This window comes from Alphaproteobacteria bacterium (assembly GCA_030680745.1).
In the GTDB taxonomy this organism is placed as follows: Bacteria; Pseudomonadota; Alphaproteobacteria; order JAUXUR01; family JAUXUR01; genus JAUXUR01.
In genome coordinates this window covers 1-57,671 of the sequence record JAUXUR010000023.1, presented here as the reverse complement: position 1 = coordinate 57,671, position 57,671 = coordinate 1, and the positions used below count along the sequence as shown (strand labels likewise).

General features: G+C 30.0%; 43 protein-coding genes and 2 pseudogenes (1 of these 45 running past the window's edge). 15 read left to right on the top strand and 30 right to left on the bottom strand.

The window, feature by feature from the left end:
* The 25 genes from Q8L85_01945 to Q8L85_01825 form a co-directional block, all read right to left on the bottom strand.
* A protein-coding gene (locus tag Q8L85_01945; GenBank protein ID MDP1723448.1) for an NAD-dependent epimerase/dehydratase family protein crosses the window boundary here: on the bottom strand, positions 1–34 show its beginning. It extends 902 nt beyond the left edge of the window; only the first 34 of its 936 coding nucleotides appear in the window; it begins with the start codon at positions 32–34; its stop codon lies beyond the left edge, outside the window.
* A 22-nt stretch (positions 35–56) separates the two neighbouring features.
* A complete protein-coding gene (locus tag Q8L85_01940) occupies positions 57–4,472 on the bottom strand; it encodes a rhamnan synthesis F family protein (protein ID MDP1723447.1) in 4,416 nt (1,471 codons plus the stop codon).
* Positions 4,472–5,764, bottom strand: coding sequence for an ABC transporter ATP-binding protein (locus Q8L85_01935; protein MDP1723446.1), 1,293 nt, complete (start codon positions 5,762–5,764; stop codon positions 4,472–4,474). Before Q8L85_01935 ends, Q8L85_01940 begins: the two co-directional genes overlap by 1 nt.
* 76 nt (positions 5,765–5,840) lie before the next feature.
* Complete coding sequence (locus Q8L85_01930; GenBank protein ID MDP1723445.1) at positions 5,841–6,659, bottom strand: ABC transporter permease; 819 nt, start codon at positions 6,657–6,659, stop codon at positions 5,841–5,843.
* Positions 6,659–7,213 carry a dTDP-4-dehydrorhamnose 3,5-epimerase gene (gene rfbC, locus Q8L85_01925; GenBank protein ID MDP1723444.1) on the bottom strand — a complete coding sequence of 185 codons (555 nt, stop codon included), beginning with the start codon at positions 7,211–7,213 and terminating at the stop codon, positions 6,659–6,661. Before rfbC ends, Q8L85_01930 begins: the two co-directional genes overlap by 1 nt.
* Complete coding sequence (gene rfbA, locus Q8L85_01920) at positions 7,210–8,103, bottom strand: glucose-1-phosphate thymidylyltransferase RfbA (GenBank protein ID MDP1723443.1); 894 nt, start codon at positions 8,101–8,103, stop codon at positions 7,210–7,212. The genes rfbC and rfbA overlap by 4 nt, the downstream gene beginning before the upstream one ends.
* 10 nt (positions 8,104–8,113) lie before the next feature.
* Positions 8,114–9,013, bottom strand: a complete 900-nt coding sequence (rfbD, locus tag Q8L85_01915; GenBank protein MDP1723442.1) for a dTDP-4-dehydrorhamnose reductase — start codon at positions 9,011–9,013, stop codon at positions 8,114–8,116.
* Positions 9,010–10,071 (bottom strand): dTDP-glucose 4,6-dehydratase, encoded by a 1,062-nt coding sequence (gene rfbB, locus Q8L85_01910; protein ID MDP1723441.1) that lies wholly within the window; start codon positions 10,069–10,071, stop codon positions 9,010–9,012. Before rfbB ends, rfbD begins: the two co-directional genes overlap by 4 nt.
* 14 nt (positions 10,072–10,085) lie before the next feature.
* A complete protein-coding gene (locus Q8L85_01905; GenBank protein MDP1723440.1) occupies positions 10,086–11,048 on the bottom strand; it encodes a glycosyltransferase family 2 protein in 963 nt (320 codons plus the stop codon).
* Between the two features lie 269 nt (positions 11,049–11,317).
* Positions 11,318–12,571: a hypothetical protein gene (locus tag Q8L85_01900; GenBank protein ID MDP1723439.1), complete on the bottom strand. Its 1,254-nt coding sequence runs from the start codon at positions 12,569–12,571 to the stop codon at positions 11,318–11,320.
* A complete protein-coding gene (locus tag Q8L85_01895) occupies positions 12,564–14,600 on the bottom strand; it encodes a hypothetical protein (GenBank protein MDP1723438.1) in 2,037 nt (678 codons plus the stop codon). The genes Q8L85_01900 and Q8L85_01895 overlap by 8 nt, the downstream gene beginning before the upstream one ends.
* A gap of 8 nt (positions 14,601–14,608) precedes the next feature.
* Positions 14,609–15,844, bottom strand: coding sequence for an oligosaccharide flippase family protein (locus tag Q8L85_01890; protein MDP1723437.1), 1,236 nt, complete (start codon positions 15,842–15,844; stop codon positions 14,609–14,611).
* On the bottom strand, positions 15,841–17,658 hold the full coding sequence (locus Q8L85_01885; GenBank protein ID MDP1723436.1) for a hypothetical protein: 1,818 nt from the start codon (positions 17,656–17,658) through the stop codon (positions 15,841–15,843). Before Q8L85_01885 ends, Q8L85_01890 begins: the two co-directional genes overlap by 4 nt.
* Positions 17,655–18,602, bottom strand: coding sequence for a glycosyltransferase family 2 protein (locus tag Q8L85_01880; GenBank protein ID MDP1723435.1), 948 nt, complete (start codon positions 18,600–18,602; stop codon positions 17,655–17,657). Before Q8L85_01880 ends, Q8L85_01885 begins: the two co-directional genes overlap by 4 nt.
* 10 nt (positions 18,603–18,612) lie before the next feature.
* Complete coding sequence (locus Q8L85_01875; GenBank protein MDP1723434.1) at positions 18,613–20,448, bottom strand: glucosamine 6-phosphate synthetase; 1,836 nt, start codon at positions 20,446–20,448, stop codon at positions 18,613–18,615.
* Entirely contained in the window at positions 20,448–21,692 is a 1,245-nt protein-coding gene (locus Q8L85_01870) for a hypothetical protein (GenBank protein ID MDP1723433.1), read from the bottom strand. Before Q8L85_01870 ends, Q8L85_01875 begins: the two co-directional genes overlap by 1 nt.
* Positions 21,689–22,795 carry a hypothetical protein gene (locus Q8L85_01865; GenBank protein MDP1723432.1) on the bottom strand — a complete coding sequence of 369 codons (1,107 nt, stop codon included), beginning with the start codon at positions 22,793–22,795 and terminating at the stop codon, positions 21,689–21,691. Before Q8L85_01865 ends, Q8L85_01870 begins: the two co-directional genes overlap by 4 nt.
* A 336-nt stretch (positions 22,796–23,131) precedes the next feature.
* Positions 23,132–24,982: an asparagine synthase (glutamine-hydrolyzing) gene (asnB, locus tag Q8L85_01860; GenBank protein ID MDP1723431.1), complete on the bottom strand. Its 1,851-nt coding sequence runs from the start codon at positions 24,980–24,982 to the stop codon at positions 23,132–23,134.
* Between the two features lie 6 nt (positions 24,983–24,988).
* Positions 24,989–26,152 carry a glycosyltransferase family 4 protein gene (locus Q8L85_01855; protein ID MDP1723430.1) on the bottom strand — a complete coding sequence of 388 codons (1,164 nt, stop codon included), beginning with the start codon at positions 26,150–26,152 and terminating at the stop codon, positions 24,989–24,991.
* Between the two features lie 584 nt (positions 26,153–26,736).
* On the bottom strand, positions 26,737–27,060 hold the full coding sequence (locus Q8L85_01850; GenBank protein ID MDP1723429.1) for a hypothetical protein: 324 nt from the start codon (positions 27,058–27,060) through the stop codon (positions 26,737–26,739).
* Between the two features lie 215 nt (positions 27,061–27,275).
* Positions 27,276–28,673 (bottom strand): acyltransferase, encoded by a 1,398-nt coding sequence (locus Q8L85_01845; protein MDP1723428.1) that lies wholly within the window; start codon positions 28,671–28,673, stop codon positions 27,276–27,278.
* Positions 28,674–28,902: 229 nt separating this feature from the next.
* Entirely contained in the window at positions 28,903–30,183 is a 1,281-nt protein-coding gene (locus Q8L85_01840) for a hypothetical protein (protein ID MDP1723427.1), read from the bottom strand.
* A gap of 164 nt (positions 30,184–30,347) precedes the next feature.
* Complete coding sequence (locus Q8L85_01835; protein ID MDP1723426.1) at positions 30,348–31,721, bottom strand: hypothetical protein; 1,374 nt, start codon at positions 31,719–31,721, stop codon at positions 30,348–30,350.
* A gap of 919 nt (positions 31,722–32,640) precedes the next feature.
* Complete coding sequence (locus tag Q8L85_01830) at positions 32,641–33,135, bottom strand: hypothetical protein (protein ID MDP1723425.1); 495 nt, start codon at positions 33,133–33,135, stop codon at positions 32,641–32,643.
* A gap of 10 nt (positions 33,136–33,145) precedes the next feature.
* A complete protein-coding gene (locus Q8L85_01825; GenBank protein ID MDP1723424.1) occupies positions 33,146–34,114 on the bottom strand; it encodes a ParA family protein in 969 nt (322 codons plus the stop codon).
* 655 nt (positions 34,115–34,769) lie between these two features.
* Here Q8L85_01825 and Q8L85_01820 point away from each other — a divergent pair.
* The 3 genes from Q8L85_01820 to Q8L85_01810 all read left to right on the top strand — a co-directional run bounded on the left by Q8L85_01820 (position 34,770) and on the right by Q8L85_01810 (position 38,177).
* Entirely contained in the window at positions 34,770–35,918 is a 1,149-nt protein-coding gene (locus Q8L85_01820) for a DnaA N-terminal domain-containing protein (protein MDP1723423.1), read from the top strand.
* Between the two features lie 334 nt (positions 35,919–36,252).
* The gene (locus Q8L85_01815; GenBank protein MDP1723422.1) at positions 36,253–36,822 is read left to right on the top strand and encodes a recombinase family protein; all 570 of its coding nucleotides are present in this window, start codon (positions 36,253–36,255) and stop codon (positions 36,820–36,822) included.
* A gap of 248 nt (positions 36,823–37,070) precedes the next feature.
* Positions 37,071–38,177: a Fic family protein gene (locus Q8L85_01810; protein MDP1723421.1), complete on the top strand. Its 1,107-nt coding sequence runs from the start codon at positions 37,071–37,073 to the stop codon at positions 38,175–38,177.
* Between the two features lie 231 nt (positions 38,178–38,408).
* Here Q8L85_01810 and Q8L85_01805 read toward each other — a convergent pair whose 3' ends face one another.
* From Q8L85_01805 to Q8L85_01795, 3 genes are all read right to left on the bottom strand, one after another.
* Positions 38,409–38,576, bottom strand: a complete 168-nt coding sequence (locus tag Q8L85_01805; protein MDP1723420.1) for a hypothetical protein — start codon at positions 38,574–38,576, stop codon at positions 38,409–38,411.
* 169 nt (positions 38,577–38,745) lie between these two features.
* A complete protein-coding gene (locus Q8L85_01800) occupies positions 38,746–39,513 on the bottom strand; it encodes a serine hydrolase domain-containing protein (protein MDP1723419.1) in 768 nt (255 codons plus the stop codon).
* Positions 39,514–39,536: 23 nt separating this feature from the next.
* Entirely contained in the window at positions 39,537–40,247 is a 711-nt protein-coding gene (locus tag Q8L85_01795; GenBank protein ID MDP1723418.1) for a serine hydrolase domain-containing protein, read from the bottom strand.
* 748 nt (positions 40,248–40,995) lie between these two features.
* On the opposite strand from Q8L85_01795, the gene Q8L85_01790 reads away from it, so the two are divergent.
* Positions 40,996–41,373: a hypothetical protein gene (locus Q8L85_01790; GenBank protein MDP1723417.1), complete on the top strand. Its 378-nt coding sequence runs from the start codon at positions 40,996–40,998 to the stop codon at positions 41,371–41,373.
* 536 nt (positions 41,374–41,909) lie between these two features.
* On the opposite strand, the pseudogene Q8L85_01785 reads toward Q8L85_01790, so the two are convergent.
* Positions 41,910–42,149 (bottom strand): annotated as a pseudogene (locus Q8L85_01785) (Tn3 family transposase).
* Between the two features lie 569 nt (positions 42,150–42,718).
* On the opposite strand from Q8L85_01785, the gene Q8L85_01780 reads away from it, so the two are divergent.
* From Q8L85_01780 to Q8L85_01770, 3 genes are read left to right on the top strand one after another with little or no spacing between them, the layout of a single operon-like run.
* Positions 42,719–42,847 carry a hypothetical protein gene (locus Q8L85_01780; protein ID MDP1723416.1) on the top strand — a complete coding sequence of 43 codons (129 nt, stop codon included), beginning with the start codon at positions 42,719–42,721 and terminating at the stop codon, positions 42,845–42,847.
* 18 nt (positions 42,848–42,865) lie between these two features.
* Complete coding sequence (locus tag Q8L85_01775; protein MDP1723415.1) at positions 42,866–43,450, top strand: hypothetical protein; 585 nt, start codon at positions 42,866–42,868, stop codon at positions 43,448–43,450.
* A gap of 18 nt (positions 43,451–43,468) precedes the next feature.
* Entirely contained in the window at positions 43,469–43,828 is a 360-nt protein-coding gene (locus tag Q8L85_01770) for a hypothetical protein (GenBank protein MDP1723414.1), read from the top strand.
* Positions 43,829–44,005: 177 nt separating this feature from the next.
* On the opposite strand, the gene Q8L85_01765 is transcribed toward Q8L85_01770, so the two are convergent.
* Positions 44,006–47,464, bottom strand: a complete 3,459-nt coding sequence (locus Q8L85_01765; GenBank protein ID MDP1723413.1) for a hypothetical protein — start codon at positions 47,462–47,464, stop codon at positions 44,006–44,008.
* Between the two features lie 164 nt (positions 47,465–47,628).
* On the opposite strand from Q8L85_01765, the pseudogene Q8L85_01760 reads away from it, so the two are divergent.
* The 8 genes and pseudogenes from Q8L85_01760 (at position 47,629) to Q8L85_01725 (ending at position 57,514) form a co-directional block, all read left to right on the top strand.
* A pseudogene (locus tag Q8L85_01760) lies at positions 47,629–48,378 on the top strand (IS5 family transposase).
* A gap of 352 nt (positions 48,379–48,730) precedes the next feature.
* Positions 48,731–49,048 carry a hypothetical protein gene (locus Q8L85_01755; GenBank protein MDP1723412.1) on the top strand — a complete coding sequence of 106 codons (318 nt, stop codon included), beginning with the start codon at positions 48,731–48,733 and terminating at the stop codon, positions 49,046–49,048.
* A gap of 14 nt (positions 49,049–49,062) precedes the next feature.
* Positions 49,063–49,368: a hypothetical protein gene (locus Q8L85_01750; protein MDP1723411.1), complete on the top strand. Its 306-nt coding sequence runs from the start codon at positions 49,063–49,065 to the stop codon at positions 49,366–49,368.
* Complete coding sequence (locus Q8L85_01745) at positions 49,365–49,703, top strand: hypothetical protein (GenBank protein ID MDP1723410.1); 339 nt, start codon at positions 49,365–49,367, stop codon at positions 49,701–49,703. Before Q8L85_01750 ends, Q8L85_01745 begins: the two co-directional genes overlap by 4 nt.
* A 19-nt stretch (positions 49,704–49,722) precedes the next feature.
* Positions 49,723–50,037: a hypothetical protein gene (locus tag Q8L85_01740; protein ID MDP1723409.1), complete on the top strand. Its 315-nt coding sequence runs from the start codon at positions 49,723–49,725 to the stop codon at positions 50,035–50,037.
* A gap of 219 nt (positions 50,038–50,256) precedes the next feature.
* Positions 50,257–50,508 (top strand): hypothetical protein, encoded by a 252-nt coding sequence (locus tag Q8L85_01735; GenBank protein MDP1723408.1) that lies wholly within the window; start codon positions 50,257–50,259, stop codon positions 50,506–50,508.
* Between the two features lie 346 nt (positions 50,509–50,854).
* Entirely contained in the window at positions 50,855–53,617 is a 2,763-nt protein-coding gene (locus Q8L85_01730) for an ATP-binding protein (GenBank protein MDP1723407.1), read from the top strand.
* Positions 53,618–53,824: 207 nt separating this feature from the next.
* Complete coding sequence (locus Q8L85_01725; GenBank protein MDP1723406.1) at positions 53,825–57,514, top strand: hypothetical protein; 3,690 nt, start codon at positions 53,825–53,827, stop codon at positions 57,512–57,514.
* Positions 57,515–57,671: the final 157 nt, after the last annotated feature.

Sequence of the window (57,671 nt, the reverse complement as noted above, 5' to 3'; positions counted from 1 at the left end):
ATACAACACAAGATACACCTTTCATATTATTCATTATAATTAAATCTCTCTAATTCTTATCTAATTATACCAGGTGTATGGACAAGCGCATATTCATAGCCTTGATGGTTCGCAACAATAGGCAGAATACGTTCAATAGCATGTAGCATACTACCATCATAAGGTAATGGCTCTTCTGGATAATCATCCCATGTTAAATCAAGATCAAATAATGGTTTTAGCGCTTTTGGTCTTGCCCAAAACATACTTCCAATAGGAAAAGAATTTATTTCATCTGGAAGATCAGATATTTTCATAGATTTGGCTAATTCTTCAGCAAATGGTTTATTCTCAGTCCACCCAACTCTATTAGCATCGAAAGGAAAAACCAATCCTAAATTTTTATCTTTATCAAATGCATTCATAATATGTTTTGCTGAACAGTTCAATCCACCCATTAAATTTTCTAGTAAAAAAATACGCCAATTTTCTATCATCATTTGTGTGTGAGTATCTGATGAACTTTCTAAAAGAGCGGTGCTTTTCTTAGTATGAAAATGGCCTACAATATCATAAGCACTCAAGTCATTTGAAAACGCAGAAAAGAGCGGCCCAAAATTTCTACCTTTATTGGGGACACTTTTAACTACAATTTTTCCTTTGTTATAAAAAGAAATGCTTTTGTTTATTTTTGTAACAATTGAATTGGATGGTGCACTTATAAAGAGATCGCAGTTTATATCATTCATCATAAGTCTTTTAATGATCTCTTCTAAAAGCTCTGGATAAAAAACGTGAATATGCAACGCACATTTTAATTGATTATTAAAAAGCTCTATATTAGAAGATGTATCAATTATTTTTTCATCCCATGGCCCATTGGGACGCCCTGATTGAATATAATCTGCCAAGGGATTTGCTGCAGGATGAGACAAGGTATGTAATTTTATATACAAATTATCATTAAATCCTAAAGATACTTTTCTAACACCGAGGCTTGAAATTTTTTTTGAATAGATAAGATATGATCTAACGCAGAATTCTTTACTTTTTGTTTCTGGTTCTTGAAAAGGAGACAAATAAAAATCTTTTTTAAAATCATTAGTATTTATCAATATCTCTAAATCTTTTTTTTCCATTTTCTTCATATCGGCGTCACATTCAGCTAAGTTAATTAACTGATTAATATAATTTTTCATATCGAAATGTAGACTGTATAATTCTTTTGTACACTTAGAAAGAGTTTTATATTTCTTTTTTGATTTATATATTTCTAAAATTTTTATAGCAGATTCTTTTACATTCAAATGGGGAACAACACATTCTTTTGTATGCTCATTTTTGTTTAGAATCTCCTCTATGCCAGAGGTTCCTGAAAAACATATAATTGGTATAGAATTATGCATAGCATCAATCACAACGTTTGGCATAGGATCTAATCTAGAGGATAGAAAAAATAAGTCAGCTATTACATAAATATCTTCAAAATTTTCAATAGGATCAAGTAAATAACAAAAATCAGATAATTTTTTATTAATCATATTTTTAATATATTCATAATATTCATTTCCACATTCATGCCCAAACCATAAAAATACTATATTGTCATCAGATAACTTCTTTATTTCAGAGGCGGTTTCAAAAAAAAGATCAACTCCTTTTCTATCCTGTACCGTTCCTCCACCTAACACAATAAAGGGTTTAAAATATTTATTCTTATAAATCATTTTTTTTAGAACAGATAATTCTAATTTATTATGTGTAAGATTATTTTCACTAACTGGAATCTTTGATTTACCTTGAGGCAAGATAATAGTGGAATTTATAAAATCCTTCTGATAAGAAGAAAGTGCGTTTTTAACACTATTTCTAACAAGTTCAGCTGAAAAAACTGCGGAACCTGACCATACTAACCCAGTTAAAAAATCTTCTGCTGTATAATAAAGATCAGAAAAAAATTCGTGAATCATCAAAACATTTGGAATATTATTTTCATCTAACGGTTGTAAAGTACATCTGGATTCAATGCTATTTACAAGTGCAAATTTTATATCATAAGACTTGCAAATCTTATTAATTATATTACTCATATGTGTATAATTTTTTGAATCTGAATTAAATGGTCCATACATTACATTGCTGGATTCTTCAAAATATGATTGTATATTTCCCGGACCAAGCAAAAGTATAACAATATTGAACCTATTTTTAAGTTCGATAGCTATATTCCATGCAAGAACTGGTGCTCCAGTACGTGAAGCTTCATGGGATACAATTAAAACAGTTTCCTTTTTAGGATCTATTTCTTTCCTTACCTTAAAGGGTATCCCCCCTATTCTACCTTCTTTAATGCCATGATTAATATAATGGGATACAGGGTCTACTTTTGCTATTGCAAGATCAGGATATAAAGCTAAATATAGTTCTGAATCAAAATTTATTAAAAGATTTTTGTTTATTTCAAGCCCATTATCCAATGCGTCTTTTATAGATACTTCATTGTCTTCAATAAAAGTATCTTCTTTTTGTGATGTTGAAAGCTTTGGTAATAATGCATGAGCTTCATGATTTTGCCTAAATAAAAAAGGCGCTTTTTTTAAAACAACATTTTTAATCTTAATTTTATTTTGATACGACATTGGGAGATGATAATAACAGAAGCGTATTAATGGAAGAATGTAATTATTGAAACTTGATTTCGTCGTTTTTTTAGGTTCAATAATAAATTTTTTAAAAAATCTGAAAGGACGAGTTACTTTCCAAGAAAGTGAATTAGTGGTTTTTTGATTTATATCCCACAATGTATCTAAGTATTTGCTTAAGTTATTTTTTTCTTGTAAAATCTTTTCTTTTTCTTGAACAAGATGATCTCTTTCCTGAGCAATACGATTCAGCACTTGAGTAAGATCATTTCTTTGTTGAATAAATTCATCCCTTTCTTGGATAAAACTACTTCTTTCCTTATCAATAATGTTTCGTTCCTGAATAAAACCATTCCGTTCTTGAGTAAGATTATCTCTTTCATGAATGAGATCGTTTCTTTCCTGGATAAGAATATCTCTTTTTTGGATAAATCCATCCATTTCTTGAATAAGACCATACTTTTCCTGAGTAAGATTATCTCTTTCTTGAGTAAGGCTAGCTCTTATTTGGATAAGGCTATTTCTTTCTTGAATAAGACCATCTCTTTTCTTAGTAAGAATTTCTCTTTCTCGGATAATATCATCTCTTTCCTTGGTAAGGTTATCTCTTTCTTGGGTAAGATCATCTCTTTTTTGAATAAGACTATCTCTTTCTTGAATAAGACTACCCCGTTCTTGGGTAAGGATCTCCCTTTCGTGAGTAAGATCATCTCTTTTTTGAATAAGACTATCTTTTTCTTGGATAAGACTGCCACGTTCTTTAGCAAGTATATCCCTTTCCTGAGTAAGCATATCTCTTTCTTGGGTAAGAATACTTCTTTCTTGAATAAACTTATCTTTTTCCTGAATAAGGATATCTCTTTCTTCTCCCAGACTAACTTTTTCATGAATAAGATCATATTGATCCTTTTCAAGGCGATCGATGATTGTTAATAATGGCATATACTCACTATTACATCCCTCGACAATCTTCCATTGTTCTTTAAATGCATCACAATGAGTGGTCAAAACATCTTTTGATAAATTATCTAGCAAAAGATAAAGATCTGTCATCAATTTTGGAACATTTATATTATTTTTTAAATCATCAGCACTATATTCATGATTCCTTAGGCTAGACGTCAAAAAATTATGTGAATATTCTTCAAGCTCATCCAAAGATGATTCTGGTATAGGAAGAAGAAGAAATTGAGATATTCTATCTAATTGATGTTTAGGATCTTCTAACAGATCATCATAATGTACAAAAACATTTTTTTTATCTTGAGTATATACAATACTTGAAAGAATATGTTTGTACCAAAGAAGCATACTAACATCTATAGGAATATTATTTCTTTTGAGTAATGATTCTGCTATATTTAAAGGATTTCGAACAGAAATAATATAAGAATCATCCAAATTTAATTCTTCAAATACAGATTGCCAAAATGGCAAAAGTATACTTACACGTGGATCTTTGAATCCAAAAACTACATCATCTTTTAATTTATCTTTTAATATATCAATGGCAATTTGTCGTTCCGATAAAAATACATCACTTCGTAAATAAGAATTAAACTCTTTATTTTCAAAAGTAGACCTATTAATAGGTCTTATTTTCATCCCTTCAAAACCTATATTAGAAGAATAATGATTAGAATTTTTTGTTAGATTTAATTTTTTAAGAAGAGATTCATTAAATAAGACAATATCTGGTACTTCCCAAAAACCTTTCTCATTGTCTGATGTAGCTGGCCAAAAATTATCACCTAAATCGACGCCCAAGACTTTTAATCCTCTGGTGAGAGCACTTGTTCCACTTCGGTGCATGCCCAAAACAACAATAATTCTTTTTTTTTTATTTTCCATTAGGATACTCCAACTTTCTTGGCAATTGGCTTTATATCAAAATCAACGATTGCCGTTACGAAACGTCCTTTTTGAGGCTGTACTTTGAACATAATCGCATCAATTATTCGATGTAAATAAACTGTACTATTTTCACCCAAAATAGTCCCCTCTACACCTGCATTAAAAAAATAAATCCCTTGATTCAGCAAACACCGAAAATCATGAACAACAAAATATTCATCATTTTCTTCAACAATATCTATAAAATCAAAGTTATTGGGATAGACACCACCTCCCAATGCATATCCAGAAATTGTTTTAATGAGCATGCCAAAACGCACATTTGTTGCGCGTTTTTGAAAGCTAACCTTATAACAATATTGATATGATTCTGATGGCACCAAAACGTTAACACGTTTTCCATCGAGTGTTCTGATGTGAGCATCCTCGATAAGTGCCCCTAAACTTTCATATTCTAATCGGCTTTGAGATACTAATCCTTCAACAAAAAAAGGACGAAGAATATCCAATTCTTTTTTCTTTTCTTCAACAGGCTTTGCATCTACCACATTTGGGGAAGTATTTTTCCACTCTTCTATGACTGCTTGTCGAATCTCAGGTCTTTTTGCCTCTGGAGCAAAAAGAAGTTTTGTGTAATGCGCTACAGAAGTTTTTGGAAGGCCATCATAAATTAATTCGCCCTTATCCAGAACAATGGCGCGATCGCATAATTCGACGACAACTGAATCACCGTGTGACACAAAAAGAATTGTTGTTCCTTTTGCGCGTATTTCCTCGATACGCGCAAAACATTTACGACTAAAGGCTGCATCTCCAACGGACAATGCTTCGTCAATAATAAATATATCTGGTTCACGTGATACTGATACGGCAAAAGCCAGTCTAACCATCATACCACTGGAATAAGTTTTGACAGGTTGATAAACAAATTCACCGATATCTGCAAAATTTAATATATCAGGCAAAATAGTATTAATTCTTTCTTTAGAAAGACCTAAAATCTGACCATAGAGATAAATATTTTCCATGCCTGTAAATTCAGGGTTAAAACCACTCCCTAATTCTAATAAGGCCGCAACACTTCCTTTTATTGCACAAGATCCACCATTGGGATTCAGAATGCCGCAAATAACTTGTAAAAGCGTTGATTTCCCTGATCCATTTTTGCCAATAATGCCAACAACTTCACCTTTGCCGACATCAAATGAAACATTCTTTAAAGCCCAAAATTCTTTAAAATAGTGTTTTTGTTTTTGAAATGTTATTTTCTTAAATGGGGACATAACCATTTGTTTCAAGCGATCCTGGGGACGCCGATAAATCTGATAACATTTGCTAATATTGTTTACTGAGATGATGGGTTCTTTAAATAACATCCGCAAATCCTTTTCGGCATTTTTGGAAAAAGAAAAAACCAAAACACATATATAAAAAGGATGCAGCAAAAATAATTGAAAATATTTGCGTATCTGGCATTTGATCAAACATTAATAAAGAACGTGACTGATCAATAATGACTGCAAAAGGATTAAATGACATAAGCAGTTGATATTCATCAGGCAATGATGAAATAGGATAAAATATCGCTGATAAAAACATAAGCGCTGTTATTGCAAAGCCTATAATTTGACTAATGTCACGAAGATAGACACCCAATGCCGAAAACAACCACATAGATCCTAAAGAGAAAGCAATAATAGGCAACAACATAAAAGGGAAAATAAAAACAGTATAATTAGGCACGCCGATGACAATAAAATAAAACACCAACCATACAAAAAAACTAATCATTGCATGAAATAATGACGAACATAGAATTATTACAGGCAATATTTCTAAAGGAAATACAACTTTTTTTACATAATTTGCATTTGCCATAATTAAAGTGGGTGCTCTAGATAAACAATCAGAAAAAATACCAAAAATAATCAAACCAATAAATAAAGCGATAGGAAAATTAACATCTGATTGATCTACAGAAGCAAATCTTGCTTTAAAAATAAAACCAAAAACAAACGTATAAACACCAAGCATCAATATAGGATTAATCAATGACCATAAAATGCCGCCAATGGATCCTTTATATCTCCCTAAGATTTCTCTTTTCGTGAGTGAAATAATTAAATTTTTATTGCTTAGAATGCTTCTAAAGACATATTGAGGGGATGTCGAAAAATTCCTCATTATATATTTTTTCCAACATCACGGAACATTTCTGATTCCATGTCCTTCTCAGATAAAACAAAATCATTATTATCCATATTAGGCCATTCAATACCAATGTCAGGATCATCCCAACGAATAGATCTTTCATGTTCCTTGGAATAAAAGTCTGTTGTTTTATATAAAAATTCTGCAGATTCGGATAACGTCAAAAATGCATGCGCAAATCCTTCTGGAATCCAAAGCTGTTTTTTGTTTTCAGCTGAAAGAATCTCACCTACCCATTTTCCATAAGTAGGAGAATCTTTTCTAATATCAACAACAACATCAAAAACTTCACCAGAAATGACGCGAACCAACTTTCCTTGTGCTTTTGGTGCCAATTGGTAATGTAAGCCTCGTATAACATTTTTCAGGGATCTTGAATGATTATCTTGAACAAAATTTATAGGTTTTCCAACAATATTTTGAAATGCATGATGATTAAAACTTTCAAAGAAAAAGCCCCTTTCGTCTGAAAATACCTTTGGTTCAAATAAAATCACATCAGGAATATTTAAAAATGTTGTTTTCATGCTGCCATATCCAAAGGGGTTTTAAGAACTTGAAGTAAATATTTCCCATACCCATTTTTAATCAATGATTTTGCAAGTTTTTCTAATTGCTCCGCATTGATCCATTCTTTTCGAAACGCAATTTCCTCTGGACACGCAATTTTTAATTTTTGTCGATGCTCTACCGTTTGAACAAATTGTCCTGCTTCTAGCAAACTCTCATGTGTTCCTGTATCGAGCCATGCATAACCACGACCCATCTTTTCAATAGATAAATTACCCAGATTTAAATAAACCTTATTTAAATCAGTAATTTCTAATTCACCTCGCGGAGAGGGTTTTAAAGATTTTGCATAATCACAAACATTTTTATCATAAAAATACAACCCAGTGACAGCATAATTCGATCTTGGATTCTTAGGTTTTTCCTCAAGACTTATCACTTGTCCCGCATTGTTAAATTCTGCCACGCCGTAACGTTCAGGATCATTCACATGATAAACAAATACTGTCGCACCAGAATCTCGCGCATCAGCAGAGTTTAAAAGCAATGAAAGGTCATTACCATAAAATATATTATCCCCTAAAATAAGGGCTGAAGGTGAATTATTAAGAAAGCTCTCACCAATGGTGAATGCCTGTGCCAATCCACTTGGTGTTGGTTGGACTGCATAAGATAAATTTATGCCCCATTGACTACCATCTTTTAATAAAGCTTCATAAGAAGAAATATCATTTGGTGTTGATATCACCAAAATATCACGAATACCCGCAAACATAAGCGTTGTCAAAGGATAGTAAATCATTGGCTTATCAAAAACTGGCAAAAGCTGTTTTGAAATAACCTGAGTGGACGGATATAACCTAGTTCCAGAACCACCCGCTAATATAATACCTTTACGTTTCGTCATTTTTCCTACTTTATTTTAAAACTGTTAATTGAGATATAGTCCGTGAAACATGAAAACGCCAATCTGGCATCACTAAATTAATTTTTTTACTTAATTTATCAACATTTAAAGAGGAATTCTTTTGTCGTTGAGCCGGCAAAGGAAATTCTTCTGATGTGATTGGGGTGATTTTATCAGACGTTAATTTAAACGCCGATCCAAAATGTTGCGCTTGATCTAATATATATCGCGAAAATTCAAACCAATTTGTCTTCCCTGAAGAAGTCAAATGATATATTCCGTCTTTTTTTTGTCCATTTTTAGAATCATTAAATGAATTTTTTAACATATGCGCTGTCACATCTGCAATAAGTTCTGCGCTTGTTGGGGCACCATATTGATCATTCACAACTTTTAATGCATCTTTATTTTGAGCTAATCTTAAAATTGATTTTATAAAGTTTTTACCATGTTGGCCATATACCCAACTGGTGCGAAAAATATAATGATCACATGCTGAATCAATAATAGCTTGCTCACCAGCAAGTTTCGATTTTCCATAGACATTCAAGGGCGCTGTAGAATCCTCTTCAACATATGCGCCTACTTTATTGCCATCAAAAACATAATCCGTCGAATAATGAACAAGACGAACGTTCAATTTTTTTGCAGTTTCGGCGATAACACCTACTGCTTTAGCATTTACAAGATAAGCTTTATCAGATTCTGATTCAGCCTGATCGACCGCTGTATAAGCCGCAGCATTTACGATTATATCTGGCGAAACATCAAGAATAGTTTGACTCAAAGCTGATAAATTCTCAAGATTGGCTTTTTGACGGTCATAGGCAATCACTTTTCCTAATGGAGAAAGAGACCGTTGAAGTTCCCAACCAACCTGTCCATTAGAACCTAATAATAGAATTCTCATGCAGTATATCTTTCTTTAATCCATTCGCGATAAGCGCCACTTGTGGCTCTATCAACCCATTCTTGATTATTTAGATACCAAACAACAGTTTTACGAATTCCCGTCTCAAAAGTTTCATCAGGACACCATCCAAGTTCTTTTTCAATCTTTGTAGCATCTATAGCATAACGACGATCATGCCCACGCCTATCTTCAACAAAAGTTATTTGAGTAGAATAAGATTTGCCATCTGTTCGAGGTTTGAGTTCATCTAAAAGAGCACAAAGAACTTGAACAATTTCTAAATTCGTTTTTTCGTTCAATCCGCCAATATTATATGTTTCACCAATTTTACCAGCTTCTAATACACGACAAATCGCAGAACAATGATCTTCCACATAAAGCCAATCACGAATATTTTGACCATCTCCATAAATAGGTAATTGTTTTCCTTGTAAGGCATTATGAATAATAAGAGGAATTAGTTTTTCTGGAAATTGATATGGACCATAATTATTAGAACAATTCGTGGTCAATACAGGTAGACCATATGTATGGTGATAGGCTCTTACAAGATGATCAGATGCAGCTTTACTTGCGCTATATACACTGTTCGGTTCATAAGCATTTGTTTCTTTAAAACCAGGATCATTTGACCCCAAAGAACCATAAACTTCATCCGTCGACACATGAAGAAAACGAAATTCACTTTTTTTATGATCATCGAGTTCGTTATAATAAGACAAAACAGCTTCTAACAGTTTAAAAGTGCCTAAAATATTTGTTTGAACAAAATCTTCTGGACCATGAATTGATCTATCAACATGAGATTCTGCTGCAAAATTAAGAATGGCTCTAGGCTGATATTGTTTTAAAAGACGCGAAACAAGTTGCTTGTCAGCAATGTCTCCCTGAACAAAAACATATTTTTTGTTATTTTCAATTGTTCTAAGATTATCTAAATTGCCAGCATATGTAAGTTTATCAATATTCACAATAAGATCGGAAGATTTTAACAACCAATCAATAACAAAATTTGAACCTATAAACCCAGCCCCACCAGTAACAAATATTGTCATAGTAAATTCCTTATTTATATTTTTTTTAAAAATACGGCAGCCCAAAGCCCCAAAGTTTCTATAAAAGTTTGTCGATAAACACCAGATCTGTATATACCAAAGAGCCTATAAAAAATCAAATTCTTTCTTGATTCCGAAAACTTATTCAATGTATTTTGATTATCTAAGGTCATCTGAGACTTTATTTTCTCTAATGCCTTGATATTAATATCGTTGCATTTTTTTACTTTGCCTTTAAACATAAGGCGAATACGAAGTAAACGCGCCAACCATCCAAAATTTGCACCGATCATATTATTGCTATGCTGTCTATATCTCAGTGTAGGAATAGGATCGTATATAACAATCCCCCCCAACGATGAAACAACTAAGTAAGTCCACCAATCATGACAAACCACCTCAATATTTCCTATTTTTTTAAGAATGTCCCTTGCTGCTTTATTGAAAAGCATCGTATTACCGCCGCCAATATTCTGAACCAGAGCATTAGCAAAACTTGGTTTTTTCTTAAATAAGGGAGAAAGACCAGTGTTTTTACCACCCACATCAACCAATCGTGTTCGGGAGCAATAAAGATTAGGAATATCTATCGGCAAGTCTTTTAAAGCATCAACAGAGCGACATATTTTATCAGGCGCCCAAATATCGTCCTGATCACAATATGCAAAATAATCCGCCTGGATGTCATCATTGCAAACAAGAGAGAGAAAATTTTGATTACATCCCTTTCCTGGTCCCACAATAATAGTCATTTTAATAAATTCGTTTTTTTTATCTATTTGATAATTAATTAACTTTTGATAGAATTTATTATTAACTGGTTCAGAATCATCTAAATCTACACTTACCCACAAGGAAATATTCACATAATTTTGCGCAAAAATAGATTCAAGCTGCTCAATAATAAAGTCTTCTCCCTTATAAGCACATAAAAGGATAGCAACATGAGGACAAATAGAAGAATTTTGATATAACAAATATATACTCGACTTTAAGCAATTCTATTAATATAAACATCGCTCATTATTTTTTTAACGAGCCTACTGATAAGAAAATAATTTAATAAATTTATACCCTCTTACCAAAGAACATTAAATCACTTTCTGATTCAGATCACAATAAAAAATAAACCATTTCAATTATTTTTATAATCTATCTTATTGTAAAGCACAATAGTAAAAAATGAATAAAAAATATGTAATAAAAAAATAAAACACATTTTAATATGCAATGATCTAACTTAAGATTAAAATAAAAAATCATTTTCTTTATAAGGTGTAAAAATTATTTTAAAACAATAATAAATTATTATTATGTAAAACAATATATTCAAGACATTCAACAATATTATACTATTTACAAAACTTAATTCTTTTACAAGAAAACAACTCGAAATTAACATTATTAAAAAAAATATTTTTATAATAATTAGTTTTTTTTGTTTGTTTTTTATAATAAATATTCCAATGAATGGAAAAGCAAAAAATTCAAAAATAAATTTTAAAATATTAAGATCTATTAAATGCTCCAAATCAATCCATTGTTGTCCTAAAAAATATACAAACAAACCAATTTTATTGAAAAAAAACAATAATCCATAAATTAAAACTGTTAAAATTAAAGATATTTTTATAAAAAAATAAATATTTTTTAAAATAATTTTATTGTTACTCATTTCAATTAAAAAATATTTAGAAAGAGACATACCAATAATTGCTATTGGTAAATAAAAAATCTTGTTACATAAAAAATATGACCCTAAATCTTCAAAACCAAATTTATTTTTAATATAAAAAAATGGAACAAATTGAATTAAACAATCTAATGTTGTTAAAATTAAATACATAAAAATATATTGTTTATTTTTTACTATAAATTTTTTATAAAAACATAATATATTATTTTTTTTTAATACAAATAGTTTTTCTTTTTTAAAAAAAATAATACTTAATGGTAATAAATAACCAAACATAAAACTAATAATTAAACATGTAACATTTTTATTAAAAAGCAAAACACTAGAAATTTGTATAGAAATTGTAATTATACAAAATAAAAAATTATACAATAAATTCAAATTAAATTTTTTATCTTTTATAAAATTATTTAAGATTATATCAAATATAGTCATTAAAAATAAATTTAATGGCATAATAAAAAATATATAACTTTTTTTATTAAAAAAAACAAAAAAGACTATAGATAAAAACAAAAAAAAGAAAAAAGAATGAATATAAATAAAATTATTTATTACTTTCAACTTATTTTTTTTTATAAAGAGAAAATTTTCCATTCCTAATATTGAAAATGGAAATAATATTGATAAGATAGACATATAATATCCAAACTCACCAAATTCTTGCGGAGAATAAAATTTAGCTATAAAAAATAAACTTATTGATGTTAATATTTTATTAAAAAACAAACCTACTGATATAAGATTTACATGTTTTATTTTTAAAAAATTTTCAGAAAAAGTACTTACATTTTCATTAATCATGTTTACAATATAATATGTTATGTTTATTCATAAAAGTATTTTTAAAAGTAGTGATTGTTAGATGATCTAATTCCTTTTTTTGCTTAAATTGAAGGTAAAAGCTTTTCTTTTCAAGTACGCCCACACGTCCATAATTGACATCTCCTACATAAATTTCAGCAAATCCATCCCCATTAAACTCTAAATTCATGCATATATTATAATTGTTATCATAATAATCTATATCTTTAAAATTATAAATTTTATTTTTTTGATATATATTTTTAAAAAATATATTATTAACGTCTTCAATACTAAGATTATTTTTTAACTCAATAACAGGATCTATCATTTTTATTGGATCTATCTTAAAAAGCCTATATCCCGCTTCATCTATGAGCAATTCAGAATATATTGGATTTCCTGCAATTTCACCTATATATGAATTATAGAAAGTCGCCGGCATATAAGGCGATAAATATATGTACTTTATATCATTTTTTTCTAAAAATTTAAGCGCATTTTCTTTTGTATTCATTTTATAAAGATCAATCATAACAGGATCTAAGTCTTTAATAATTTTATTTTTTCCATAAAAAACAAAAAGCTCTTGCTCAAAAGCCAACACTTTTCCTTCTAATTTTAATACATTCAATTGATCAAAGAATTTTTTACTTACATGTTGATGAATAGGATCATTAATCGAATGTGTTGACCAATTGGAAAAAAACTTAAACCCATACAAAGAAAATAGCGTAAAAACAATATATATTTTGCGCAATGAATTATTTATAATTGGTTGATATATAAAAAATAATAAAGGAATTATCGTTAAAAAATACCTTGGGTTTTTAGCACCTAAATTACCAGAAAACATGATAATTAAAAAAAACAAAAAAACGCCAAAGCAAGACATTGTATAAAGAATTGTTCTTTTTTTTAATCCATTCTTAATAAAAGCATAAAAAGCTAGAAAAAAATGAATTCCAAAAAGATGTATTTTCGTAAACCCTTGAAGAAGACCAAATACAACCCAATTAAATGTCGTATCTATACGCCTCCTAAAGGCAAGATCAGCTTTTTCGTTAATATTCTCAAGATCCCACACTGGATTGCTGTCGGTTACAATTTTTCCAAATTCAAGAAGGTTTTTAATATAGATCTCACCTCCGATCAAAATTGAGCCAATACAAACAATGGCTAATTTCCACCATTCTTTTTTAGACATATAAATAAAGCCAAACCCTATAAATATAAGACATAAAACAGAAAGAGAGTGCGCAAGAAGTGTTAATCCTAACGTTACAGATGTTAAAAAAACACTTTGTTTCCGTTCAAAAAAATCAGACAAAACACAAATTGACAAAGTAAATAGAAAAATACGATAAACATCAATTTGAAATGTCGAAAAAACATAAACAAATAAGGGAGCAGATAATATATATAATATCCCATAGCGCCCAACATATTTAGAAATTAAAAATATAAAAAGCACCATATAATAAGCATTGATAAATTTTACTGCTAATTCAACTTTAAACCCAATAAGTAACTGGAATACAAGCAAAGATGGATACCCTAGAGGATGTCGAATAGGTGTATAAAATCCCGTAATTGGATCTGCTTCTATAAAAGGATATATAGAAAAACTTTTATCTCTAAAAAAAAGATTCGCCATATTGGCATATTCCAGAGCATCATTTTCATAAAGAGACAACCCTAGCAACACAATAAAAAATATTACAAACAAAAGAATTCCTGCATATATTTCACGTTCAAAAGTTATTTTTTTTATTGTGGCTTTAGCTTTATAGAAAAAAAAAGCAAAAGCAAAAAATGATAACGTTAAAATTACGATTATATAAAAAAATGCTTCTTTTCCTGGGAAAAAAGAAAATAAATGATAAACAACAAGCCCCAAAAATGGAGGTGTTAATCCAAATGAAATGATTATTTTTAATCTATTGTTTTGGCCTAAAATACAAGACAGACAAAAAGGTAAAACGAAAAAAAATAAAATTATTAAAAACAATGACGTAAAAATATTCATATTATTTTCTATCGAGCATTTATTAAAATATTCCTTGCATACGATTTAATAATAAACAAAGTTACAAAAAAACTAAGAGATGTTCCAATTGCAGCTCCATATAAACCAAAAAAATAAACAAAAATTATATTAAATATAATGTTAGAGCCCAATATTAAAAGATTTATTCTTGTTTGTTGAATGGGGCTTCCTATTTGATTTGCAAAAAATTGAATTGGAAGATAAAATGATGATATCGTAACACCAAGTGTAATTATTAAAAAAACAATCAAAGACACTAAACAAAATTCTTCATTAAAAAAATAATAAAGTATCAAAAAAAACGGCACACACAAAATAGATAATACAAAAGATATTAGAAGTGAGTTTTTACCAAATTTTTTTATTTTTTTTGATAATTCATCAATATCTTTTTTATAATAAAGCTCTGTTAAATATGGATTTAATATATTTCTAAAAACTGAAATTACTTGTAAAACACCTTCTACAAAAAAAAGTGCAAAACTATATATACCAACTTCTTTTTCTGTTTGAAAATAAGATAAAATTAAAACATCTACCCTACTATTGAGCTCAATTGATGCGCCTGCTAAAAAACTTTTTATAGAAAATGCAAAATGCTTTTGAATCCAATCAAAATTTAAAAATGATATACCTATATATTGATTATTATAAAATATACACCAAAAAAATAAAAAAATTTCAGGAAGCAAAAAAACAAAGGATATAAATTTTAAATCCAAGTTAAACATAATAAAAGGTAAAAATGTTACCAGCATAAAAATATATCTAAGCGATATACCGATAGCATATCGTTCCATAAGTTTTAGACCATTCATAAAGGAAAGAAATATTTTATTAAAACTAAAAAAAAGAAGACCTGGAATTGCCAAAAACCAACAAAATTGAGCATTTTCAAATTTAAAAAGCCTGGGAATGACGAATGGAATAATAAAACAAAAAAGAAGAGAGGGAATACACATAATCCCACAATTAAAAAGGGCTGTACTTAAAATTGTTTTTTGTAAGATATGATTTTCAGCATGCTCAGCCGTATATTTAAGCGTTGAATAATGAAGACCAAATGTTGAAAATTGTGACGCTACAATAAAAAGAGACCATATTAGGTTAAAAAGACCCAATCCTTCCGGTCCATAAAAAATAGGTATAAGAACATTAAACAAAAGGCCAACAATGCCTAATGCACCAACGCTTCCAAAACTATAAATAAAGGCCTTGTTCATTTTGTTTTATTTAACAAATAAAGCCAAGCAATAGAGGCATTTTGCAATTCCCATGGCGCTAAAGGAAGAGAATAATAATGAGCAACATTCTCGTCCAAATCGCATTTTTGATCTTTTAATTCTTCATAGACAAAAGGATATACCGTACCTTTTTTAACAGCATCAAGCGTATATTCTTTAAAGCCTTTTGGAAAAATATCTGGATGAAATTTCAAAACTGTCAAAAGACCTATTAAATCAATAGATTTATAGGATATATGCGCCATTGAATTATCAGGCGGATAAGAAGGTAAATTAATTGAAATATTTTCTTTTGCTTCTCTTCCCTCTCTCATTTTACCCCAAGAATAGTGCCACTCAAAATTTTGAGGAAAATGTTTATTAAATTCTTCATTTCTAAGAAAAATAATGGATGCATCTTTAATAAAATCTTTCTGAGAAGAATTATTTTTTAAATTCATATAGGGCAATTCACTTGTAAGAGAGTTCATATAATTATAGGGTAGATTCAATCCATCATGTGGAAAAGGCGCATTTTTTTTTGCTGTTAAATAACATTCTCCCTTTTTAAGACCCATGCCGTCATTATTAGATCTTATTATAGACTCAAAAAAATTTTGCTCTTTTTCTGATGAAAAAAGTAGCTCAATATATTTTTTAGATATCAATTCAAACGGAGATATAAGTACATCTTCATAACGCCGTAACACTCTGTAAACTCTTGCAGAATGAAGCATTGAAAAAATAGGCAACCGATCGACAGAATACCTCAATGAAATAAGCCCATATTCATTTATAAGCCTATCTAATAAATATATTTCAATCATTAATCTACTTTTTAATTTAAAAATTATTTCATCTGTAAGATGATTTTCAATCATTTTCCAATTTTGTAATAAATTAATAAGACCATTTAAATAATATGTTTGAGACCACGGCACCAGACCTTCTTCATTATTATTTCCCATATTAAGAATACCAGATGGCTCAAACGATTCAATCGTTTGCTCAATCTTATATTTTGTAAATTCAAAAAGATCACTCGTTTCATTGCGTGTTTTTAAATCAATAGCTTGTATTAATTTTGTATTATCTATTTTATCTGAAAAACCGGATTTTTTAAAAAATCCTATAAATCTATCACCTTCTTGCCGATAGGTTAAAAACTCACAATTTTTTGGAAATTCAAATCGGTCAAAACTTGGCGTTATAATGTTTCTATAAATATAAACAACATTTCCTGCTATAAAATGAATAGCTTTTTTATCACCATATTCTGGATCACTAAAATGAAATACATTAATACATAGTGAATGATTAGAAATATGTTTATCACCCCAATTCGCTTCCCTTGTCCATAACTCATCAAAAGAATAATCCGATAGATTAATACGATAGAAAAAGTGCCTAAAAGCGACAGGATTATAATAAATAACAACAATTTCCTTTTCACCAATTGCTGCATTCATAAATAAAAATTTTTTCAAATTTTTTGGGAGTTCAATATCTTTTAAAAAAGTGTTTTTATTAAAAATAGAAACACGATTTTCTCCATCAAATAATTTTTTTGAAAAAATAATTTTGTTTTCTTTGTGTTCAATTATTTTCAAAGGAAGATTTTTGGGTTCAAGATTTATATAATCATTTTCATTTTTTATTCTAAAAAGAATATCTTGTGGTTTAAATTCAAGACTTGTTTTCTTTTCTTTATCAAGTGAAACAAAAGGAACATTATGCCAAGATTTCTCATAGTCTTCAGCTTTCGCATTGCAACCAAATGATAACGAAAAGAAAATTAAAAAAAGTAATCTCATCTTAATTCCTTATTGTAATCCTGATCCATCCACATGGCTAAAAAAATGGCTTGAACACCACCAGCGAGCATAAATAATAATAAAATCAACGTGATTTCAGGCACCTCTCCATTGACAATCCATAATCTGAAAAATCGAATTGAAAACAAGAAAGAACAGCCTAGTGAAAAAAATCCAAAAAAATAGAAAAAAACAAGAGGATGAAAATCTCTTATAATGTATTTTTCTTTTAATCTCCAGAAAAACTTTTTCAGCAATAAAATACTTATTGTAAAAATAGCTTTTCTAATTTTAAGTTTTGATTGTTCGCCAACATTATAAACAGGTTTTTGAGGAATATCACGCACTTTAAAATTATGAATATTTAACCTTACAAGCAAATCATTTGGTTGACCATAACGTTTATACATTAAATCCCAGTCGATTATTTGAAGTGCTTTAAGATTAATAACTGTATAACCTGTTTGTGAATCAGATATATGCCAATATCCAGATGCTATCTTTGTAAGCAATGACAAAATAGCATTTCCCCAAAAACGAACCTTAGGCACTATTTCATAAGCCTTTGCATAAATTAAACGATTTGCCTTAGAATAATCAACCTCACCAGATACAACTGGATCTAAAAGCTCTGCCAAATCATTTGGATCCATCTGACCGTCACCAGCCATAACAGCCGTTGCATCACATTCATGATCACGTGCCCATTTATAACCTGTTGCAATAGAACCGCCAACACCTTGATTAACTTCATGACGAATCAACACAATTTTAGGGTTTATTTTGCAATATTCTTCAACAACGGCCGACATATTATCTGTACTTTTATCATCAATAATAATGATATGATCAACATAATCTGGCATTGTTGTAATAACTTTTGATATTTGTGTTGCTTCATTATAAGAAGGAACAACAACGGCTATTTTTTTATTTTTGTACATGATCCAATCTCTATCTTTTATTTGAGTACAATTTAGGCGCTTCATTAATGACATTGATTGCTTTATTCAAATCAAATCCTATCATTTTCGAATAATCTTCCATGGCCTCAATACGCATAACATTGTCTCTTTTTACCATTGCTAATGCTTCATCACGCGTAATCATGTTCTCTCTTATCTGCGTGCTTCTAAATGTATCATGCTCTGTAAAGCCAGCAATTGTCGAATAAATATAATTGTAAAAAGAAGCTGTTCCATCACCTATACGCCAAGTGGTTGTAGTTGAAGCTGCCGTTTCCCAATTATAATGCTCTTTTAATGTTGAATTAATAACATCTTCATCCCATGGTATATAATCATAAAAAACAGTAAGATCATGTTTCATCATATATGAACAATAGAACGAATAAGCAGTATCCAACAACGATCTGTTAATATATGATGGTGTTTTTATAAAATTTGATAAAAAATACCAAATCATTCTAAGTTTTTGTGTAATTTTTACATCAAAATACCATGAATTTCTTTCATGTACACCACAAAATCCAGATTTAAAGTTACTTTGCTCCATTCTATGAGACGCTAAAAACAATAATCCTATATCAAGCTCTTTTTTAACTTTTTGAGGATAATAAAAAAATTGCTTATCCCCTGCCATTAACAACCCAACCATACCTAAATCTGGATTTTTAAACCACGCATTTAAATTAAGTCGAACGTTCGTTCTTTTTTTATCTATATCCGCAGATACAAGAATATTTTCAACACCTAACTTACCGCACATACGCGCTATATTTCGGCGCGCTAAATCTGTTACAACGCCCCAATCATAGGTGACGGTAATAGGATTCATGCCAAGCTCACATTTTAAATAATGCAACGCATAAGAACTATCTCTGCCACCACTAAAGGCCAAAACACAATCTGCAGATCCATCTTTCTTACGATTTTTGTCACATAATTCTTCTAAAGCATAACGACCATAAGGCTTGAAAGATTTATACTCATTGCAAATATTACAAACGCCTTTTTCATCAAAGGCAATACCAGGAAAAGTCTCTGGCAAAATACATTTAGTACATCTTTTGAGTTCAACAGAACTTTTTGCAACTTTATTATAATCTTGAAAAACAGTTTTAATAGAAGATGGTAATTCTATTTTTTTTATATCGCCAGGTTTAAGTTGATGTGTTGTGATATTGTTAAAATATTTCTTAGAAATTGTATTTATAAAAGTTTTTTGTGAAGCAAAAACAATTGATCCATTTGAATCTTCAACATAATAAAGAGATCCGGTATTAGTTGTTAACGTACATACATTTTGACGCGCAAATAAACAAGCAAGGGACGCATCACCTTCTATTACGTCATAAAATTTCTGTAGGGATTCCTCTATAGAAAGCGTTTTAAGGCTTTCGTCTAGAAATGGTGGTATAATTGCGGTATCAAGATCAGATTTAGATGAGGAATTCAGATAGTTTTTCCATATATCTTCGTAATTACAAATAATACCATTATGAACAGTAACAATATCTTTATCCAAAACCGGTTGATTGTTAAATATATTTGAACGATCACCATTTGTACAAAGACGGGCATGACCCAACACTAAGAGATTTCCTTTTGTAATATCAATTTCTTTTAAAATAGACTTAAAGTCATCATCCTTAATTAAATCAATACTTGAATCTTTGTGTCTTAATACATTAATTTTTCCTTGATGTCTAATTGCAATGCCACTTGCTTCTTTTCCACGTGAATGAGAAAGTTTTGCAAGATCATTTAAAAGATCTTTCCAAGATCCTGTAAATTTTTCATCAACATAAAATCCAAATATTCCGCACATTAGTCGTTCTCTCTTCCATTTATAATTTTGATATCTTGTATAACAAAATTTGCATTTTCGTTCATATGATTCTTTTTAAATTGTAAAAAAAGAATCGAGTTTGGAGGGATGTTTTTTTCTATTGTTTTTGATTTTTGACCAATTGCTACAACAGAATTATCTCCCTCAATTAAAGATAAAATTTTTATAAAAAAAGCGTTAAAAAAATTTAATTTTAACAATTTCTTATTAAAGACATTTAATTTTAGTTTTGTTAAAAACAACTCGCCATCTCCAGAAAGATTTAGTTTTATTAATTTTTCTTTATCTTCTTTGTTTTCTATAAAGAACATTGAATTAAAATTAATAATATTATTATCAACAGCCATGGAATATGTTTTTGGATAAAGTTGCTTCAAATTAAAGGTTTTATTCTCTTGTTTGAAAAATTTAATTTTAAAATCACTAACAATGATAGATCTTTTTTTAGATGAAAACAAACATCTAAAAGGTTGATTTGTACTCAAAAAACGCGTTGAAATATTATTTTTTCCTTTTTTTAAATAGAAAGTATCCTTAAGAATAAATTCATTTTTAAAAGATTCATAATTAATAATTGAAAATAAAACCATAGAATCCTCCTCAGCCATTATTTCCATGTCGCATATACAATCGTAACTTCCATCTTCTAAAATTGGAAATTCATTATATTTTACATCTGGTTTGACTAAAAACGATGGATATTCATTTTGGTGTGTTAGATATAAATAGTGTTGATTTAAACAATCTGTTTGAGATACATTGAATTTAAATTTTTCTGTATTAACTTGATGGCTATTTTTGTTTAAACCAAAAACCTTATACCCAAGATCATCAAAAACTAATGTGCTTTTTTCATATTTATTTAAGACATCTTTTAAATATGAATTGTAAATTATAGGATCACTATAATTATTGCTTATAATACAGTCAAAATCGTAAATTTTACTTTCATCTTTGACCAAATCAACCGTTTTATCATCAAAAAGGTAATGTATTTTTAAATCAGAATATGTTAGAAATTCTCCATCACGCAATACGAAAGCTTTTTTTAAATTATTTTCGCTTAAAAATGAAAATAATTTAAAAAAATAATTTTGATCCTTTTTTTTAGAATCATCAAAATAAAACAAATTAAATGAAAAAAAATTAATTTGTAATATATAATAAAGAACTCCATAAGAAATTAACAAGAAGACTAAAGATCTTTTTAAGAAACGTGTCATTTTAATATCCTTTTCATTTGAAACGCCACGGCAAGACAAACAATAGGATGAATTTGAAGCAAATATCTTGGATTAAATGCAAATGTACCTACGCCAGAAATTGTTGCAACAACAACAAACAAATAAAATATAAAAACAAAAAATATTGAAAAATTATATATATTTACAATATTATTAGTTTTTATTTTTTTTATAGACAACAATAAAGATATAACAAACAAAAAATAAACAATTCCAAATACACTTATTTCTGTAAATATTTTAAAAATACCAAATACAAATTTTTCATATAATGTTTTTATTCCTCTACTTAAGTCAAAATACATTTTATATTCATCTGACATAAAATTAATTATTTTTATATTTTCTAGATCTGCTAGAATTTTCCCATGAACCTTAAATGAATTATATAAATCAACACAAACAATTAAAAACATTGTCAAAGTCGTCAAAAAAATCAAAGGAATATACTTTTTTAACATTACATAAAACGACATTTCTTTCCTTTGATTTAAAAGAAAAACGATTGCAAACACCCCCATACATATAACATATGTTAATATGCCAGATGAATGATAAAACCAAGAAAATCCAAATGAAGCGCCTAAAATTAAAAAATAAATTATATCTTTCTGAGGAGTAATTTTTTCTGAAACATTTTTAAGATATTCATAGACAATCAAAAAAGAAGCAAAAAAAAGAAGCATTCGACTTGAATCAATATGGCATTCAAGTGCGCCATTTAAACATAAAGGTGTCGTTAATAACAACAAAGAAGCCCAAAAATTAAAACGCTTTGTTTCTTTATAAAGAGTAATAATAAGTGCTAAAGCAAGAAAAAATATCATTGAAAATGAACATATTTTTGCAAAGAAAAGACCAATATCTTCTGATAAACCAAGCCTACCCCAGGCAAGAAGACCTGGATATCCTAAAGGATGAGACCATGGCACAACAAATCCTCTTTCATTAACAGCACTTGTTGATGGATAAAAAGAAGTTTCCTTCAAATTGTCTATAAGATTTGAAAGATAAAAATATTGCAATGGATCATTTCCCAGCAATGGTTTTTGTAAAAACCATAAAATAATGAAAAAAATCATAAAAAGAAAACAAAAAAAAGAAAATTTATTTATTTTTTTTGTAATTGATTTTAGTGAATAGAATTCATTCAAAAACAACCTAAAGAATTTAGCTTTCAAAATCAACAAAAAGATAAAAGGGATAATCGTTAATAATATATATAAACCAGAATCTTGATGCGGTAAAACTCTTAACAAGAATATATAAAGCCATGGAATTAAACAAAAAGAAAAAATATAAGAATATACAATCTTATATCTACTTTGAATTTCAGTAGAGCACAAAAAGGTATATATGCTTGCAGGCGCAATTAAAAAAATATTTAAAATTTTTATTATTAAATAAATATATGTCATTTATAATTTAACATCAAACATATCAGACCATTCTCCAAAACTCGCTATACGCCACAAAGTGAAATCAAAATGCTGAGATCCACTTAAGCTCCCTTCTAAATAATACATTAATGAGCTTTTGTCAAAAAATTCTGGAAACTTGTTATATACCTTACTAATTGAGTTTCTAATATAATGATTTAAATCACCCCTAATCCACTTTGTTTCAGGAACTGAGAACCCTAATTTGCTTTTTCTTTTATAAACTTTAGAAGGCAAAATGTCCTTCATTGCTTCTCTTATAAGTACTTTTGTATACCCATTTTTATATTTATAGGAATTACCAAGACCAATAGAAAGTTCAACAAGTTTTGGATCCAAAAATGGAACACGTGCTTCTATCGAATGTGCCATGGAATTTCTATCTTCATAATGTAGTAGCATTGGTAAATGAATAGACTGAACATAGGCGGAACATAAATTACCAATATCAGAAGAAGTTGATAGATTTAAATAGTCTAATGCATTTTTTTCTGTTGAATAATTTTTTTCATTTTCTAAAAAATAGTTGTTATTTATTATTAATTCTTTTGATTTATTTTTTTTGTTAAATAGTCTTTTTAGTGACCTTAAAACAAAAGCAGGCTCGCTCATTGAAAAATTAAGAGCAAAACTTGCAAAATCAATATATTGATGACGCGCTAAAAGCCACTTCATATAATGCGGCATCATAAACAGATAACCTGCAAGTTGTTCATCAGCACCCTGCCCGTCCAGCATTACTTTTAAACCATGTTGATGCGCCTCTTTAAAAACTGACCATTGAGCAAAAATACTCATGCTTCCAAATGGTTCATCTTGATGCCATGTTATTTTTTTGATATCAGTCAAAAGATCTTCTTCTTTTGGAAAAATAAAATGAGAAGTACAATTTGTTTTATCAACAACAGCTTTAATAAATTCTCTTTCATCAAAAAATTTATCATTATAACATGCACTAATCGTAACAAGTTCTTTTGTATTTTTTAAATAATCAGCCATTCCTACAATTGACGAACTATCCAACCCACCTGAAAGACAAAAACCTATTGGCACCTCAGACATAAGATGTGTCTGAACAGATTTTTTGAATTTTTCTCTAAATTGATCAATTGCGTCTTTGAGTGTTATTTGAATTGAATCAGGATGTGGTAAAACATACCATTTTTTTATCTTAAAAGAGTGTGTCTTTTTAAAATCCTTTAAAGAAATAAACGCACACTCCCCTCCCCTTATTTGCTTCACTTCATCAAAAAGAGTGTCGTCGCGATGATCAAAAATACCATTTTTTAAAAAATCATAAGCGCGTTTTTTATGAATACGCCGTTCAAAATCTTCTAAACACGTAAATTGTTTTATCTCAGATGCAAAAGCTAAAAATTTTCCTTTTTGATAGTAATACAAAGGCTTTATACCAAATGGATCTCTTGCTACAAAAATATGATCTGATTTTTTATCATAAATTACAAAAGAAAACATCCCAGAAAATTTATGAAGACATTCTTCGCCCCACTGAACATAAGACTTTAAAACAACCTCTGTGTCTGTGTTGGTTTTAAATTGATGTCCAAATCCTTCAAGTTCTTGGCGTAAATCTTTATAATTGTAAATCTCTCCATTATACGTAATCCACAACGCATGAATTTTATCTTCCATAGGTTGATGACCCGCTGATGAAACATCAACAATTGCAAGACGTCTATGACCCATAAAAATGGGGCCAAAAGAAGTTTCAAATTTTAAAAAATCAGAACCATCAGGACCACGATGTTTAATAATATCAATTACATTTGATGATATTTCGCGTGAAAATGAAAACCAAATACCACACATTTTATATTATTTGCCACTTAATTGTTTGTTTTTTATTTTTGTAATTTCAGCCATAATAGCTGCGCCTATTATTTTTACATCAAAATGCTCAAAAGCATAATTTTTTGATTTTTCTTGAAGACTCTTTCTAAGGGGTTCATTTTCAACCAAATGTAAAATATTTTTTGCCAAGGCTTCAGGATCATCGGGTTGCACTTTAATAAGCCAATCATAATCAGAAATTCCTTTAATATCAGAAGAGATAATCGCAAGCCCTGATGCCGCATAATCCCGAATTTTAATAGGGCTTAATCCAATATTTTTATTTCTTTCAGAGGTAAATGGGGCAATCGCAATATCAAAATCAGACAACATTAAGGGAACATTTTCAAAGGAAACTTCCCCGCAAAAATCAACATTGTTTTTTAAATTTAAGGAATTAGACAGTAATTCAAGATTTTTCTTTTCAGGACCATCTCCAACAATTATTAATTTTATATCTTTCCTATAATTAAGAATGATAGGCATTGCCATTAACGCAATATGTACACCTTGCCACGCAGCTAAATTTCCTATAAATCCTATTTTAAAATAATCTGATTTTAATTTTTTAAAATTCTTTTTATCTTCAAAAGATGCAACATCAGTACCATTTTGAAAAACAACGATTTTTTCTTGTCTTACCCCATTATTAACAAATTTTTCTTTTATGCCATCCACGACAACTCGTGTTAAATGAGCCATTTTAACATCTAATATTTGAAGTTTTTTAAACAAGAATGAAATAAATTTATTTTTTTTATTTGATTTTAATTCGTCTTCAACCCATCCGTGATGTTCTGTTACAACAAAAGTATTTGAAAAAAATCTTAAAAAAAATACTAAAATAAAACTCATCAAATTATATCGTATATAAACAACATCAACATGTTCTTTTCTGGCAATATTTAAAATTTTTGGGATATTAATAAGAAAATTTATTGAATTTGGAAGTTTTTTATTAAAATAACCACTTTTTTTAATAATATTATCTTTTTCTAATATTGAAAATAGTTTTGAGTTTTTTTCAGCCGTAAAAATAATGATCTCATCATTTGACACATAAGAAAAAGAATTTGCTGTTCTTAAAAAATTAATTGAACATGCGTTGTTTTGATTTATATCAATGCCTGCAGTTATTAATATTTTCATATTTTTCTATAATACGTTTGCTGTAAAGTAAAAACTTTGTCAAAAGGCATATTATGCAATTTTGAAAGCCTCAAAAAAAAATATCTTTCTTTCATTTTAATTCGCTACGACTATAATATACTTTTTAAAAAAAAAGAACCTTTAGATGATGTGTTTTACACTATAATTTATCAGACTCCTATTTAAATCACAAATGTGTTTACCTTATTATGCGAAGATAAACAATTATTAAAAATAATAATTAGAAATTTTTGCTCAATAGGAATCTTAATTTCGCAACGTAGTTAGCTTAAGAAGTAATTTTTCAACAATTTCAAAAGTTGATTTTTTTAAAGTTTGAGCACCTAATTGATTATCAAGATATCCATCTATATATACAATATATACAATTTTTGAATTATCAGACGACATACTTTTAATGTAATTTGTATCTAAAAAAGACGTAGAGTATAATTCATTTAATGTTATATATGCAAGTGCATGATAATGTATAACAATAATAGATGGTCTTGTACATAAAATCCTACACTAACATCAGTGAAACTCCACGGGGCAAGCCCCATGAAGTTTCAGTAAAATTATATCTAATATTTTCTTTTTTCAGATTTACCATTTGTTAAATAGTGATTTTTAGCAAATGCTATCTTTGCCTCGTCTGAAGGTAATTTTTCAGCAGCTTTTTCTAAATCTGGATTTAATTTAAGATAGTTATTAGGATCAAAATCTGTAGGCAGACCATCTTTTGTTTGCGTAACAATATTATTTGTATTTATTTCAGGCTCCAATGATTCCATATTGTAAACAACAACAAGAATTATGCTACAGATTATAGCAAGCCCTATAAGTAAAAGTTTTTTATTTTGTATAAAATTATTTGACGAAGATTTCTTTGTATTAACACTATTCATTTGACTTTAACTTTCATTAGCGTATTGTTAGGCTTTATCTTAAAAGGACATTTAAAAATTTTACGCTTTATCGCATAAAATAAACATAGGCTCAATATACTTTTATCATCCTTGCTCCATTTTTTCAAATGTTTTTTGTATTTTTTTGCAAAAATATATATTTTATATTAGTTCGAATCATTTTATAAGATACCTCAAAAATTAGATTCGTAGATCTAATATTTTCTTCCCTCTTTTTTTCCATTTAATAGATAATGATTTTTAGCCCAATCTGTTTTTTCCATAATTGTTGTCATTTTTTCAGTCGCTTTTTCTAAATCTGGGTTCAGATCTATATATGTAAGAGGATTAAAATTTGGTGGTAAAATGTCTTCTTTTTTACCAATAGAATCACTTATACCTATTTTAGATTCCAATAATCCTACACTACAGATGACAACAAATCCTGTGAATAAAAAGTTACGGCTTGGTATTATATTGTTGTTCCAAGCATTTTTTATAATGATAGACGGGGTAACTTTTTTATATCCAAGAATATATCGTCTTCCTGGCATTTCAATACAAGCCCATATTAAAAATGATAGTGATAATAAAATAGATATAAAAATACTAAATGTAATAGGGTTTGGAAAATCTGCAAAATAAGAAATTTTACCTCTATAAATGGTTAATAAAGTTTGATGTGTTAGATACATTGAAAAACTTATTTCTCCGAGAAGTACAAAAAATGGATTACATAATATCTTTGAAACTTTTCCACGACCTTGCGCAATAAGATAAATTAATAAACCAAAAACAAAAACAGATCCACAGTGAACGATCCATTGATCTAAAGCTGGTCCTAATTTTAGTGCCCTACTCCAATTTACAATATAATTTGTGTTATACATAAAAACAGCACAAAGGATGATCGAACTTATTTCACATATAGTTGCTAAAAAAGGAATATAATTTTTTTTTATTGTTCTTTTTTTATATAAAAATGCAATAGACATACCAATAATGAATTCAAATATTCTTGAAAGGGGATTAATATATATAAGACCATGTTCAGTTACTGTGAGATCGTTTCCAGGTTTTTCATAAACTGATAATTGGCACGCGTTTGATATAAGCACTAAAATAATAAGAACAATGCCAGAAATAATAAGTTTTATAAACCAAGTGTTGTTCCATTTATAGAGTAAAAGGGGGAAGGCAAGGTAGAAAAAAAACTCGGTTGAGACGCTCCAGGCTACAGCATTATAAGAAAAATAATAATTTGATGAAGGTATCCATGATTGAATCATTAAAAGATGTGCTATCGCTGTTTTGATATCCCAAGGAAAAGAAATAAGGGCAATAGCGATTAAAAAACTAGCAATATAAGCAGGAACAATTCTTGCGATACGTGCTTTCAAAAATTGTTTTATTTCTGTCCAAGTATTTAAATTTGGATAAACATAAGTTAAAATAAATCCAGATAATACAAAGAAAAATGAAACACCTTGACCTAAATTGATACCTGAATAATGTATACCAAACAAGCCGTTTGAATGATGAATAACGATCATGAAAGCGGCAAAAAACCTTAATGAGGTTAGTTGATCTATTTTTGTATTGTTTTTATTCATTTTATTTATACTTTGAATGATTTTAATTAGATTAATTTTTACATATCATATTAAATATGTTTAAAATTTTTATACAATAAGATACGTAAAAATCTATTCTTAATTTCTTTTAGCACTCTTTTATTTCTTTTTCAAATAGTTTCTTTTTGTGAAACTCCCCCCGGGCAAGCCCCGTAGTTTTTCGTTATAACTATAAAAAATAATTGAGCTTGTATTTTCTATAGATAATTTAATATTTTCTTCCTTCTTTTTTTCCATTTATTAAATAATGATTTTTAGCCCATTCTATTTTTTGCTCATCTGAGGTCATATTTTCGATAGCTCTTTGTAAATCTGGATACATGCGAAGATATACTAGGGGGTAAAAATCGGCTGGTAGTCCCTCTATATATTTCCTTCCCTCTTTTTTTCCATTATTTAAATAATGTTTTTTGGCCCATTCTATTTTTTGCTCATTTGAGGTAATTTTTTCCGTCGCCAATTGTAAATCTTTATACAATTGAATATATGAAAGAGGATTAAAATCGGCTGGTAGTCCCTCAATATATTTCCTTCCCTCTTTTTTTCCATTATTTAAATAATGATTTTTAGCCCATTCTATTTTTTTCTCATTTGAGGTAATTTTTTCTGTCTCCAATTGTAAATCTTTATACAATTGAATATATGAAAGAGGATCAAAATCTACTGGTAATCCTTCCATTTGTTTTGTTTGGCTAATAAGAATTTTATTATATAAATCATCTTCAATTTCAATTAATTTTATAATTTCTGCCTGCTCAGAAAAGCTTTTCACTTCATTTTGAAGATAAAGCTCATACCATCTTTCTTCAGTCTCTAAAGCTTCTTTTAAATTCTGTCTATCGTGAATCGTATTTCCATAAAAATCTTGAGTCACAAGTCGCTTAAAATGCCCGCCACTAAAAAATAAATCGATAGTTCTTAAATCGGGATCAATCAATATTTGACGCATAGGAATAAGCCCTATATCTGATTCACGCCAAACGTTAATATTCAATTGCTTCAATCTTGCTACAACATCGATTAATCCCGTTGGTGTGCTTATTTCATAACTTGATTCTTCAAGACATGCTAAATATTTATCACTAGGAATAATCTCTGTTGGATAAGCAACGAAATAACGATTAAACATAAAATCTATCAATTGTTCAGGCGTTAAAATATTTGTTTCATTTAAAGCTGTATCTATCTCCACTTTTGAAGGATCAGTGTATGCTTTATGTGCATACCAATCTTTTGCTTCTGGCGTTAAAATAGTAAGTATAGTGTTATCCTCAGCATTATTCATAACATAGTTATAAATCTCTTCACGGGTGCCTAGAATATGAAAACCACAATCACCATCTCCAACAACTTCAAAAACATGAAATTGTTGGCCTTGAGGTCCAAATAGAACCTGCCTAGGCTCATCAAATGAATTCATCACGAAATTTGCAGCATTGAGTGAAAAGCTTAAAAGCATACAGATAAAGATTAATGACGTTTTATACATAATAATAATCCTAAATTAATTAACAATATAATATTGTATTATAAATTATTTAAAAATAAAACAACATTGTTGCCATGGTATTTCATAAAATAAATATTATTTTACTTTGAAATTTAAAAAAATTAAATAGAAATAATACTCTTTTTATTGTTTTTGTGGTTTTTTTATTTGTATTTTCTATTTTCTTTTTTTCCACAACTTAAGTAATGTTGTATAGCAAAAGCCGTTTTTTCTTCTTCCGAGCGCTTGTTAATAGTCTCAGCATAAGGATCTAAATCACGATTTAGACGACGATATACAAGAGGATCAAAGTCAGCAGGTAGCCCCTCTACATATTTTCTTCCTTCTCTTTTGCCATCATTTAAATAATGTTGTATAGCAAAAGCCGTTTTTTCTTCTTCCGAGCGCTTGTTAATAGTCTCAGCATGACGATCTAAATCAAGATTTAGACGACGATATGTAATTGCATCAAAATCTATCGGTAAAATATTTAATTGCTCGTATTGTGCTTCTTGATTAACAAACAAATCAATTAAGCCTGTTTGATAAACCCAATCTTCAAATGTATTGATGCCTTCATCAGCGCTTACATCTTTTATACGTTGTGCTGAAGCAGGCGGCACAAATATATGCAACGTTGCCAATGGATTGCTAAATTTAGGTTCAGATATTTGATACAAAACACTCCATATCGCACGTGGCTTTATCTCACCATCAATATTGCGTTGTAAAAAATCAGGCCCAACAGCAGGAACTGGCCCTGAAAGAACATTGTTTAAAAAAGGTGCAGGCGTTACGCCATCCGCAGCCTTTCTAGCTGGGTCTTGTGGATGCACCGATACATTTGTTTGAAATGTTTCTTTAGATTGATACGTTATCAAAGGAAGAAATGATTGAAATGGTGTTGTTGCTGTTGCTTGAATTTCTCCACGCGGAAATTGGTTAATCAAAGTTAAAGGAAGGCCATCAATAGGCAAAAATGCAACGCGCATATTTTGACCAATTGCGTCTTCGGCATTTCTTGCATTAGCCTGTGCATGTGGAACAGTATAATATTGAGGGCGAAAAGCTAATGGATTTGCAGCACTTTCATACGGCATATCTCGAGGCGTTATCTCCTGAATAACAATTTTAATTTTAAATTCTTCAATATTTCCAGCATCTTGATAAAAATTTGGATTTTTACCACTTACTTTATACATTAATTGCAGAAGATTAGGATTTTGTTCAACAATATTATGAAATAAATCTGTTCCAGGTATTACATTGATATTTGCAAGCGTTAACCATTGACTGCTATCAGGATTGTATGGATGAAAAACAGGATGTTTGCCATGACCTAATGTACGAGTATATAAATCTGAAAACCCTACATAGTTATCATTATATTCATTTTCTATTTTGAAGAACTGAACAAAATCACCATTTTTTTCTTCAAAGAACATAGTTTTTTCAATTGGATGCTCTGCTTCCGCGCAAGAAAATGTCAATGCAAAAATTGCACCTATAAAACCTAGAGCTTTTTTCTTTATAAACATATAAGATCTCCTTTATCGTAACGTCATATTTAAAATTATTTTTAATGTATATAGTTAATTGTATAGACAATTTACATATATTGCAAGACAATACAATCGTGCTGTCGTTCTGCATTGCTATTTTAACTTATTATTAAATCTATATGATTAATAATCATATCAGTATCATCACATTAAGAAAAAGATGATTTATATACCCAGAAAAGTTTACAATCCTCCATATAAAAAGTTTTTTTCGTCCAATGAACTACACCAGGCAACCCTCATGGCTTTGTGTGTGTGCTAAAAATTATTAATTATAGCACACATTTAAAATCTTAATAAAATGAGAATCGAATAAGGTTCTGTCGCATCTGTTAAATAGGAAAAATTACATATCAAAACGCAGCATACAATTATTTATAAAACGTTTACGTAACGATTAACAAACAAAAACAAAACACATATCAAACAAATATGCTTCACACCTAAAAATTTATCTACTTTTAGCATACATAAACTATACGTGCCTTCTTTCCACTATTATAGTTTCATCCCAGAAAAACCACATAGCCGCACATTCACACTATAGGATACAAGTATATTTTATTACAATACGTTTATATAACGATTAACAAACAAAAACAATACGTTTATTAAACAAATTTGTTTTAAATCTCATGAAAAATAATACGTTCAGCATACGTATCGTACCTTCCTTCTATTATTATAGTGAACTTGGACAAGCCACGTAGGATCGCATATTACATGCATGCTTGTCCTCCATTTAAAAAACTCTAAAATTGTAAAGCCTCAGAAAAAAGATAGACTCCTTCATCCACGAATCAAACCTCATGGTTTTGCGTTTGCAATAAAATTTAAACTATATTCGTTTATAAAACATTTATGTAACGATTAACAAACGATTATAATATGTTTTTTAAACAAATTTCCTTTGAAGGCCCTGAAATATATCTACTTTTATCTTATAACAACCATACCCACCCTTTCCTCTTTTATTATCATGTGACTCAATCAATCCTTTTTGCTTTAATCTTTGCAAAGAAGTATGAACTGATGGCGCTGCAGATTTTACAATCACTGAAAGATCTTTAATAATAATAGGCTGTGTGTAATAATATTCAGAGTCATTTGATTCAATTGTTTTAAGAAAATAAGCAATAATAGACTTTTGAACACCATATAAATTACGATATTCTCTCTCATAATTTATTAATTGCTGATCAACTTGAACATCTTGAGATTGGACTGGAGAACGCTGATCAGCAGACTCAATAACAGCTTGTTCTGTATTGCTACTTTGGTCATTTTCAACACTTGAAGAAAGAATATCATCATCCCAGGGGCGATAAGATTTCTTTTTAAACTTTGTTGTAAGGTCTTTTTCCTTCATAAGGTCTTTAATGAGCGGCATGATATATCACCTACGCAGAAATCATTAAGTTGTTTTCGTCTCGTTTTAATCCAAGAACCTCTCTGGTAAATAAATCTATATCTTCTTTAGCAACAGTGTTTTTTAATGAAGAAAATATATTAGAGCCTGTATATATTGTATTTGGAAATTCTTGACATATTCTAACAAAAGTTTGACAAAGTAAAGTCTTGAAAATTTCATGATTAAATATTTTAGAAAAAACCTCATTAGAAAGAGCAGTTCTTGAATCAAATTTATTTAATACAATTTTTAATGCAACGTCTTTACCAAATTTATCGCCTAAGCTTTTAATCTCTTCATAAGATATTCTTAAACCAGACAAACTAAATTGCTCTGGAGTTAATGGTGCAACGACCATATCTGAAGAAAGCGTTGCCGCCGCAACAGATTGTCCAAGAGCAGGAGGACAATCAACCACAATAACATCATAATGTTTTAAAGCCTTTTGAAAAAGATTTGCATAAACTCTATCTAAAGGATACTTATTTAGCATTATAAAATTATCTAATATTGCATTTTCAATTCTGCTTGGAACTAAATCTAGCCCAGGCGATATATTAACAACTGCAGTTTCTAATCTAAGATTATCTTTTAATATATCAATCATCACCGGCGTATCTTTTGGATTTACATTAAACGCTTGGGATAAATTACCTTGTTGATCCAAATCAATACAAAGCACGCGCGCGCCGTATAAATTTGATCTAACAGCAAAAGAATGCGCTAATGATGTTTTTCCAGTTCCACCCTTAACAATCTGAAAAGAAATTATTTTAGGCGTAAACCTAATATTGAATAATTGCTTAGACGTTTCATATCCAAAAAATACCCTGTTTTGACTTTTATAAGAAATTAAGTTTTTCAACTTAAGATGTTTATGAACATATTGAAGTGTCATCCCTAAAAAATTAGCTGCCTCTGCTGCTGTCATTTTTGCATTAATATTATCTTGTATCATTTTTACCTCATGTATTAAACACCATTTTTTTATTATAACAAAATAATGTACATATACAATACGTATTATAAACACATACAAAACGATTAAAAAACAACACCTAAATGTATAAAAAACAAAAAAATTATAACCATTTGTTTTTATTTAATTTTTTAAAAAAGAAAATCTTCAATTAATATACGATTATTAAATGTTTAGCAATTGATTTGTATTTGTTTATAATTTGTATATAATTTGAATGTTAAACGTTTTATTATTTTCATGCACCACATCTAAACACGCCCCAAAAATACAAAACTATAGCTCACCTCAAAGATATATCTATATTATTCAATATTTTCAGTTAGTTACAAAAAAATAAATGATGTTATATATATGGAAAGAGAGACAAATGATTTTAAAATTGATTATAAAAAACCATCTTGATATTCTTCAATTTAAGTTTTATAGCTTAATAAGAGGTTTACTTAAACGGTCTTACGTTAAGACAATTTGATTAAACATAAAAAAAATCCCCGGTCTAGATCACCGAGGATTTCTTAATTAGCCGTACATCATAATCGACAGCGTACTAGCATATCATAGTAATATTTATTTACTATGATATCAATATTTATGGTGTATGACGTTAAATTTCAGTTAAGGATAATTAACAATGTCAGAAGCACGCATTATAATGCCAAAAGAAAATTGTTTGGTTTTACAACCTGTTATTGTGCAGCACTTAGGTAGATCACCTGCTTTGTTTTTACAACAACTTCATTATTGGTTAACATCTGAATCCAGTATTGGTGTTACCTATAAAGGAAAAAGGTGGATTTATAATTCAATTAAAGATTGGGCGAATAATATAAAAACAATCTCGGAAGCCACAATCAAAAGATCAATAGCATATCTCAGAAACCAAAATGTTATTTTTATAGAATCTTTAAATCCAAACAAAGCCATACGTACCAATTATTATACAATAAATTATGAGCGCTTAAATGAAATAATTGGGCATGAAAAAAAAGATGATTTTTTTCCAATAAAAAATTCAATCATTGAAACAGAAAACAAACAAAAAAATTTAGACCAACCGATCAAAATGATCTATCCATTAGATCAAAATGATCCAATCATAAATAAGGATTCTGAGAATACTTCAAAAAACTTAACTTATAAATCTGATTTTCAAAAAATAAATAAATCTTATCAAGTCCAACAAGTCGAAAAAAAAATAAATAATATATCAAAAGAAATGATTGATATATGGATTGAAATTGTAGAAGAAAACAAACAAACTTTATTATTAAACAAAAAAAGAGCACAGCATCTTGTAGCAGCTTTTAAGTTAAAATTTGATGCTTCACTGGATAAATGGAAGAGTTTTTGTTGGAAAATAACACAAAGCAAATTCTTAATGGGGAAAATAAAAAAAACTTTTAAGGCATCACTCGATTGGGCTTTAAAATTCGATATTATTCAAAGAATTTTTGAAGGTGATTTTGGATTAACTGAATTTAAGGAACAAACAGCAATAATACCATCTAATCAATTAATAGACGATATATCTCATCAAATACAAAGTGTAGAAGGGGATGAATATATAAAAACGATTCAAATAATATTATTGAAAAAAAATGGTGTTTGCACTTATAAAAATTGGTTTGAAACAATAAAATGGGATAGGGAAGGGGATAATATTATTTTATCAGCACCTAATAAATTTATGTTTAATTACATAAATACTAATTTTAAGAAATCAATTGATTTAATTTGGAAAAAAATAAATGTTTATGGAGATGTAATGTTAAAAATGTAAATTTATTTTATCGATAAACTTTTTTATAGTATAAACGTAAAACGACGAGGCTTGCCCCGTAGATGAAGAAGTCCTTCTATTTTTCAAGAGACTTTAAGATATTTGATGCTTTTCAAATAGAGGGCAAGCTTGCTTGTAAAAGGGTGATACCGCGCGGCTTCCTAAGTATCATCAAACGGCCGTTTAATGATACTAAAATATCAATATTAAAAAACGACTGAATTAAAGATATGTAGAGTGCTTAAAATTATCATTAACTTATATCATAAATCAATGTATCATAATCTTATGAAAATTGGCAATTTATGAGATAAAAGTAAGGAAGGTATTCTTAATGAGCAGATTAATCGGATATGCACGTGTTTCAACATCGGGGCAGGAACTTAATCTTCAGATTGATGCGCTTAAAAAAATAGGGTGTGAAAAAAAGAATATTTTCACAGATGTTGTCTCTGGTTCTAAAACGGATAGGCCTGGATTAAATGAATGTTTAGAAACTTTACAATCAGGGGACACACTTGTTGTTTGGCGATTAGATCGTTTAGGGAGATCAATGTCTCATCTTGTTTCAACCATTGAAAATTTGATTGTAAGAAAAATTGGATTTAAATCTATTTCAGATGGGCATATAGATACAACGACTGCATCAGGAGAGCTTATCTTTAATATATTTTCGTCACTTGCTCAGTTTGAAAGACGTCTTATTCAAGAAAGAACAAAATCAGGATTAGAAGCAGCACGTGCTAGGGGCAGGGTAGGGGGCAGAAAGCCAATAAGCAAATATAATCCAAAAGTATTAGCCGCTCAAAAATTACATCACGATAAATCAATGCCCATAGAAAATATTTGCAAAGAATTACAGATTTCAAAACCAACTTTATATCGCTATCTTAAATTGAAATAAAAAATATCATCAATATAGATTATAGTTTGTTGTGTTTATTTATAAATTTTTTAGAATTTTTGCACATCTAATGATGTAGTATATAAAAAGATAGCAATATTTACCTAATTTTTACTCAAGCTGCACAAACGCGACAGAACCTTATTTTAAGAGTTTAAAATAGATTTAGCGACTTTTTACGACAAAATACCGGAAATTTACTGGTATTATAATTGACAAATAATAACAATATCCCTTAAAATCATTCTATGAGCTTTATCCCAAAATATACAATTACGCCGAAAATAGTAAATGCGCTGACCTCGATAGAGGTTTGTAAGCATGACATTACTTATTTACCTATAACATCTTTAGTTATAGCTTCTTTGCGTGAATCTGCACGATTAATGTCAACACATCATTCAACAGCAATAGAAGGAAACAGGCTTACTCCATCGGAAGTAAAAAAAGTTATTAAAGAAGGATCTCATTTTCCAAATAAAAAAAAAGATGAAGAGGAAGTTCTTAATTATTATAAAGCACTAGAATATATTGAAAAACTTTCTTTAAAAGAGCCTCATATTATTCATGAATATGATATAAAAATGCTTCACGGTATATCTTTTATAGGACATAACAAACCTATACCTTATAGAGATGGCCAAAATGTGATTAGAAGCGGAAAACTTGTTGTTTATATTCCACCTAAACATGATGAAGTACCAATTTTAATGACAGATTTAGTAGAATGGATCAATAATTCTATTAAACAACACATCCCCATACCTATTCTTGCTGGATTAGCCCATTATCAATTTGCAACAATTCATCCTTATTATGATGGAAATGGTCGGACTGCTCGTTTGCTTACTACACTCATATTACATAAGTATGGATATGGTCTTAAAGGAATATATTCTTTAGAGGAATATTATGCACGAGATCTTCAATCTTATTATAATGCGTTAACCATTGGTACAGATGAAGATTATTATGATGGCAATCGTTCTACAGAAGACCTTACATCTTTTTTAGAATATTTTATTCAAGGCATGTCAGAATCATTTGATATTATTTGTAAACAAGCAAGAAAATCAAAAGATTTTGGTCGTGTAGATCATTCTCAATTACTACGTCAATTAAAACCACAACAACGACAAATTCTTAAATTATTTTTATCAACAAAAGAAATAACAACAAAAGACATTTCTCAATTTTTCAATTTTAGTGAACGACAAGCGCGTCATTTAAGTAAAAAATGGGTAGAAGAGAAATTTTTAGAAATATCAAATCCTGCACCTAAAACAAGGACATATCAACTTTGCGAAATATATGAAACTCTAGTCACACAAAATATAAATGAACAAAACGCATGAATACTTAATGTGGTTTAAGTTATTACTTAGTTTTTAGGTCTCGTTTTTTGGGTTCTGTTGCATCTGTGTGACTTGTGTAATACAATAAAATTTACCTTTAACTCATTCTTTTTATGTTGTTTTTAATATGTTTATAACATATTTATCCCCAGAAACTGGGGATAACAATTTTTTTATCCCAATGAAGTTTATTGCTTTTTTCTCTTTCCTTCAACAGATGCGACAGAACCTTTACCTATCATCGAGTTTCTTTTGACGTTTACGTTTCTTAAGATCATCAGCATCATCAGAAGATCTATATTTACGTTTTTTGTCATCTGATGAAAGAAAATCATCTTCTAGTTCATAATCATCTTTTTTTGAAAGTTCTTCCAGTAAAAGACGATGTTGCTGTAACATATGATTATTTTGTTTCCATGAATCTTTTTCATGAACAATTAAATAATCTAAAACTTGTTGTGCTTTATCAGAAGAGACAATTTTTTTAAAAACCTAAACATTTTCTCCAATGTTTACAAGTAGATCTATTGCAGACATAAAAGAATTTGGTTCTTCTGTACCCAATAAATTAAATAATAGTTTTTTTGCCATTTTGGTGTATCACTTCAAAAGCATCAATCTTTTTTGAAGAACCTTTAAACTCTAGTGTTATCACGACATTTTTATCAAAAAATGTATTTACCTTGATGGGCCATAATTCCTGATTTAATTTGTGATTATCTTTATTAAGAACAAAAAGCTTCTCATCGATAAGAACTATTTCCACTTCATTTTTATCATGCTTATAAACACCCACAAATTTTTTATGTGACATTGGATCAACCTGAATTACTTTCTTTGTAATAGGCTCAAACCCCGGTATTTTATAAACATCAGCAATTGCGTGTGTCACCTCAGTTATTAGTCCAAAAGCATTTGTACTATTAACCATAACAATCATGCCTTGTCCTCGAAAAGGGTAAGCGCTTAATTCTGCAATAAACCCTTCATCTACACCACCATGCGAAAATTTAAAATCCGCATTTTCGCCACTCACAAAAACACCCAACCCCGTTTTTTCTATTTGAGGTTTGATCATTTCTTTAACAAGATCAATATGCAATAGCCCCGCATGCCCTTTTAAAATATTTTGAATAGATAAAATAAAATGGGCCAAATCTGTTGGATTTGTCCATAAACCCGCTGCTGCCATTTCAGGATAAATATGCCAATTCCCTTTTACTTTTTCACCTGCTTTGATATGTCCATGCGCCGCAATCTGACTATCTTTTGTAGATAAAGGTTGATTGAAAGTGCTAGCATGCATCCCTAATGGTACTAAAACATTTTTTTGCATCCAAATATCATATTTCTCACCCGTCACATCTTCAATAAGAAATTGAACAATGGTTGTGCCACCCGAGATTCTTTGCCTGGCTGCGTGATAACACGAATAGGATCTGTATTCACAACAGGCTTTTTGCCATCTAAAATCTCGACAAGAGAAGGAATTTTTTGATCAATATTATAACCAGGAAATCCATGAACAGAAATACCTGCATTATGTGAAAGCAATCGTCTTAAATTAACTTTACCGTCTTTCGTAAATTTATGCGCAGGAATCTTCCAGGATTTAAGATATTGATTTACATCTTCGTCCAAAGAAATTTTTCCTTGCTGTACCAAGAGTAAAGCCCCAATTGCATTGAGTGATTTACTGATAGAACCTGCTTGAAATAACGTATTAGTATCAACAGGTTTACTGTCTGAACTATTTGTAAATGCTCCATATCCTTTTGCCCACGCTAATTTTCCATCATTAATCACAGCAATACTGACCCCAGGCGCATCATAATGTGCCATTCTCTCCAAAAGGTTCATGTGTTGAGGATTTTCTCCCTCAATAACAACAGACTCACGCAACGCATTTTCGACTTTTTTTATGGATTGTTGCTCAGATTGATACATTGGAAGTTTTTCATTTGTTAGAATTGGCATCGTATTCTTTTTGGGTACAAGTGTTTTAGTGCATGAAGAAAGATTGACGCCCAATAATACTATGAGGGATATTTTTAAAACCAATCTTTTCATTGTGTTGTTACCTTTGATAATAAGTGCTTTTGAATCTGTTGGTAAAAATGTTCTGTTATATGCTTATAAAGATAACATCTTTATGAATCCAAATAAACAATTTGGCTAGAGGCTGTTAACATTTCATAAAATCTATACCTAGTATGTAACTTTAGTGTCGTTTGTACGTTAGCACCCTGCATTTACACATCTATGAAACGCACTTTGTGCGCGTGGAGAGCAAAGTACTATGGTGATGGGGGCGGGCAATAATATCTCCTTTGATCATATAGTGAAATTTGGTAAAATTGCTAAAATTGATAAACCTAAAATTCATCTCATCATAGATCAAACGAGACAAGCTTTAAGCCGATGGCAGGAGTTAGCAAAAAACTATGGTGTAAGCCCTAAAAATAATAATCATATAAAAAATAAGCTTGATTATATATCTTCCTTACTATGATTTTTAGAGTATTTTCATCTCTTAAAATGAAGTTTTATCCATTAAAGTGTAAGTTTCTATAACTAATTTTTCGTCTAACTTCTTCTTATTATTATTAATATTTTTCAATTAAAAAATAAAAGAACAAAAATAAACAATAAATTAAAATATGTATACAGATAAATAGATATTAAAAAAATAACATTTGTTTTTTTATTGTTGAATATTAGTCAACATTACGTTCTATAGCTGTGACTTTTGTTTTTTAATTAAAAGTGATAATTTGTATATATCAATAGTAAACAACAATTAAATTGGAGTAAATAAATGAACTACATTATAAAAAAACGTTTAACAAAATTTTCTTTATTCTTGTTAACAATAGCACTTTCTTCTGGCCAATCATTTTCTATGAATCCTGAAGAATTAGTTTCTGTAAAAGAGAAATTAAAGAAAGTTGATAAAGAAAAGGTGGAGAGAACATATGAAAAAAGACTCAATAATTCGGATTATATAGTTTCTTTTAATGTTCATGTAAGCTTAAATCCAAAAGGTGAATATCGTGTCACAGAAACAAATCGCTATCATTTAACCAAAGCTATCAAAAGAACTTTGAAAGCTGGTCTTATAGCATCTCTTGAAAAAGCTCATGACAATCCTTCTTCATTTTATGTGGAATTTGAAAGAACGGATAAAGATGATTAAGCTTTGTTAAAATTTCATCTTCGTCTACGTGCCGCATACAAGTCGCGGCCATATCATTACCCATAAGTATGAACGAGAATTCGGAAATTAAAAAATGGTGAATTAAAGCGCAACCAATTGAATTAAAAAGAAAAACAAAGGGACTCGTCGTTGCGAATCCCCGTAGGGTGTGTGGCAATCTAGTTCTAAAATCAACATTTATAATTTTTGTAGGGCTATTTTCTGGATTGCCACGCGGCTTCGCCACTCGCAACGACAGAAAACTAAGGGTTCTTTTACGCGCATAATATAGATAATGCCCCTTAAAAAGAGGACATTGTCTAAAAATTCATATTAAGTATCAATAGATTATCATACTTATGGGTAATGTTATGGTCGCGGCACGTAGGTAGTGAGGTTCTGTCGTATCTGTTGAGGTTAGATAAAAAATTATGTAAACTTTGCTCCCTTTTGACAGACTATGCCATTAGTGTTAGAGTGCAAAAATTCTGAAAAGTTGATAAAGGGGTTAGGGGAGTAGTGGAACCGTAAATACACTAAGGAGCATCTTTTGGATTACGTATAGGTCTCAATTCACCCCTTTCTATAGCATCTGAAACCGCAAACGAGTACAGTCCCAGCATATTGATATGAGCATGAATAAGAGGTGACAATCGAGCAACATCTTCATCTAAAATAATATGACCTTCCTGTCGAAGTTTCTTCAGTACAGCCTCTATGTAGATTGTGTTCCACAGGATAATAATATTGACTACCAACCCTAGAGCCCCTAATTGGGGTGGTGTTAGATAAGCTTCCGCCAAACCGCATCTTGAAGTTTTAAAGAGAAAAATTCCCAATGTTTACTTTGTATTCTTGCTCTTAATCTTGAATTAACGCTTTGAATAGATTTCAAGATATTGACGACTCTAATGCCTCGAGTAAGAGTGAGTAAATGTATTGTTTATTTTAAAAACTAATATTGAATTAAAAAAAATTTAAAAACGAAAATTGATATGACAATATGAGGTAAGAATCTTTTATTTACAATAGGTTTAAACATAAAAAAGTTTCAAGATGCTGATTGGCGAAAGCTTGTCTAACACCACCCCTAAATGTTACGATCTTGGTTTTTTAAATTAATAATAATCTGCATCTGTTGGAATTTATGTCAGCAGATGCCCTAATTTTACTCAACTCACACAGATGCGACAGAACCCCGTAAATGCACTTCAGATACAAAACGTTTTAAACGTTTATTTCGAGAATCTAGTAATGCTATTGACATAAAAAAATTATTTAAACATATTGCCAGATGAAAACTAACCATTCTAAAATGCACGAAATTTAAAAAAGGAACCTAAACATGAAATTATTCAGACCGTTGTGTTCTAAACTAAGCCTTATTTTCCTTGCGTTAAGCTTTTCTAATGCCGGGTACGCTGAAAAAGGGTTAGAAAAAGATTGGAAACAATACCTCCCCGTTACAGGGTAAACAATTCAAGCCGATATCATGGAAATACAATCCTCTGAAGAATTTGAAAAATTAGCTGCAAAATTAAAAGTGGGGTTAAAGAAAAATCCTGAGTGGGCTTTAGAATTTGTGGGTTCAACCCCCAAAGGACAGCCACTCCCTTATCACGAAAATTTGGGTCTAACAAAACAAGAACATGCACAAATGCTGGAATTAAATCAGAATCAAGGGGCATTGAGTTTAAAGAAGTCCGGAACGATTGATATCACCTTTGAGCCCTTAAAAGATGGTAGGATTAAGATCCTAACGAATGAAAATTCAGCCCTTAACAATCTGATCATCTCTGCCAAAGAAGTTGAGACAAGATTTGGTAATTTGATCGATGTTTCAGATATTAATAATCAGGATCCAAAGGCCATTACCGGTCCATGGAAAGGAGTCAAATGGGGAAAAAATACGGTTGATCAGAAGACGATGGTCGGAGAAAGTATTCAGTTCTGTATTGGAAAAAGAGCTGACAATAAAGATCAAGGCATCATTTATTATGATGGTAAAATTCTGCAAGGATACACGACTCCTCCCACGCAATTTACACAAGTCCTCTTTTTTCCGTTAGCTAAATAAAGGGACAAAAAGAAGAAGATGTGTAATCCCCCTTGGATTGAGTATCTTGGTTTTTTGCCTTCGGATATATTTTGGCGTCAAGAGGGTGAAGTTTGGGCTCTTGGGGTCTGGTTGCCTTTTTGGGCTTCTTTAAATGACATCGAACGTCAGGCTTACCTTAAAGAGTGGGATTCTCCTTTAAAATGGCAAGAATTTTATAATCCGGCGTTTCAAAAAGAGTTGTCCTCCCTTGATGGTCCAGGAGGGTGGATTTTGCGCAATAACCTTGCCCCTTGTGATGATAATTTACCTCGGTATATTTCTGTGACTAAGGAACCTCCTTCTTTTTTGTCTACACTTAAAAGGTATGCTTTTCTAATTTTTGGAATTAGGCGTTAGTGGAGCAATGGAACAAGGAACCGACTTAAGGATTATCCATGCGCTTTAATTGTCATTTCCAATGATGATTGATTTTAGAATTTTAACATATTGAAGATCATTTTTTAATCGGCCATTTGTGTTTTAATGCTTCCTTTTTACCAAGACGCACAAGAGGGCTGTGTTGCACATTCCCATTTAACGGGGAACTTTTACCCTGCCGGACAGAGCCTCTTCATCAATATCCATTTGTATTTCATCCTCTTCCTCTATTTCTGGATTTGTATCCTGAAATTGATCGCGAAGTCCTTCAATAATATCTTCGATTTGTTTGTGCGCCTCTTTTTGTTCATCCCAAAACTCTTGATCATATTTTTCAGGATCACTAAGCGTTTGAACGATCGAATTTTTAAGTTCTTTTACTTTTTCGTCGGTAGATACATTTAATTGAGCGATTCGTTCAAATGCAGGTTGAATTAAATGCATGACAACGGGGATGAAATCGGCTGTAAGAATTTTTAAGCCCTTATCCTTTGTTGTATTGTTCAATAATATTTCGAGACTATTATACGACATTCCATATGGACATGCTTCACCTATTAGTAATGCTTCTTGAAATGGTGTATTTTTTCTTATTTTTTCATCTACATATTCAATGTTTGCATAGGCTAAATTGTTTCTGAGAGTAAGAAATTTATCCTGTAGATCTATCACATCATTTGTTGAATTTTGAATTTTTAATATGGTTCTAAGCAATAGAGGGAAAAGCCCTTTCACATAATTGCCTTTTATAGGATCTGAAAAATTATCTTTGCTTAAGATACATATTTTGATGATTTTACAAATCGTCGCTTTTGCGTGATAAGATAAAAAGGCGTCAATATAGGTATTTATTTCGTTTGGTAGCATTTCAGGATCTTTATCGGAAAGCCTTTTGTTTTCTGTAATGTGTACGCAAAATTTATTAAATATTTCTCGAAATGATATTTCTTTTTCGTCTTTAGAGATTTTTGGATTGTTTAAAAATTGCGTATAATAATCTTCCAATGCTTTTGAAAATTTATTATTTAGGTCCATTTCTTTTGGGTGAATGTTAACGCTAAACATGTTGGTTTGATTTTCTTCATTTTTTTCTGCAGGGATTGATAATATATCAAAGAAAATATTATATGTTTCTAGATCATAATTAGGGATAGCTAATGTAAAAAACTGACGAATTGTTAGGTTTGTTTTAAATAGTTCAGGAGGAGTCATAGTGAATGCTGTGTAATCTTTTAAAGAAAATTCTTTACATAGATTTTGAATCATATTGTCAACGTCAGCATGAGATTTTTTTGTATGCGCGCTTTGTCTGTCCGTGTAATTCTGCGACGTAATTCTTCTTAAAACTTTTTGTAAATAATCTTTGATTTCTAATAATGTGTCGCTTCTTTTTTTTGTTATAGCGTCAACAGGTTGAAAGTCAGAAAAAATTTTATTTTCTACTTCAGTCTCATTTGTAATTAAATTTTTGTATGAATAAATATATCTAAAAGCATTTGCAATAGTTTTCTTTTCAATTTCATTGATTCTTATGTGCATATTGGGTAAGAAAATCATTCCTAAACAATTAAAAACACTATTTACCAGATCCATGTTTTCGACCATATTTTCTTTGCCCGTCATGAATAAGAAAATAAGGAATGGTATTGTATTTATTTGAGTTTCAGTGAATTCTGGAATAACTTTTGCAAAGATAGGTATTAAATTTTTTGGCAAGGGATTAATCCTATGCGTAGAGATAGTTTTTAAGTGAATAGCTGAGATTGATTCTATTTGTTTTTCAATCTCTTTTAGATAATCAGCATGATTATTGTCACTTAAATCGCGAAGAATGGATGCAACATGATTTTTTATTTCCTCATTCTTTTTAATTTTATATTTTGAAAGGAGAGAGTTTGATTGAAAGGCGGTCTTTGTGCTTTGATGTAAGATCATTATTTTTTTATGTAAATTTTTTATGATTTCTACGTCTAATTTAATAAATTCTGTAAGATCTTTGGTTGTTTTTTCACACTTTAAATTTAGATTCAGGGTAAAAAGCTTTTTGCATATTTTTCTTAATACTTCATTATAATTTTTATGATTTTGATCGTCGGTTTCAAAGTTTCTTAAATTATTGATCAAATCGTTGAGAAAATTGGTGTTGCTATGAAGGTTTAAGATTTCATTGAGTGTTTTGTTGTTAGGATTCTTTAAGATACACGTGAGTAGATTTCGTTTGGTTAATGTTATTAATGCATGAATTAGTTTTGAGTTCAATTCTATATCAATAATTTCGCTGATATATTGAGTGATTTCACTAGAAGACATTCTTCTGAAATAGGCATCATCCGTTTCTGGATCAATTTTTTTAGAAAATTCACTTTTGATTTTAATTTGTTCCATGGAATCAAGCAGGAAAAGTATAAAATGACGTTGAAATATTTCGTTTGGAATTTCTTCATTGATTAATAAGGCACATTTTTCTTCGATTGCCACAAACGTAAGAAGCGCGCTTGCATTCACTGCATCTTTCCAAAATTCACCTAGTTTTTCTTTAAATAAAGGAACGTAATCATTTAAAAAAATATTTAATTCAGTTTCATTCATTGTATAAAAAGTGCTTTTCTCAAAAAAAGTTGCTATAGGGCATGTGAAGCAATTTTTTGCTGTAGAAAAATTTTTGAGATATAGATGAGGGAATTTGTCAGAAAGGCTGCTTAATTTTTGAAGGAAATCATTTTTGTTAGATTTTTCATCCAATTGGTTGAGTATTTTTTTTAAGATTTCCGCCTCATTTTGATTGAGTGATTGAATATATTCTTTGCTTTCTTGTGTTGCAGAGTAATGCAAAAAATTCAATATGTTGCTTGTGTCGCAGTGCTCACCGAAAGTAAGATATTTTTTAAGATTTAAGCCTTGCACTGTTAATAAATTTTTATAAGGCCGTATTTTTTTTGCGAAGTTTTGCATGGAAGTATCGCTTAACTTATTGTAATTGCTTAATATGTATCTAAACATAGCGAGTGCAAAAAAGGATTGATCGTCTTCTTGTGTGATTTCCGACATAAAATTTTTGACGATTTCTGTTTTATCGTTGGGTATTTTTTTTAAGTTGATAGCATTTAAAAGTTCAAGAGCTATAGATTTGTCGAATTTTGAATTCTTCATAATGTTTTCTATTGCTTCAATGAGGTGAAGTTCAGTGTCTTCGTTTGTAAAATAGTAAAGTTTCATGTACTTAGCTATTGATGTAAATATAAAATAATTGTCATTTAAAGATAGGTTTTTGTTATAAAGCCTTTTAAATATATTAAGAAATACGTTCCTATCTTTTTCTGTATTAATATCGTTTTTAATGTAATTTTTGGACTCTTTTGATGTAAGCTTTAATGAGTGTTTTATTATATCTTCCCAAATAATTGGATTTGGGTAATTGTTTTTTTGTTCTTCGATTAAGTCCAATTTTTTTTGATCGGAATAACTTATTTTTACTTTTTTTTTGGGCGGATTGACTTCCGACGATCTTGTTACAGTGCTTCTTTTAAGATTTTTTTTATTATCTTTGGCTGCGAAAAGTGGATTTACAATAAGGATAGCGGAAATTGCAATGGAAAGAAGTATTTTTAAATTCATCATAACGCCTAATTAAAAAAGATTTTATAAAAACTAACAGGATCTATTAAAAAATACAATAAAAATAAGTAGTTGATGTTGACATTTCGAATTAAGTTTTTGATAAATAATAATAATAAACTCTCATAATGAAGATTAGAGAAACTAAATTAAACGAGTTTATTATGGTCCGACTTATGCTCAATGATGAGTTCTGGTCTAAGCTAAGAAATACCATGCTTGAACATGGAATTTATAACAAGTCAAATCTTCGAAAAATGGTAGAAGGAATTTTATACCGTATGAGAATTGGCTGTCCTTGGCGAGACCTACCAGAAGAATTTGGAAGCTGGAATTTAATTTATCAAAAATTTAACCGCTGGTTTTTAAAAGGAAAATTAATGAAAATTTTTAAAGAATTAGCTTATGATCCTGATTTAGAATGGGAATTTATTGATGATATTATAGTTAAGGCTCATCAACATAGCGCAGGAGCTGTTGGTAAAGAAAATCAAGCAATTGGAAAATCTGTGGCTGGAAATACATCCAAAATACATATGGCAGTTGATGGATGCGGCTTGCCAATTGAATTCAAAATTACAGGTGGAGAAGTTCATGATTGAAAAGCTGCGGCTGAATTTATAGAAAAACTTCCTGTATCGAATTATATAATTGCAGATAAATGGTATGATAGTGAAGAATTACGAGATTTAATCCAAAAAAAATCATCTATACCCATTATTCCAAGGAAAAAAAATTCAATAATAGGAAATGCTGATATGGATTGGGGATTGTATAAATATAGACATTTAGTTGAAAATATTTTTGCTAGACTTAAGCACTTTCGTTCTATTGCAACTCGATATGATAAATTAAAAAGAAACTATGCATCAATGCTCGCTATGGCCTGTAGCTACATTTGGTTGCCAATGTGAAATGTCAACAGCCCCTAATACGATCTTTTACACCACCATTATTTTCAGTCTGGTGTTACAATTTTAATTTTGATCGTAATTTTTTTGTTAAAAATTCTTTATATAGATAAAATAGCTTTTTTATTTTGTTTTTCAAAAGCTTAATTCAAAAAGGATATAGATAAAGATCTTTCAAAAAATAAAAAACCCAGTATTTTTTACGGGTATTTTTATTAAAAATAATTTGATATTTTATTTTTTCACACATTCAGTAATGAAATGTGTATTTAAAATTTAATGTCTAAGTAGATAGAGATAATAGAAGAAATCATGAAAACTAAAATCTTAATTGTACTATGTGAAAAATTGTAAAATGAAAAAAATAATTTTAGCCGTTTCTTTGCTGAGTGCAATAAGCACAAATAAAGCAGAGGCTTACTTTTGGGTCGAGGGCGAAATTGCAATGGAATGTAGAACGGAATATAAAGATTGTTCAAAATACGCTAAAAAGATTACGAATAAGGTCGAAGAAATTGTTGAATACCGTGAAGAAAAAAATAAAGAAAGCGAAAAAAAAGCAAAGGCTGAATTAAAATATTTATATAAAAAACTTGGAAAATGTGAGGAAAAACAAGACAAAAAACGTGCGCGTCCGCAGGGTTTTGGGTTTGGTTGGGGTGTAACTTTTTAAGGAGATAGAAAATAATGCAAAAAACTTTTTTAGTACTTTTATGTTTTTTTATGCCATTGGCAAATGCCAATGCTGGTGATGAATTTAACTTTCAGCAAGAAGTGGAAAGAACGACAGAATTTCCGGATTGTGAAGAATATGTGGAGATGTACACAGAATTTATTCAGCAATATCTTAATCATCCAAAGGAAAGAAAATTTTTAAAGAAACAGATAAATTATGCGTCTAAGAAGCTGGAAAAATGTGAAAAGAGATGTAAGAAGAAGAAATACAAAACGACTATTGGTTTTAAAAAAGAAATAGATTGGAATAAAAAATGAAAAAAACTGCATTTTTAATGGGAGCAATATTGATTGCTCTAAATATGCAGCCCCTTTATGCAGGTTTGACCGATGAGGAAAATAAAAAAGTCTGTAAACAAAAATGGGGTACAAGAGCCGAAATTGTGGGTGAGCATCTTAAAATAGAGAAAGCTTACGAAAAGGCTAGGCCAGGCGAAAACGAAAAGCGAACAGAACGGATTGAAGTTTTTAAAAGTATGTTACTTGAATTAGAAGAAGCTCTAGATTATTGCATTGAAAATGGTGAAAAAAATGCAGGCATCGCTTATAGCGGTACTATTTTAGATTATAATAACTTGTTCATCTATAACTGAGTAATAAAGGATTACTGAAATGAAAAAAAATATGACTAAATTTATGACTGTTGGTCTTGTACTTTCTGGACTTTTTATGTCTCAAGCAAATTCTGTTCTTCCGGATTCTTATGATGATGTTAAGCGTAAGCAAAAATGTTATGACAGATATATGCCTAAAATAGAATCTTGTGAAGAAGAGATTGCGGATTTGAAAAAACTTGATCCACAAACAAGTCAGATAAAGGCTTTGATAAATAAAAAATCACAAAAGCTTAAAAAACTCAAAGAAGCCTATAAAAAATGTCCTGAAATAGGTGACTTGGAAGATGTATTTCCAGATTATCGGATGTAACTGATTTTTTGGTTTTAAGTTCAAATATTTGGGGTTCTTCCATAGGGCCCCTTTTGCGGACAGCTTCATATCAAATATTTTTTGGTAGAAGGGATGGTGTTAGACAAGCTTCTGCTAAATTCCATCTTGTAACTTTTTTTGTCTAAACCCATTGTAAATAAAAGGTTTTTACCTTCTTTGGTAGATAATATTATGCTTTTAAAATATAGGAAAAAACAAATGAAACTTCATCATCTTATCTTAATAGGTACTATTTTCTTATCATTTTCAACCCAAGCTGTTGAATTTGAATCAGATGGTTCCGTCAAAATAAACAAAGAAAATTGTAATTTAGCACAAGAATGCTTGAATGATCTCAATGCTGAACTTGATGACGCAACAGGCTATTTGGAAAAAATGAAAATCAAAAAAGAAATTGATAAAATTATGCCTATGATTCAAAAATGCGTTAAAAAAGGATTTTTATCATAGTAAAAAAAATAAATCTAAATAACATCGATTTAAAATGTAAAGAAAGACCATTTTTTTTATGGTCTTTTTACAGAATATATTTATCGACTTAATGATGTCAATGAATATGATATACCACTCACATCAGAAACAATTCAGTTAGTGCGTTTTGTTCTGCAGAGTACAAAAGACTTTTAAAGTCAGATCAATTGAATTAAAGACATTTATTTTCTTCCAAAGAATAAATGTATTAAAATTACAACTATATTGAGAAAACAACAAATTAAGTAGGAATATGATGCATAAAAATTATACAGACCGACTAAACCCAAAAATTATGAAATTCATTATGATGTCAAAGTGGATAATGTTTTTTGTAATTTTCTTTACCCATTTAACCACCCATATTTTTGCTAATGGTTATGAGGCCGTCGCAAGAGCTTTGGCAAATCATCCAGAATTATATGAATTTGATGGTGATGAATATTGGGGTGAAGGTGGTGCACAAAAAAGGCTTGCAGAATTAGAAAAACGGAAAAAGAAAATCATTGAAAATGATCTTTTGTTTAAGATAGATCAAACCTTAGAGCAAATAAAGCGAGAAGACTTCTTTACCGTAAAAGGTTGGACGCCTAAAAAGAAAATCATTAAAGATGAGCCTAAGATAAATCAAAGCATAGAGCCAATAAAGAAAGATGATATCGCTGAAAATCAAAACATAGTTCAATCAAAGCAAGATAATATAGTTATAAGTGAAAGCATAGAGCAACCAAAGCAAGATAATATAGTTATAAGTGAAAGCATAGAGCAACCAAAGCAAGATGATATCGCTTCAAATCAAAACATAGTGCAATCAAAGCAAGATGATAGCCTTGCCGTAAAAAGTTGGACGCTTAAAATACCTTTTACCGATAAGAATATTTCAAAATCAATGTTGGTGGATGCTACAAAAGCTGTTGTCTTGCCTTTAGCTGATAAAATATCTTTTACGGATAAGAATATTTCAAAATCAATGTTGGTGGATGTTGCAAAAGCGGTTGTTTTGCCTATAGCTGAATTTGGCATTCTTTATGGTTTAGGTGCTTTTACGCCTCTTGTTGAGCCTGTTTCTGGTTTTTCCAGTGACGCTGCAAGACTTTTAGCCCAAAATTCTAAACTTATTGGCGATAAGATGAAGCAAAAAGTGGTGAACGTGGGTTTACGAGGTGTAGGGGTTGGGGTTGATGCTATGAGGCCTGAAAAGACCTCAATAAAAGAACTGGTCAATGCGCGTGCTGATATTTTACATGCTTTAGCGAATGATCCATGTCAAAAAGATGAAGAAAGAATTATTCGTGGTCTTGACAAAATGCAAGAAGGAATGCGTAAAAAAGCTTTAGGAGTTTTATATAAAAGTAGATTTTCAAAAGATTCAAAATCAAATGATTTTATTAATCATTGTATAGAATTACCTCATGAAACAAAGCCTTTGCCACCAGGACCAGATTGGAGTGTAACATCTTATGAAGACTCACAAAAGGTTGTTGGAGAATATATAGAAGGTTTATTTGAAAAACCTTCTTTGCTTTCCAATTATTCAAAACAAACTCAAGATGAACTAAAAGAACTTATTAAATCTATTTGCGATCGTTCTCAAAATACTTGTGATATAGAAAAAAACCAAAGCAAATATAAGCCTTCTACAGTGCCTGATGATACACGCACATCTTTACGCTATCTATTTTATGGTGAGACTGGTACCGGTAAAAGCCATGCAGCTGAAGAAATTGCAAAAAAATTAGATCTGCCTTATAGCTATTTGCAAGTTTTTTCCAAGGAAGATTTATCGGCATCTTCGCTTACAGGAAAGTTTGATTATGTTAGCCCTTGCCTTGGGAAACTTGTAAAACCTTTTTTCGTAGGTGACAAAAGCAATAAAAAGAATTGGAAAAATCCAATCTTAATTATTGATGATGTGGATCGTGTTATTGCTGAACCTAAAGATATTTCTAATGCCCTTTTAGAGGCTCTTAGCCCTGATACAAAAACATTAAAATGTGAGTATTTTGGAAAAGAAGTTGAAATTGATATTTCAGGTCTTATTATTATCATGACTGCCAATTCGGACTTGAATGAAATGCAAAATCAACGAAAAGGTCAAAGAGAATTCACAAACGCAGTTGATAAATTTGAAGCTTTTAGAGACCGCGTTAAAATGATTAAATTCGATGATTTTCCTGTTGGCAGTAAAAAGCCTATTCTTGAAAAATTTATCGATGATAGTAAATTGATGGAATATTCCCTTAATAATCCTCTTAATGGTGACAAAGCAAAAACCAATCGAGATAAACTTATTGAGTTTATCCTTAAGTACTTTCCTCATGAATCACCACGCAAATTAAGGCGTATTGCAGAAAAATTGGCTAATTATTTTCCTGATTATTGGCTTGAATACGCTAAGATTGACACTTTTATCAGTCTGGATCGTGAAGAAAAAATAAAAAAAATTAAAGAGTATCTTATGAAGAATATTTTCTTTAGGAAAATAGCGTTAAAAAAAGATCTTAATATTGAAGATGTAAGTGCTTATCTAGCTCTTTTTATAATGAATTATTTTCCAGAAATACAAAATTTTGATGAGATACATAAAAAAGTCGCAAAAATTTTCCCCAAAATAAGTGATTCAGATGAAGTTTGGTTTAAAGTGTTAAATATCTCCCCTGAATGTATAAAATTTAAGTCCTTAAATGATCATTTATTAAGTAATGATCAAGGGGAAATTTTAAATTGGATCAAGGATTATTTAAAGGACAGTGCTTTTATCAAATATGTTTATGATCTTAACAATATAGATCAAGAAGAGGATAAACAGATTTTTGTTGATGCAATTGCTGAAATTATGAATGGTATGAAATATGAGTCACTTTTTAAGAAACTTAGATCAGTAAATTTATATAATAAGAAATTTTGGCCGTATGCAATTCCCGTTTCGGCAAATCCTGAAAATCAGGGAGAAGTGATTGAAGAAGAGGAAGATTCAAGCGATGAAGAAGTGCCTGAAGATGAATATGTTGAAAGAGATGCGGAGAAAGAGCTTGGTACGATTCAATATGAGTTTTGGAAAGAAATATTCAAATCAACTATTTCTTAACTTCCTGGCACCTTCTAACTTCCCGCGGTAAAGCCCGTGGGATTAAAGGTGCAGGAGCGTAATGTTAATATTTGAAGGGCTTTTATAATTTCTATGGATCCCGCAGTAAAATCTGCGGGACGTAGAAAAAATAGCGAAAAAATCTTCAATAATTTATTAAAAAAAGTTTTACTCTAAATAAATTAAATCTATTTTGATGAGATGATAATGAAAAAAATATGTCACATATTTCTGTTTTGTACGTTTATATTCAATTTTACAGCTTTTGCAGTAAAAAATGAAAACACCAATTTTGTGCCAAACTATCAACCTGTTTTTACGACACAAATCTATGATTTAGGTTTGGTGAGTTCTACAGATGTGAGTGATGATGATCTTTTAATCAAATTAAATGAGAATAAAATTAAAGCACTTAATGATTATATAGGTCAAATTCTTAAAGAAAGATTAAGAACAAATTTAGGCATTAATAGTAAACGAAAACGTTGTAAAATTGTTGGTGGTATTATTACTGCCTTAGGTACTGCGGCCGCTGGTTACTTTACAGGCTTTTTGGCCGCTGGTTTAACAGCTAATGCAAGTAATAAAGTAACAAATGCTTTGACTGACGCTTTAGCTGGATCAGGCGTTGATGCAGGGAAAATACAAAATTTAGAAGAAGAAATTAACGCTTGGTATAAAGGACTTTTGACTGAGCCTATTTTTGAGTGTGAATGTGATTATATTATTGCAAAATATAGTGGAAAATTAGATAAAAATACACAAAAACAAATTGAACAAGTTTTAATCGAGGCGCGTGACAGATCTAATCTACATTTTGATCCCATACAATTTGTTCACAATATTCTTTGCATGCCTAAAGAATGTAAATGGCTGCCGCCTGAATCCAGTCGCACGGCTGATAGTTTTCAGCCGAGCATTGTATCGCTTATTAAGAATGTGTTACATGAACAAACAATTCTTTCAGATTATGCGCCTAAAATTAAAGAACAATTTGGTGATATTTTATCAGGAATTTCGGCTTGCGCACGTAATTCTTTTACCGTACAACCCGCCAATGAACATTATATGAACCTTCGACACGAATATGTTTTTTTTGCAGATTCTGGTATTGGAAACAAAAAAGCACCACAGGCTATAGCAGAAGCTTTAGGCATTCCTTATTACGAATTTAGGCCGGCGTCTTTACTTTCTGATGATTTATTTGGGACGTCACGTTATGGGGAGCATCCTAAGAAAGGTGAGTTTGCAAAGCTTTTTACTCAAAAGGGTGCAAATTATCAAAACGGTATTTTACATATTGATGTTGATTTTATAAAAGATCTTGAGGGGAACCTTGAAGAATTTTTAAGAAAATTGCCTGATATTATGCAATCTTTTGAAAGTGAATTTTATGATCAAAAAATTGATCTTTCTAAAATGCATATTATTTATTCTATAGATAATTATGCTATAGATCATCCCGAGCTTTATTTTAATCTTTTGGGCAGATGTTCTAATTCTATTGAATTTGTTGATTTAAGTATAAATGTGAAGCAAAAACTTCTGCAATTTTATGTTGTTAAAAACAATATTCTTCGTTATTCAGAAATAAAACATCTTGATAATGCTCAAAATGACATTGTTAATCTTATTATTCAACACAAAGCTCACTTTGATTACAAAAAAATGATACAACTCGCTGATAAGCTCGCCAATTCAGAAAGAAAATTTTGGGATGATATATTAGGTCTTTATCGCCCTTGTCATCAAAATGGTAATTCACTTGAGAATAATTTGAAACAAGTTGATGGTTTTATTTTTAGGGATTGCGATATTTTTAGATCAAAGCTTAAAGTACAGTTGGAACAATACACACTTCAAAATCCAACTAGTTTTGAACTGAGCTTAGATGGTGATGTTTCTTTGGATACAAAGATTTTAGCGATTGATTCAGAACAGTCTTTGGATAAACATCGTTTTATTCCCCATAAAATTAGCTTATTAGAAGCACCTTATATTTATGTTGAAAATAAAACATTTTATCTTGTGCGGTGTAATCACGTAGTCGGTGTTTTAAAGCCTGATACACAAGGAGGCGGCAATCCTAAAGATTGGCGTGGGATCGATTTTAATTATATTGAAAAAACAAAACATGCATTCGATACGACTAATCTTAATTTACCTATTTTAGAAGGTGGACTTTATCATATAGAAATATTAAACAATAACTTAGTTCTAACCCCATTAGACAAGAATTTTAAAAGCGGCCTTAAAATAATCTTAACAAACGCGATAGAATTATTCGATCATCTTAAGCCTGATGCTACATCATCAATTTATGAAGCGATTTATGATCAAGTCATGATGCCACTTTTAAGGGTTCTGGATTTAAGAGACTTTGTCTTAGACAAAAAACAAATAGATTTTTTAAAAGAGTATCTTAATGCGCCGCAACAAAAGAATCTTAGAAGTATTTGCTTGAATGGTGATGGGATGGGTGTTTTACTCGATTCAATTGTTCGTTTGCCACATATCCGTCAATTAATTATTACTAATAGTGATCTTTGTAATGATATGGATCTTGCAAAAATAGCATCTATGAAAGAACTTGATTATCTCGATTTACGAGGCAATCCGGGTTTAACCACTGAGTGTTTAAAAGATTTGGTAAAACTGATCGATGATCATATAGAAGAGATTAAAACACTTCGTTTCTTTTCTTTATCAGGCATTGAAAGTTTAGATGATGCATATAAGGAAAAAATAGAGAATCAAAAATTATTGAAAGTAATTGTTAAACCTGCTGATAGCCATGAAAGAGAAATTACTTTCGATAATCCTATTGAAGTTGATGATAAAATTATTCAAAAATCTGACTCACTTTTAAATTTGGCGAATGCTTATAAATTTGTAAAAAATTATAAAGATGCTCGTTCATATTATGAAAAAGCTATCAAGCAAAATAATTATTTAGCCAAATATCAATTAGCTGAATTGCTGGAATCAGGCTTTGGTGGAGATATAGATTTTGCTCGGGCTAAACAACTTTATAAAGAGTCGACAGAGGTCAATAATTATAAAGAAGGTCAATATAGATATGCCATGCTTCTTTTAGAACAGGGCCATCTTCGAAGTGCCAGAGAATGGTTTCAAAAAGCGGCTAACCAAAATCATTTAAAGGCGCAATTTACACTTGCAGAAATGTATAAAGATGGTTTGGGAGGTGAACAAAATTATTATGAAGCTAAAAAATGGTATACAATAGCGGCTTACCAAAATTGTTTAGCGGCGCAATTTAAACTTGCAGAAATGTATAAAGATGGCTTGGGATGTGAAAAAAATTATGAGGAAGCTAAAGAATGGTATAAAAAAGCGGCTAACCAAAGTCATTTTATGGCGCAATTGGAACTTGCAGTAATGTATATAGGCGGCTTGGGATGTAAAATAAACTATGATAAAGCTAAAAAATGGTATGAAAAATGCGCAAATGAATCATCTGATGTAAACTATATACTTCTATTTGCGAAATGTTGTCATTTAGGAATTTTTTGGGCTCAAGATCTTGTTCGTGCACGTCAATTTTATAAAAAAGCGAGCAAAGGTATATCAGAAGCTGCCACTCAATATGCCATTTTTTGTAGGGATGGTACTGGTGATCGGAAAGATCTTGCTGATGCGCGTCGATTATATACAAAAGCAATCAATTCTGTATCAGAAGCTGCCTATCAATATGCTATGTTTTGTCGTGATGGTATTGGTGGTCGAAAAGATGAGGTTAAGGCTTATAAAGTGCGCAAAAACTCTAAAAAAGTTTCCTATGAAGCTCGTTGGCAACGTGATCATACTGGTGGTTCGCAGGATGAGGTTAATGAAGAGCCAAAAAATTGGCTTAAAAGTCGTTGCAGTATTATGTAATTTACGGAAGATTGCTCGGTTCTGTCGCATCTGTGTGAGTTAAGTAAAATTAGATAAACAATCCACCTCTTTTTGATACACTACGCCATTAGAGTGCAAAAATTCTGAAAAGCTGATAACGAAGAATCATGTCCTATGACCTGACCTTTTTGAATCA

Coding starts and splice junctions, on each gene's coding strand:
- Q8L85_01790 (MDP1723417.1), top strand. CDS start 40,996: ATGAACTACATTATAAAAAAACGTTTAACAAAATTTTCTTTATTCTTG.
- Q8L85_01940 (MDP1723447.1), bottom strand. CDS start 4,472: ATGGAAAATAAAAAAAAAAGAATTATTGTTGTTTTGGGCATGCACCGA.
- Q8L85_01900 (MDP1723439.1), bottom strand. CDS start 12,571: ATGATTAATGAAAATGTAAGTACTTTTTCTGAAAATTTTTTAAAAATA.
- Q8L85_01865 (MDP1723432.1), bottom strand. CDS start 22,795: ATGATTTTTTTCATTATTTTATGGTTTTTACAAAAACCATTGCTGGGA.
- Q8L85_01885 (MDP1723436.1), bottom strand. CDS start 17,658: ATGAGATTACTTTTTTTAATTTTCTTTTCGTTATCATTTGGTTGCAAT.
- rfbA (MDP1723443.1), bottom strand. CDS start 8,103: ATGACGAAACGTAAAGGTATTATATTAGCGGGTGGTTCTGGAACTAGG.
- Q8L85_01820 (MDP1723423.1), top strand. CDS start 34,770: ATGTCAGAAGCACGCATTATAATGCCAAAAGAAAATTGTTTGGTTTTA.
- Q8L85_01845 (MDP1723428.1), bottom strand. CDS start 28,673: ATGAATAAAAACAATACAAAAATAGATCAACTAACCTCATTAAGGTTT.
- Q8L85_01810 (MDP1723421.1), top strand. CDS start 37,071: ATGAGCTTTATCCCAAAATATACAATTACGCCGAAAATAGTAAATGCG.
- Q8L85_01840 (MDP1723427.1), bottom strand. CDS start 30,183: ATGTATAAAACGTCATTAATCTTTATCTGTATGCTTTTAAGCTTTTCA.
- Q8L85_01890 (MDP1723437.1), bottom strand. CDS start 15,844: ATGAACAAGGCCTTTATTTATAGTTTTGGAAGCGTTGGTGCATTAGGC.
- Q8L85_01805 (MDP1723420.1), bottom strand. CDS start 38,576: ATGTTACAGCAACATCGTCTTTTACTGGAAGAACTTTCAAAAAAAGAT.
- Q8L85_01770 (MDP1723414.1), top strand. CDS start 43,469: ATGTGTAATCCCCCTTGGATTGAGTATCTTGGTTTTTTGCCTTCGGAT.
- Q8L85_01815 (MDP1723422.1), top strand. CDS start 36,253: ATGAGCAGATTAATCGGATATGCACGTGTTTCAACATCGGGGCAGGAA.
- Q8L85_01825 (MDP1723424.1), bottom strand. CDS start 34,114: ATGATACAAGATAATATTAATGCAAAAATGACAGCAGCAGAGGCAGCT.
- Q8L85_01855 (MDP1723430.1), bottom strand. CDS start 26,152: ATGAAAATATTAATAACTGCAGGCATTGATATAAATCAAAACAACGCA.
- rfbB (MDP1723441.1), bottom strand. CDS start 10,071: ATGACAATATTTGTTACTGGTGGGGCTGGGTTTATAGGTTCAAATTTT.
- Q8L85_01795 (MDP1723418.1), bottom strand. CDS start 40,247: ATGAAAAGATTGGTTTTAAAAATATCCCTCATAGTATTATTGGGCGTC.
- Q8L85_01800 (MDP1723419.1), bottom strand. CDS start 39,513: ATGCAAAAAAATGTTTTAGTACCATTAGGGATGCATGCTAGCACTTTC.
- Q8L85_01880 (MDP1723435.1), bottom strand. CDS start 18,602: ATGTACAAAAATAAAAAAATAGCCGTTGTTGTTCCTTCTTATAATGAA.
- Q8L85_01835 (MDP1723426.1), bottom strand. CDS start 31,721: ATGTTTATAAAGAAAAAAGCTCTAGGTTTTATAGGTGCAATTTTTGCA.
- Q8L85_01895 (MDP1723438.1), bottom strand. CDS start 14,600: ATGAATATTTTTACGTCATTGTTTTTAATAATTTTATTTTTTTTCGTT.
- Q8L85_01750 (MDP1723411.1), top strand. CDS start 49,063: ATGCAAAAAACTTTTTTAGTACTTTTATGTTTTTTTATGCCATTGGCA.
- Q8L85_01755 (MDP1723412.1), top strand. CDS start 48,731: ATGAAAAAAATAATTTTAGCCGTTTCTTTGCTGAGTGCAATAAGCACA.
- Q8L85_01875 (MDP1723434.1), bottom strand. CDS start 20,448: ATGTGCGGAATATTTGGATTTTATGTTGATGAAAAATTTACAGGATCT.
- Q8L85_01830 (MDP1723425.1), bottom strand. CDS start 33,135: ATGCCGCTCATTAAAGACCTTATGAAGGAAAAAGACCTTACAACAAAG.
- Q8L85_01775 (MDP1723415.1), top strand. CDS start 42,866: ATGGAAATACAATCCTCTGAAGAATTTGAAAAATTAGCTGCAAAATTA.
- Q8L85_01765 (MDP1723413.1), bottom strand. CDS start 47,464: ATGAATTTAAAAATACTTCTTTCCATTGCAATTTCCGCTATCCTTATT.
- Q8L85_01930 (MDP1723445.1), bottom strand. CDS start 6,659: ATGAGGAATTTTTCGACATCCCCTCAATATGTCTTTAGAAGCATTCTA.
- Q8L85_01730 (MDP1723407.1), top strand. CDS start 50,855: ATGTTTTTTGTAATTTTCTTTACCCATTTAACCACCCATATTTTTGCT.
- Q8L85_01745 (MDP1723410.1), top strand. CDS start 49,365: ATGAAAAAAACTGCATTTTTAATGGGAGCAATATTGATTGCTCTAAAT.
- Q8L85_01780 (MDP1723416.1), top strand. CDS start 42,719: ATGAAATTATTCAGACCGTTGTGTTCTAAACTAAGCCTTATTTTCCTT.
- rfbC (MDP1723444.1), bottom strand. CDS start 7,213: ATGAAAACAACATTTTTAAATATTCCTGATGTGATTTTATTTGAACCA.
- Q8L85_01870 (MDP1723433.1), bottom strand. CDS start 21,692: ATGACACGTTTCTTAAAAAGATCTTTAGTCTTCTTGTTAATTTCTTAT.
- Q8L85_01850 (MDP1723429.1), bottom strand. CDS start 27,060: ATGAATAGTGTTAATACAAAGAAATCTTCGTCAAATAATTTTATACAA.
- Q8L85_01725 (MDP1723406.1), top strand. CDS start 53,825: ATGAAAAAAATATGTCACATATTTCTGTTTTGTACGTTTATATTCAAT.
- Q8L85_01735 (MDP1723408.1), top strand. CDS start 50,257: ATGAAACTTCATCATCTTATCTTAATAGGTACTATTTTCTTATCATTT.
- asnB (MDP1723431.1), bottom strand. CDS start 24,982: ATGTGTGGTATTTGGTTTTCATTTTCACGCGAAATATCATCAAATGTA.
- Q8L85_01740 (MDP1723409.1), top strand. CDS start 49,723: ATGAAAAAAAATATGACTAAATTTATGACTGTTGGTCTTGTACTTTCT.
- rfbD (MDP1723442.1), bottom strand. CDS start 9,013: ATGAGAATTCTATTATTAGGTTCTAATGGACAGGTTGGTTGGGAACTT.
- Q8L85_01935 (MDP1723446.1), bottom strand. CDS start 5,764: ATGGTTATGTCCCCATTTAAGAAAATAACATTTCAAAAACAAAAACAC.